This window comes from Rhodoferax sp. (assembly GCF_018063565.1).
Taxonomy (GTDB): domain Bacteria; phylum Pseudomonadota; class Gammaproteobacteria; order Burkholderiales; family Burkholderiaceae_C; genus Rhodoferax.
In genome coordinates, this window is sequence record NZ_JAGPBB010000013.1 from 1 (window position 1) to 55,081 (window position 55,081).

61 protein-coding genes and 1 tRNA gene (1 of these 62 cut by a window edge) are annotated in these 55,081 nt (G+C 58.2%); 17 read left to right on the plus strand and 45 right to left on the minus strand.

All coding sequences use genetic code 11. The features are described 5' to 3' along the window. Positions 1-113 precede the first annotated feature (113 nt). A complete protein-coding gene (locus KBF66_RS04870) occupies positions 114-896 on the plus strand; it encodes an amino acid ABC transporter ATP-binding protein (RefSeq protein WP_296653160.1) in 783 nt (260 codons plus the stop codon). Between the two features lie 42 nt (positions 897-938). On the opposite strand, the gene KBF66_RS04875 is transcribed toward KBF66_RS04870, so the two are convergent. Continuing rightward, the gene (locus tag KBF66_RS04875) at positions 939-1,460 is read right to left on the minus strand and encodes a MarR family winged helix-turn-helix transcriptional regulator (protein ID WP_365732527.1); all 522 of its coding nucleotides are present in this window, start codon (positions 1,458-1,460) and stop codon (positions 939-941) included. Positions 1,461-1,565: 105 nt separating this feature from the next. Next, entirely contained in the window at positions 1,566-2,312 is a 747-nt protein-coding gene (locus KBF66_RS04880; protein ID WP_296653163.1) for a dihydrodipicolinate reductase C-terminal domain-containing protein, read from the minus strand. A 113-nt stretch (positions 2,313-2,425) separates the two neighbouring features. Here KBF66_RS04880 and KBF66_RS04885 point away from each other — a divergent pair, with 113 nt between their 5' ends. Next, positions 2,426-3,775 (plus strand): chloride channel protein, encoded by a 1,350-nt coding sequence (locus KBF66_RS04885; protein ID WP_296653167.1) that lies wholly within the window; start codon positions 2,426-2,428, stop codon positions 3,773-3,775. A gap of 720 nt (positions 3,776-4,495) precedes the next feature. On the opposite strand, the gene KBF66_RS04890 is transcribed toward KBF66_RS04885, so the two are convergent. The 14 genes from KBF66_RS04890 to petA form a co-directional block, all read right to left on the minus strand. Then, the gene (locus KBF66_RS04890; protein ID WP_296653171.1) at positions 4,496-4,987 is read right to left on the minus strand and encodes a hypothetical protein; all 492 of its coding nucleotides are present in this window, start codon (positions 4,985-4,987) and stop codon (positions 4,496-4,498) included. After that, complete coding sequence (locus KBF66_RS04895) at positions 4,987-6,585, minus strand: DUF3987 domain-containing protein (RefSeq protein ID WP_296653172.1); 1,599 nt, start codon at positions 6,583-6,585, stop codon at positions 4,987-4,989. Before KBF66_RS04895 ends, KBF66_RS04890 begins: the two co-directional genes overlap by 1 nt. Continuing rightward, a complete protein-coding gene (locus KBF66_RS04900; RefSeq protein ID WP_296653176.1) occupies positions 6,578-7,012 on the minus strand; it encodes a DNA primase in 435 nt (144 codons plus the stop codon). The genes KBF66_RS04895 and KBF66_RS04900 overlap by 8 nt, the downstream gene beginning before the upstream one ends. Next, entirely contained in the window at positions 7,009-7,932 is a 924-nt protein-coding gene (locus KBF66_RS04905; RefSeq protein WP_296653179.1) for a hypothetical protein, read from the minus strand. The genes KBF66_RS04900 and KBF66_RS04905 overlap by 4 nt, the downstream gene beginning before the upstream one ends. Further along, on the minus strand, positions 7,929-8,195 hold the full coding sequence (locus KBF66_RS04910; protein WP_296653184.1) for a hypothetical protein: 267 nt from the start codon (positions 8,193-8,195) through the stop codon (positions 7,929-7,931). Before KBF66_RS04910 ends, KBF66_RS04905 begins: the two co-directional genes overlap by 4 nt. A 15-nt stretch (positions 8,196-8,210) precedes the next feature. Beyond that, positions 8,211-8,459 (minus strand): hypothetical protein, encoded by a 249-nt coding sequence (locus KBF66_RS04915; protein WP_296653188.1) that lies wholly within the window; start codon positions 8,457-8,459, stop codon positions 8,211-8,213. Between the two features lie 138 nt (positions 8,460-8,597). After that, entirely contained in the window at positions 8,598-9,188 is a 591-nt protein-coding gene (locus KBF66_RS04920) for a hypothetical protein (RefSeq protein ID WP_296653191.1), read from the minus strand. Between the two features lie 105 nt (positions 9,189-9,293). After that, complete coding sequence (locus tag KBF66_RS04925) at positions 9,294-10,529, minus strand: integrase arm-type DNA-binding domain-containing protein (protein ID WP_296653194.1); 1,236 nt, start codon at positions 10,527-10,529, stop codon at positions 9,294-9,296. A 227-nt stretch (positions 10,530-10,756) separates the two neighbouring features. Next, positions 10,757-10,832 (minus strand) — tRNA-Thr (locus tag KBF66_RS04930). A gap of 43 nt (positions 10,833-10,875) precedes the next feature. Next, positions 10,876-11,403 (minus strand): ClpXP protease specificity-enhancing factor, encoded by a 528-nt coding sequence (locus tag KBF66_RS04935; protein ID WP_296653196.1) that lies wholly within the window; start codon positions 11,401-11,403, stop codon positions 10,876-10,878. A gap of 12 nt (positions 11,404-11,415) precedes the next feature. Then, positions 11,416-12,027 (minus strand): glutathione S-transferase N-terminal domain-containing protein, encoded by a 612-nt coding sequence (locus tag KBF66_RS04940; protein ID WP_296653199.1) that lies wholly within the window; start codon positions 12,025-12,027, stop codon positions 11,416-11,418. A gap of 102 nt (positions 12,028-12,129) precedes the next feature. After that, positions 12,130-12,819 (minus strand): cytochrome c1, encoded by a 690-nt coding sequence (locus tag KBF66_RS04945; RefSeq protein WP_296653201.1) that lies wholly within the window; start codon positions 12,817-12,819, stop codon positions 12,130-12,132. A 15-nt stretch (positions 12,820-12,834) separates the two neighbouring features. Then, positions 12,835-14,235 carry a cytochrome bc complex cytochrome b subunit gene (locus KBF66_RS04950; RefSeq protein WP_296653205.1) on the minus strand — a complete coding sequence of 467 codons (1,401 nt, stop codon included), beginning with the start codon at positions 14,233-14,235 and terminating at the stop codon, positions 12,835-12,837. Between the two features lie 11 nt (positions 14,236-14,246). Continuing rightward, the gene (gene petA, locus KBF66_RS04955) at positions 14,247-14,861 is read right to left on the minus strand and encodes a ubiquinol-cytochrome c reductase iron-sulfur subunit (RefSeq protein ID WP_296653207.1); all 615 of its coding nucleotides are present in this window, start codon (positions 14,859-14,861) and stop codon (positions 14,247-14,249) included. Between the two features lie 190 nt (positions 14,862-15,051). Between petA and mscL the strand changes: the two genes are divergently transcribed. Then, positions 15,052-15,483, plus strand: coding sequence for a large conductance mechanosensitive channel protein MscL (gene mscL, locus KBF66_RS04960; protein WP_296653210.1), 432 nt, complete (start codon positions 15,052-15,054; stop codon positions 15,481-15,483). A 55-nt stretch (positions 15,484-15,538) separates the two neighbouring features. On the opposite strand, the gene pdxA is transcribed toward mscL, so the two are convergent. From pdxA to KBF66_RS04975, 3 genes are all read right to left on the minus strand, one after another. Continuing rightward, entirely contained in the window at positions 15,539-16,582 is a 1,044-nt protein-coding gene (gene pdxA, locus KBF66_RS04965) for a 4-hydroxythreonine-4-phosphate dehydrogenase PdxA (protein WP_296653213.1), read from the minus strand. Positions 16,583-16,606: 24 nt separating this feature from the next. Further along, entirely contained in the window at positions 16,607-17,362 is a 756-nt protein-coding gene (locus KBF66_RS04970) for a Nif3-like dinuclear metal center hexameric protein (protein ID WP_296653216.1), read from the minus strand. Between the two features lie 65 nt (positions 17,363-17,427). After that, a complete protein-coding gene (locus KBF66_RS04975; protein WP_296653221.1) occupies positions 17,428-17,790 on the minus strand; it encodes a hypothetical protein in 363 nt (120 codons plus the stop codon). A gap of 79 nt (positions 17,791-17,869) precedes the next feature. On the opposite strand from KBF66_RS04975, the gene KBF66_RS04980 reads away from it, so the two are divergent. Next, the gene (locus KBF66_RS04980; RefSeq protein ID WP_296653223.1) at positions 17,870-19,012 is read left to right on the plus strand and encodes a trypsin-like peptidase domain-containing protein; all 1,143 of its coding nucleotides are present in this window, start codon (positions 17,870-17,872) and stop codon (positions 19,010-19,012) included. A gap of 9 nt (positions 19,013-19,021) precedes the next feature. Here KBF66_RS04980 and tatC read toward each other — a convergent pair whose 3' ends face one another. The 12 genes from tatC to hisC all read right to left on the minus strand — a co-directional run bounded on the left by tatC (position 19,022) and on the right by hisC (position 26,432). After that, positions 19,022-19,816: a twin-arginine translocase subunit TatC gene (tatC, locus tag KBF66_RS04985; RefSeq protein WP_296653226.1), complete on the minus strand. Its 795-nt coding sequence runs from the start codon at positions 19,814-19,816 to the stop codon at positions 19,022-19,024. Beyond that, complete coding sequence (gene tatB / locus KBF66_RS04990; protein ID WP_296653229.1) at positions 19,813-20,283, minus strand: Sec-independent protein translocase protein TatB; 471 nt, start codon at positions 20,281-20,283, stop codon at positions 19,813-19,815. The genes tatC and tatB overlap by 4 nt, the downstream gene beginning before the upstream one ends. Before the next feature lie 31 nt (positions 20,284-20,314). Then, a complete protein-coding gene (tatA, locus tag KBF66_RS04995; protein WP_296653231.1) occupies positions 20,315-20,554 on the minus strand; it encodes a Sec-independent protein translocase subunit TatA in 240 nt (79 codons plus the stop codon). Between the two features lie 67 nt (positions 20,555-20,621). Further along, a complete protein-coding gene (locus KBF66_RS05000; RefSeq protein ID WP_296653232.1) occupies positions 20,622-20,996 on the minus strand; it encodes a histidine triad nucleotide-binding protein in 375 nt (124 codons plus the stop codon). After that, complete coding sequence (locus KBF66_RS05005) at positions 20,993-21,412, minus strand: hypothetical protein (protein WP_296653237.1); 420 nt, start codon at positions 21,410-21,412, stop codon at positions 20,993-20,995. Before KBF66_RS05005 ends, KBF66_RS05000 begins: the two co-directional genes overlap by 4 nt. Then, positions 21,409-21,801 carry a phosphoribosyl-ATP diphosphatase gene (locus KBF66_RS05010; protein ID WP_296653243.1) on the minus strand — a complete coding sequence of 131 codons (393 nt, stop codon included), beginning with the start codon at positions 21,799-21,801 and terminating at the stop codon, positions 21,409-21,411. The genes KBF66_RS05005 and KBF66_RS05010 overlap by 4 nt, the downstream gene beginning before the upstream one ends. Positions 21,802-21,842: 41 nt before the next feature. Then, positions 21,843-22,232 carry a phosphoribosyl-AMP cyclohydrolase gene (gene hisI, locus KBF66_RS05015; RefSeq protein ID WP_296653245.1) on the minus strand — a complete coding sequence of 130 codons (390 nt, stop codon included), beginning with the start codon at positions 22,230-22,232 and terminating at the stop codon, positions 21,843-21,845. Positions 22,233-22,316: 84 nt separating this feature from the next. After that, positions 22,317-23,117: an imidazole glycerol phosphate synthase subunit HisF gene (gene hisF / locus KBF66_RS05020; protein WP_296653248.1), complete on the minus strand. Its 801-nt coding sequence runs from the start codon at positions 23,115-23,117 to the stop codon at positions 22,317-22,319. Positions 23,118-23,123: 6 nt separating this feature from the next. Beyond that, positions 23,124-23,864: a 1-(5-phosphoribosyl)-5-[(5-phosphoribosylamino)methylideneamino]imidazole-4-carboxamide isomerase gene (hisA, locus tag KBF66_RS05025; RefSeq protein WP_296653251.1), complete on the minus strand. Its 741-nt coding sequence runs from the start codon at positions 23,862-23,864 to the stop codon at positions 23,124-23,126. An 88-nt stretch (positions 23,865-23,952) separates the two neighbouring features. Then, the gene (hisH, locus tag KBF66_RS05030) at positions 23,953-24,636 is read right to left on the minus strand and encodes an imidazole glycerol phosphate synthase subunit HisH (protein ID WP_296653254.1); all 684 of its coding nucleotides are present in this window, start codon (positions 24,634-24,636) and stop codon (positions 23,953-23,955) included. A 51-nt stretch (positions 24,637-24,687) separates the two neighbouring features. Next, positions 24,688-25,326: an imidazoleglycerol-phosphate dehydratase HisB gene (gene hisB, locus KBF66_RS05035; RefSeq protein WP_296653256.1), complete on the minus strand. Its 639-nt coding sequence runs from the start codon at positions 25,324-25,326 to the stop codon at positions 24,688-24,690. Continuing rightward, positions 25,323-26,432 carry a histidinol-phosphate transaminase gene (hisC, locus tag KBF66_RS05040; protein WP_296653263.1) on the minus strand — a complete coding sequence of 370 codons (1,110 nt, stop codon included), beginning with the start codon at positions 26,430-26,432 and terminating at the stop codon, positions 25,323-25,325. Before hisC ends, hisB begins: the two co-directional genes overlap by 4 nt. 194 nt (positions 26,433-26,626) lie before the next feature. Here hisC and KBF66_RS05045 point away from each other — a divergent pair, with 194 nt between their 5' ends. Then, the gene (locus KBF66_RS05045; protein WP_296653266.1) at positions 26,627-27,595 is read left to right on the plus strand and encodes a hypothetical protein; all 969 of its coding nucleotides are present in this window, start codon (positions 26,627-26,629) and stop codon (positions 27,593-27,595) included. A gap of 32 nt (positions 27,596-27,627) precedes the next feature. Here the strand turns inward: KBF66_RS05045 and hisD are convergent, their stop codons facing one another. From hisD to KBF66_RS05085, 8 genes are all read right to left on the minus strand, one after another. Then, a complete protein-coding gene (gene hisD, locus KBF66_RS05050) occupies positions 27,628-28,998 on the minus strand; it encodes a histidinol dehydrogenase (RefSeq protein ID WP_296653269.1) in 1,371 nt (456 codons plus the stop codon). Between the two features lie 244 nt (positions 28,999-29,242). Beyond that, the gene (locus KBF66_RS05055; RefSeq protein ID WP_296653272.1) at positions 29,243-29,746 is read right to left on the minus strand and encodes a tetratricopeptide repeat protein; all 504 of its coding nucleotides are present in this window, start codon (positions 29,744-29,746) and stop codon (positions 29,243-29,245) included. Positions 29,747-29,772: 26 nt separating this feature from the next. Next, positions 29,773-30,753, minus strand: coding sequence for an aldo/keto reductase (locus KBF66_RS05060; RefSeq protein ID WP_296653276.1), 981 nt, complete (start codon positions 30,751-30,753; stop codon positions 29,773-29,775). Between the two features lie 24 nt (positions 30,754-30,777). Continuing rightward, a complete protein-coding gene (locus KBF66_RS05065) occupies positions 30,778-31,215 on the minus strand; it encodes a universal stress protein (protein ID WP_296653280.1) in 438 nt (145 codons plus the stop codon). A 45-nt stretch (positions 31,216-31,260) separates the two neighbouring features. Further along, positions 31,261-32,886 carry an NAD(P)-binding protein gene (locus KBF66_RS05070; RefSeq protein WP_296653284.1) on the minus strand — a complete coding sequence of 542 codons (1,626 nt, stop codon included), beginning with the start codon at positions 32,884-32,886 and terminating at the stop codon, positions 31,261-31,263. Between the two features lie 64 nt (positions 32,887-32,950). Continuing rightward, positions 32,951-33,940: a thiamine pyrophosphate-dependent enzyme gene (locus KBF66_RS05075; RefSeq protein WP_296653288.1), complete on the minus strand. Its 990-nt coding sequence runs from the start codon at positions 33,938-33,940 to the stop codon at positions 32,951-32,953. 25 nt (positions 33,941-33,965) lie between these two features. Continuing rightward, positions 33,966-35,219 carry a transketolase C-terminal domain-containing protein gene (locus tag KBF66_RS05080; protein WP_296653292.1) on the minus strand — a complete coding sequence of 418 codons (1,254 nt, stop codon included), beginning with the start codon at positions 35,217-35,219 and terminating at the stop codon, positions 33,966-33,968. Further along, positions 35,212-35,802: a 2-oxoacid:acceptor oxidoreductase family protein gene (locus KBF66_RS05085; protein WP_296653294.1), complete on the minus strand. Its 591-nt coding sequence runs from the start codon at positions 35,800-35,802 to the stop codon at positions 35,212-35,214. Before KBF66_RS05085 ends, KBF66_RS05080 begins: the two co-directional genes overlap by 8 nt. Positions 35,803-36,025: 223 nt before the next feature. Here KBF66_RS05085 and KBF66_RS05090 point away from each other — a divergent pair, with 223 nt between their 5' ends. Continuing rightward, complete coding sequence (locus KBF66_RS05090) at positions 36,026-36,535, plus strand: hemerythrin domain-containing protein (protein WP_296653298.1); 510 nt, start codon at positions 36,026-36,028, stop codon at positions 36,533-36,535. Positions 36,536-36,607: 72 nt separating this feature from the next. On the opposite strand, the gene KBF66_RS05095 is transcribed toward KBF66_RS05090, so the two are convergent. Continuing rightward, entirely contained in the window at positions 36,608-37,798 is a 1,191-nt protein-coding gene (locus tag KBF66_RS05095) for a serine hydrolase (RefSeq protein ID WP_296653303.1), read from the minus strand. A gap of 31 nt (positions 37,799-37,829) precedes the next feature. Then, positions 37,830-38,687: an ion transporter gene (locus KBF66_RS05100; protein WP_296653379.1), complete on the minus strand. Its 858-nt coding sequence runs from the start codon at positions 38,685-38,687 to the stop codon at positions 37,830-37,832. A gap of 209 nt (positions 38,688-38,896) precedes the next feature. On the opposite strand from KBF66_RS05100, the gene KBF66_RS05105 reads away from it, so the two are divergent. From KBF66_RS05105 to KBF66_RS05135, 7 genes are all read left to right on the plus strand, one after another. Then, the gene (locus tag KBF66_RS05105) at positions 38,897-39,931 is read left to right on the plus strand and encodes an amino acid ABC transporter substrate-binding protein (protein WP_296653306.1); all 1,035 of its coding nucleotides are present in this window, start codon (positions 38,897-38,899) and stop codon (positions 39,929-39,931) included. A gap of 124 nt (positions 39,932-40,055) precedes the next feature. Beyond that, entirely contained in the window at positions 40,056-41,231 is a 1,176-nt protein-coding gene (locus tag KBF66_RS05110) for an ABC transporter permease subunit (protein ID WP_296653310.1), read from the plus strand. 13 nt (positions 41,232-41,244) lie between these two features. After that, positions 41,245-42,348, plus strand: coding sequence for an amino acid ABC transporter permease (locus KBF66_RS05115; RefSeq protein WP_296653314.1), 1,104 nt, complete (start codon positions 41,245-41,247; stop codon positions 42,346-42,348). Positions 42,349-42,421: 73 nt separating this feature from the next. Further along, the gene (locus KBF66_RS05120) at positions 42,422-43,180 is read left to right on the plus strand and encodes an amino acid ABC transporter ATP-binding protein (RefSeq protein WP_296653318.1); all 759 of its coding nucleotides are present in this window, start codon (positions 42,422-42,424) and stop codon (positions 43,178-43,180) included. 202 nt (positions 43,181-43,382) lie between these two features. Then, positions 43,383-44,786, plus strand: coding sequence for a multicopper oxidase family protein (locus tag KBF66_RS05125; RefSeq protein ID WP_296653321.1), 1,404 nt, complete (start codon positions 43,383-43,385; stop codon positions 44,784-44,786). A gap of 78 nt (positions 44,787-44,864) precedes the next feature. Further along, positions 44,865-45,734, plus strand: coding sequence for an HD-GYP domain-containing protein (locus KBF66_RS05130; RefSeq protein ID WP_296653324.1), 870 nt, complete (start codon positions 44,865-44,867; stop codon positions 45,732-45,734). Positions 45,735-45,743: 9 nt separating this feature from the next. Further along, the gene (locus KBF66_RS05135; protein WP_296653326.1) at positions 45,744-45,887 is read left to right on the plus strand and encodes a hypothetical protein; all 144 of its coding nucleotides are present in this window, start codon (positions 45,744-45,746) and stop codon (positions 45,885-45,887) included. Between the two features lie 24 nt (positions 45,888-45,911). Here the strand turns inward: KBF66_RS05135 and pmbA are convergent, their stop codons facing one another. Then, entirely contained in the window at positions 45,912-47,330 is a 1,419-nt protein-coding gene (gene pmbA / locus KBF66_RS05140) for a metalloprotease PmbA (RefSeq protein WP_296653330.1), read from the minus strand. A 23-nt stretch (positions 47,331-47,353) separates the two neighbouring features. Between pmbA and yjgA the strand changes: the two genes are divergently transcribed. Next, complete coding sequence (gene yjgA / locus KBF66_RS05145; RefSeq protein WP_296653334.1) at positions 47,354-48,007, plus strand: ribosome biogenesis factor YjgA; 654 nt, start codon at positions 47,354-47,356, stop codon at positions 48,005-48,007. Continuing rightward, a complete protein-coding gene (mog, locus tag KBF66_RS05150) occupies positions 48,004-48,612 on the plus strand; it encodes a molybdopterin adenylyltransferase (RefSeq protein WP_296653337.1) in 609 nt (202 codons plus the stop codon). Before yjgA ends, mog begins: the two co-directional genes overlap by 4 nt. Positions 48,613-48,819: 207 nt before the next feature. On the opposite strand, the gene cysE is transcribed toward mog, so the two are convergent. Further along, a complete protein-coding gene (cysE, locus tag KBF66_RS05155) occupies positions 48,820-49,593 on the minus strand; it encodes a serine O-acetyltransferase (protein ID WP_296653340.1) in 774 nt (257 codons plus the stop codon). 9 nt (positions 49,594-49,602) lie between these two features. Further along, positions 49,603-50,400: an RNA methyltransferase gene (locus KBF66_RS05160; RefSeq protein WP_296653345.1), complete on the minus strand. Its 798-nt coding sequence runs from the start codon at positions 50,398-50,400 to the stop codon at positions 49,603-49,605. A gap of 101 nt (positions 50,401-50,501) precedes the next feature. Between KBF66_RS05160 and KBF66_RS05165 the strand changes: the two genes are divergently transcribed. Together KBF66_RS05165 and mutS are read left to right on the plus strand one after the other, a co-directional pair. Then, entirely contained in the window at positions 50,502-51,407 is a 906-nt protein-coding gene (locus KBF66_RS05165) for an inositol monophosphatase family protein (RefSeq protein ID WP_296653349.1), read from the plus strand. Positions 51,408-51,475: 68 nt separating this feature from the next. Beyond that, positions 51,476-54,121, plus strand: coding sequence for a DNA mismatch repair protein MutS (mutS, locus tag KBF66_RS05170; RefSeq protein ID WP_296653354.1), 2,646 nt, complete (start codon positions 51,476-51,478; stop codon positions 54,119-54,121). A gap of 195 nt (positions 54,122-54,316) precedes the next feature. Here the strand turns inward: mutS and KBF66_RS05175 are convergent, their stop codons facing one another. Continuing rightward, positions 54,317-55,081: the 3' portion of a sigma 54-interacting transcriptional regulator gene (locus tag KBF66_RS05175; RefSeq protein WP_296653358.1), read on the minus strand. Its footprint extends 534 nt past the window's final position; the window shows 765 of its 1,299 coding nt (coding positions 535-1,299); its start codon lies beyond the right edge, outside the window; it ends in the stop codon at positions 54,317-54,319.

Here is a 55,081-nt window from a genome sequence, read left to right on the forward strand (position 1 = left end):
CGGCAATGTACATCGCGATTCTGTTGCCCGCCAGCAAGCTGGTACGTCGACTGGAGTCCAAACGCTCGGAGTAGGCGGGTTCTTTGGACATGAAGCACGCGAAACGGAACAGCATGATTGAAATCAACGGTTTAAAGAAGCACTTTGGTGACCATGTGGTGCTCAAGGACATCAACATGTGCGTGAATAAGGGCTCAGTGGTCGCCCTGCTTGGCCCTTCAGGCTCGGGCAAATCGACTTTATTGCGCTGCATCAATTTGCTCACCTTGCCAGACAAGGGCGCGATTCGTGTCGGAACACATCAAGTTCAGTTCGCAGGTGCGGCGACGCGGCTTCCCAATGACCGAGAATTGGCGCGTTTTCGGGCCAATACGGGTATGGTGTTTCAGCATTTCAACCTTTTCCCGCATATGACCACATTGCAAAATGTCATGGAGGGTCCAGTCACCGTCCTACGAACGCGCAAGGACCTTGCACGTTCGCAGGCGCTGGCGCTATTGGAAAAGGTTGGTCTGCAAGACAAAAGCGGTCAATATCCGGCACAGCTATCAGGCGGGCAAAAGCAACGCGTTGCCATTGCCCGTGCATTGGCGATGCAACCACAAGTAATGCTGTTTGACGAGGTGACCTCCGCACTGGATCCAGAACTCGTTGGTGAAGTGCTGGCGGTGATTCGCAACCTCGCCCGAGATGGCATGACGATGATACTGGTGACCCATGAAATGTCATTTGCACGAGAGGTCGCTGACGAAGTATTTTTTATGAGAGAGGGCGTGATTCTGGAGAGTGGCCCACCTCGGGAGGTCATTGACCACCCCAAACACAGTGCGACTCGACAATTTGTTGCAAGATACCTTGCTGGTCAAGCCATGCATTTCCTCCCATGCAGCAAATAGACGTGATGTGTAGCCTGACTTGTTGGTGTTGTGCAGCGAACTTTACAAGCGCAAAGGGCCACTGACAAGTTCACTTAACGGAACGCGCGCCGCCTGTTCATCGGCGCGCAGTTTGACCACCAGCACCGACAAGTGTTGCTCCAACTGTGCCAGCACTTCCGGGGGCAGGTCAGCCAGCGCGTGGGGCAACACACCGTTCACGGGCCCTGGCGCTCGGCTGACTGCCAGCAAGCCCGCCGCTGTGATGGACAGCTGCACATTGCGCTTGTCCAGTCCGTTGCGGCTGACTTCGACCATGCCACGTTTCAACAACGTTTTTACCAGATTACTAGCGGTTGGCTGCCGTACATTCAACCGGGCAGCGAGATCATTGATGCCAAGGCCGACCTGATCCCGAATCACCGATAGTGCCCAAAGCTGTGCTCCGCTCACACCGACTTGTTCTTCAAGCTTGTGAAAATTGGTTCTTACAGCGCTAAATACCTGCCTAAACTGTGCCAGCACCCGCATTGCACCTTCATTTTGTCGGGTATTAGTGATAGTTTCAGGTGATGGTGTCGACATAACATGGTCGCTGTAAGTATCTAAATATATGGTTTCCACTTTAACGTGGAATGCCGATGATAGACAGTCCAACGTCAAAAAGCGGCGATAAACGCTTTCGCCGGATCAGGCGAGCGACAGTTGTTCTCTGAGTTTTTTCATCAACAAGTCTTCAAAGGTATAAAAGCCAACATCGCGCAGGGCTAATTCACCCAAGGCAAAAGCAGCTCCAGTGCCAAATGCCTCCCGTTTGATGGAGTCATGGGTCAACCGCACTGTCTGGTACGGAAAACCAAAGATCACCTCATGGTGTCCCACAATGCCGCCCAGTCGCAAAGAGGTTATTTTTTCCGAGCCCAACTCCAGGCTTTCCGCGATTTTTTTGGCAGTGCCGGAAACCTCGGACTTTTCCTTGAAGTGCTGCTCCAGAATTTCAACGTCGGCAAAAGGTGCAATGTTTCTGAGCAACTTCGCCGCCATGATCAGGAAGTTGATGCCTAGTGTGATGTTGGGCGAACAAAGAACGCGGGTGTCTTGCCCCAAACTGCGCGCATAACGGAGTTGCTCAGCGTCGTAGGCCGAGATGGCACTGACCAACATGAGTTTTCGCCGCCTTACCTCCTCGCCATACACCGCCAAGGACTGCGGCGCGGAAAAATCAACGATGGCATCCACTGGTCGGATGTCAAGCCATCCTGAAAAATTAGCAGCATCCAGGCCAACAATGGGAATCTCACTGTCAGCTAGTGTTTGGGCTCCGATGACAGAGCTGCGCTTGGCAATCCAGCGCAGATCAAAACGCGGATCCGCACTCAAAACCTGGGCCACTGCGCTGCCAGCTTTGCCGAAGCCTATCAGTCCAATTTTGATCATCGCGTTGTCTCCGTTTTGTTATTTCATCAAGTGGAATAATACATTTGTTTCAATGTATTATGATTTGAGCTGACTAGCATTTCAAAACCCCAGACCCTTTCCAGCCGTAAAAAATGCAGCCACATCCTCACACACCCGCAGCACTAAGGAAGGAACTCTCCGACTGGCACCTGTGGACTGGGCGCGGTGTGGTGATTGCGTTTGCAGCCTTGGCCGGACTATCCGTGGTGGTGTTTACCTGGCTTGCGGATCACGCACTGGCGCAGTTTTTCAGGTTTCAGCAGTCGTATTGGTGGGGGCCACTGTTCTGGACACCCCTGTCTACCGCCGCCATCGTTTGGTTAACCTTGCGGTTTGCGCCAGGTGCTGCGGGCTCTGGTATTCCCCAGGTCATGGCAGCACTTGACCCTCAGGCCAGTGGTCCGGTGCGCCAGTTGTATGTATCGATCAAACTGACAATTGCCAAAATTTTGTTGACAACCTGGGGCTTGCTGGCCGGACTGTCCCTCGGGCGCGAAGGCCCATCGGTTCAGGTGGCGGCCGGGGTCATGCACAATGCCCGGCGTTGGATACCCAAACGTGCACACATCTCGGAGCACAGCCTGCTCATCGCCGGGGGCGCCGCAGGCATTGCCGCCGCCTTCAATACGCCGCTGGGGGGTGTCATGTTTGCCATTGAGGAGTTGTCCAAAAAGGCAGATCAACGCAGTAACAGTTTGATCCTGGTAGCGATCGTGCTGGGGGGGCTGATGGGGGTATCGGCTTATGGCAATGCGAGCTATTTTGGTGTGATTCGAATTGAGAATTTTGGCTTTGCCTTGATTTTTCCGGCCATTTTGGTGGCGTTAACCAGCGGCGTTGCTGGTGGACTCTTCTCGCGGCTGTTGATCGTGTCACTCTCAGGCAACTCAAGCGATTGGTTTAGCAGGTGTCGCAAGAGCTTTCCGGTACGGTTTGCTGCAGGTTGTGGACTTGTGGTCGCGATTCTTGGGGTGGTTAGCCATGGCGACACCTTTGGCAGTGGGTATGAGCACAACCGTGCCATGCTGGAGAACAACAGCGACACGTCTTCCCTGTATGTGCTCCTGAAATTTGTAGCGACTTGGGTGACTACATGGGCCGGTGTACCTGCCGGTATCTTCGCCCCCTCGCTGGCCATTGGTGGGGCATTGGGCAATGACCTAGCGCAACTGACATCTTATGCCAACGCCCCCACCTTGATCGCTCTTGGTATGGCAGGTTTCTTGGCAGCCGTCACCCAAGCACCCCTGACTGCCTTCATCATCGTGATGGAAATGGTGGATGGCCACGCCTTGGTGTTGAGCCTGATGGCCACCGCCATGGTGGCCAGCGGTGTGTCGAAGCTGATCAGTGCGCCCTTGTACTCGTCGTTGGCTGAACTGCAGTTACATCGTTTGAAAAACTGGGCGGGCCCCGTCACACCCGCTGATAAGCGTCAATAAAGGCGATTCGGCAAAAAAGGAGCCCCGAAGGGCTCCAAAGGTCTCTCGTTGCCAGCCCGCTGCTGAATTCAGACTGACCCGTAAATTATATTCAAGCAAATGTATTCTGGGAACAATGCAGACAGATGAATGTTGGCCTGCTCCACAAAAAAAGCTGGCACTGATGGCAAAGCCTCCAGTTAGCGCAAGATCGGCACCGGCACATCACTGACCCGCGCAACCAGGTTCTGGTGGCGCTGACCGCAATCACCTGTTTAAACCACGAATCGCTAAACCAAGCAGGTCAGCTTACTGAATCCCTTGCACGAGTCCGAATGACTGCTTCCTCAAGCGGTGGCCGACCGTTATGGGCACGAAGCCGAATACCACGAACGACTCCTGAACGGGTTTGAACTGGGCCACCCCAAAGCTGACGGACGTGTATGCCAGCTACCAGATATTGCGGGCGTCCAGCATCGCCTGCTTCAACGTCAGGATTCACCAAAGGTTACCTGTCATCTATTGTCAGATCGGGTTATGCCAATGTCGAACAACTTCTTTGCAATCTTCAGCAACATGATCTTCCCAATAGGCACGATCACGAAATTCTGATCATCATCAGTTGCGATCACTGCGTTTTCGGCATCGTTGATAGTCCAGCGGTCCGGGTATCGGCAAAGTGGTGTCGATGTCAGAGTGGGGGTCATAGAGGTGCTTTCGTGGTGGGTTTGGATTCGTGGATCAAAACCGATCTTGGTAGTCGACCCACAGAGCCATCCCAGCGCCACAGCGCACCCCGCGACCTTGTCCTGCAGATTTGCAGGCAGTGCAGCTAAAGTGGTGCTTGTGGTACGCCTCAGCCGCCGCGTGCCAATCAGCCTCAATGTGCTTCGTTTCTGGCGGCCTGGGTGGTGGTGGCGGCTCGACCTGAGTCGGCGCAATTTGTGGCTCTGGCTCGGATGCTCGTTTAAGCCTGAATCCTCGCAAGATGTCAGCCACCAATATTTCGGCGTCCAACTCCATTGATGCCAGCAGCAATTTTTTGCTCAAGCCGTGCGGCCTGATGGTTGGGTCACTTTTGAGCAGGGCAACCAGTTGCGGCTTGTGCGCCCGAATCAACGCCCGTATTTCGTCGGTGATTCGATCACGCGGCCAAACTTCGATCTTGTCGTCGTTGAGCACGCCAACATTCAATCCAGCCTCGCGTATTTTTTCGATTACTGAAGAGTCCATTAGAAAGTCTCCATTTGCTCAAAAGAATGATCTCCAACGATGCCGATCTCTGCTTTTTCTAAATCGCCGTGCGAAGTATGCGAAGTAAGCGAAGAATCAATGTTGGCGTGGCTTTGCGGCGGTTTTTTGTCTGTGCGAAGTATGCGAAGTTTGCTTAGTAACTCATCGCCGCTGCCAGTTACTTCGCTTTCTTCGCTTTCTTCGCAATTGCCAAAATCTGGCGCTAACCCGCATGAATGCTCATTCTTCGCATTCTTCGCATTCTTCGCGCCAGTAAGTTGATAAAACTTTGTCGGTCTACCGGGTGAACTTCGATCTTCACGAACAGTTATGCGCGGTGGGTTGCTCGATAGAAGCTCATCAAGTGCTGCGTCAAGGCGTGTCTTGCTTGCATGCCCGTTGAAACACTTTGCAGTCAACTCCCATCTTGATGCGTCTCCGTTGTCTGCCAAAAACTTGACGATCTTGGTGGCAATATCGTTTGTCTCGGAAACAGCAACCTCGTCAATTGAACTTGAAAAGACAAACTTGATTGAGTCAACAGAAAACCGAATCCAAGCCAATGCAGCCTCGATGTGTTTTGGCTCGACTACCGTTACCAGATCACATAAGGCAAATAGCATCGCCAATCGCAGCAGCATTGGTGCTCGGCGCTCGATCAGGGCGGTGATCCTTTCACCGGCACTGGTATCGTTCAACTCGGTCCGATACAACTTGTCATAAAGTCGCCTTGCCTCGTCAGATAGCGTTACTAGCGTGTGGTCCTTGTTTGCAAACTCTGGTGACCTGCAAAACATCAAAACATCCTGCACGCGTTTTGCCAACGCGAGAACATCGTTTTTTGATGTGGTCCTAGGGAATGGCACCATGCGTGTGCGCTCTGCCCAGATCATCAGGAACCGATTTGCAAAGCCGTTGGTCAACTCACGCGACTGCATCAGCGAATGAAGCTCAGTCGGCGTGATTGCCGCGCTCAGATTGACATGCGGGTCAGTAGCGTAGAGACGGTTTGATTTGGTGGCTGGCTTCAGCGAAACACCGTCCCAACAATCCCGTAGCGCTGGCGACAATGTGTTGCCGTCACGCTTTCCCTGATGTAGCACATTGGCAAACTCTGACTCGACAACCCAAAGGCGCTTATCGTGGATTGGATCAACCTCGGTTTTGCCTTCTTTGTAACCATCATGAATCAAGAAAATCAGCCCCTCACGGCTCGATAAGCCACCACGGTGCACTTGTGGTGCAGCGTATTCATCCAGCTCGCGTAGAGCGTATTGGATGCGGCTAATGAGGCTTATTGCGTCACCTTTTCGCCCACGCGAAGATCGACCAATGTGCATCGTGAATGCACGGCAGTGGTGCCAAGTGTTGCCAATTGCCATGTAAGGACCACGCCCGATTGATGCTGACATAAAGGCGATAGCGTTGGCAGCAATAGCGAACGGGTTGGTTTCGTTGTCCTGGCTGCCAGCCGCCGCAATGTCGCCAATCAAACCGTATAGACAGCGTTGGTCAGGCGTTGGTGCGTTGCGGTGATGATCAACCTCCGCATTCGCGGCTGCCTCATCAACTTCGCGAAGTAACTTGTCATCAAGCATAGTGCCTCCGGGACTGTTCGTGGATCAATCCAATGCGCCCGGCTGCAAGGCGCAGTCGCTCGGTGTCTTGCGGTGATAGGGTGATACCGTGCAAGTAGTTGGTCAGTGCAACAGCGACTAGCAAAGTTTCATTTGCCAGTAGCTCAAGTGCCTGCCCCGTAGTCAGCAGATTTGCTATCTTCTTTGGCGCACCTGAATGCTTGTCACGCGGTGGGAACAGGTCGGTTAACTCAAGTCCCATCGCGCCGACAACTTCATCAGTGGTGCATCCAGCAAAGCAGTGGATCAGAACGGCACCATCAGGTGTTTCTCTGACTGATAGGCTCGGGCCTTTGTCGTCGTGAGCTGGGCAACATGCGCTCCACTGCCCAGGTTGACGCCTCTTTACTTTCTCCAGGCGGCTCAGTGCATTTTCGATTGGGGTCATTTCACACCTCGCTGCATATTGGCTTGCCATTCCTGATGGAAACGCTTCATGCTTTCAACTTCAACGGCCTCGATGTGCTTCGCGTGCTCCCAGGCAGGCAAATTCAGCCTAGTCTCAATTTGCTCACGCACGCGTTGACGCAAGTCGTTAGGGTCGATAGCGTCCAGCTCCCAACACGTCTGCCCGTAGTTTTCAACAAACCATTCGTAACGCTTGTCACTGGCCTTGGTCGATGCGTCGAATGACGGCAATTTTTTGGTGTCGGACTTCAGTACCGCGATGCGTTGGAATTGCCACTGCGAGCCGTAGCGCTTGAGCCGGGCAGGTAGATCAATCTCGCTCATAAACATGCCGGACGGATCGAAGTCGCCGATATACAAAACAATCGGGTTTTGATGGTCTGGCACGTCGAGCGAATCTTCAGCCGCTTGCCGCACAGATGTAAAACTACCAAATCCTTTTTGCACACGAAACGTCACGCCAAACTCGTCTAGCACTGGCGCAAGTAGCCCTGCAACGGTTGATTTTTCGCTCCAGACTTCGATCAGAGTCGGTTGGTCTTGCCAGTAGTTGCGGCGATAGCCACGCACTGCCGCATCAATAATCTGGCTTGGATTTCTCCAGGTGCTGATACGGTCAACCGCCCGTGTACCGTCCACAATCTGTGTCCAGTCAAGTGCGCCGATTTCGCGCATAGCCGTCATCACACGAGACACCTTTTGAGTGTTGTTTGTGGCCATGTTTTCGATTAGCCCACGGGTGAACAGCGCATACGCCACTCCACGCACAGTGATGGGCGCACGCTCTGCAACGATTGCCAGAATCGCCGCCTCAAAGACGGTTGTCCTTTTGGCTTTGCCGCGAGTGTTGGTCGATTTGGCTTTGCTCTTGCGTGGCGCTTTTTTAGCCGTGGTATTCATGCTGCACCAACTTTCTTTGCGAATGCCACCATCGCTGTGAAGTCGGCACAGTAACGTGTCAATCCGAATTTGCAGCAAGTGAACCCGCCGTCGGGCGACCTGTGGACCGTGTGCCCGGCCAGCGCCAGTTTGGCCATCAACGTGGCAACGGTTTTTCCAGCATCTTGCGGGATCTGCCCAGGGCTGGCAGAATCTTGCTTGGTGGTGCCATCCGCCTGGCCTCCGAAGTTTGCCGCTTCGGGGGCTTTTCTTATGGTGAGCATGGTGGTGTGCTCCCCTTAGATCGTTGCGGCCAGTTCGGCGCGTTGGGCGTGCAGCTTGGTCACCAAGGCGCGAAGCTGGTCGTCGTTGTAGCCAGCGACACGAGCATTTGCCAAAGCTTGACATTCATAATCAGGCCATCCCTTTGAACGCAGGCCAATCGGAATGCCCTTCGTCAGCGTGCCGTCCCTTTGCGCTTCATACAACGACGTGTCGGAAGGCCAGCCAAACACGTCCTTCACCCCAGGCGCTCGCAAAAACTTCATCGTCAAAACTCCTTTTTGTTTCCCGCTGAACCTCTTCGGCGGGTGAGGGAATTCGATCAGTTTTCGCGGTGTTTGGGGTACCCTTAGCACACTTGGGGGTGCCGCTAGCAAACTAGCGGTACTCTGATTTAATAGCAGCTATTGCTTAATCCACTTGGCTTTCAGGTGCTTTTCGATCACGCGTTGTAAATCGTCCAACTTGCCGTTGAAATGCTTCGGTGACCGGCTGGCCAATCGTCGTGCAATAGCGCGTGCGCCGCCCTCTCTGGCCTCAAGTGGCGCGGTCATTTGGGCATCAACCCATGCTTTCAATTGGGTTGCAGCAGCGTTCCTCGGGTTGGATCGGCCACCAAGCGCACCGGCTTTGCGCTTACGCAGCTTCTGCCCGGCAAACGTCGTCCTGAACGACATGGTGCTTCTGATCAGCAAGCGGAACAACTCGACCTGAGTCACCAACGGGTTTTGGCCAAGGAACGCCACAAGCTCGTCATCCGTGGCATCGACCGGTGGCGGGTACGCCAGCACGGCCATGTATTGCCGGTGCAACTCCGCGCGGTAATCATCGGTCACCGCCGTCAGGAACTCCTCAACCCGTGCGGCATCTTCGGGTGCCCCTGTCCGTTGGGCCACTTCCTGCACCGCCGTCAGGTAGCGCCTTTGCGTGTCGTTCAAGATCGGTGCTGCCTTGCCTGTGAAGCCACGCAGGCCGAATCCTTTTTGTGTTGCCATCCCGTCCCCCCACACGCCCTGAAATGAACCAGCGCCAGGCAGATCAGGGGTAATCTGCTTTTCGCCCTTGGGGATCAGCCTCGGGCTAGGCGTGGTCAAAAACTGTTACGCCGCCTTGAACTTGATCACGTCGCCACCCTTGGCCAGCTTGTCCAAGTAGTCGGCCCATACTTGCAGCATTGCCGTCCTGTCCTCAAGGTGCGTGGTTCTGTCGTATGCGCCGCCGTGCGTGATCTGGCCTGTGTGGGCCAACTGCGCTTCAATCACATCCTTGGGGTACTTCAGCACTTGGCGCAAGATAGTGCGCCCTGTTGCCCGGTAGCCGTGCCAGGTGTGAATGCCTTTGTAGCCCATGGCCGCAAGCGCTGCACTCACCCCCGCCTCAGACATTGGGGCGCGCCAGTCACGCAGACCCGGGAACACAAACTCGCGCTCACCTGTGAGCTTGTGCAGGTCGCGCAGTACCTCAACAGCCTGTCGCGGCAACGGGACTACATGGGGCTGTCCATTGATCTTTTCGGCCTTGGTGCGCTTCATAGCCTCGCTGGGTATCGACCACAGCGCCCTATCCATATCCACATCAGCCCACCGCATCGTGCGCAGGTTGCCCGGCCGCTGGAACAGGATTGGTGCCAACTTCAGCGCGGCACGGACCGTTGGCCCACCCTGATAGGCGTCGCTGGCGCGCAGCAGTTCACCCAGCTTCACCGGGTCGATGATGGCTGGCAGGTTCTCCTTGATATGCGGCCTCAAGGCTTTCTTAATGTCCTGCGAAATATCGCGCTCTGCCCGGCCTGTCGCTACAGCATGGCACCACACGCCGTGCGCCGTGATCAGGACCCTGTGCGCCACGTCCAGGCTACCTCGGGCCTCCACCTTCTGAATCACCGCCAGTAGCTCGATCGGCTTGATGCTGGCAATCACCCGCTTGCCCAGGTACGGCATCAGGTCCTTGGTGATGTTGCGCCGCTCACGGACATAGTGGGTTTCGCTCCAATTGGGCTTACCGCGTTCCAGCCAATCGCTGGCGGTGGCGGTCAAGGTGTCCCCGCTGCCCACAGATTCCTTGAGCCGTTCGACCTGACGGGCCTGGAGTGGGTCGATACCATCGGCCTTCTGGATCTTGGCCGCATCCCGGGCTTTGCGTGCCGCCGTCAGTGTCACATCCGGGTAGCTGCCCAGCGCCAGTTGCTTTTCTTTGCCGTCCACACGGTACTTCAGAAACCAGCGCTTCGAGCCAGCCGGGCTAACTTGCAGATACATGCCGCCAGAATCAGCAAAACGGGCTTGTTTGCGTTCAGGTGGGCATTTTGCGTTGCGGCATTGGGCATCGGTCAGCATGAGGGGGCAACTCCAGCGGTAGGGGGGTGTAAACAGTGTTTTTCATTGGGAAACGGGGGTGCGTACCCCCACTTTTTCAAGAAAACTCAAAATCTCCCCCCATTTGTACCCCCGATTTGTCCCGGCTGTCAATGTATCTCCCCGTATCTCCCTGGAGTGTATTTAGGTGCTTTCCCAATGAAAAAGGCCACCAAGAGTATGTCTTTGGTGGCCTTTGTATGAATGACTGGTGCCGATTATCGGATTCGAACTGATGACCTACCGCTTACAAGGCGGTTGCTCTACCAACTGAGCTAAATCGGCAACGGGCCAAATTCTACATGACGCAGAAACTACCCCAGCACGGTCACTTGATGCGGGTCAGCGTTGGTTTGCCAGACGATTTGACCGGCTTCGGCTTGTGCGCGGCTGGCTCATGCGATTGATCCGAGTCGGCAACTTCTTTCGGCAACTGTTCCTTTGCCTGGGCTTTGGCCGCCACATCTGCGAGCTTGACGGCGGGTCGAGCGGCTGATGTGCTGCCAGGACGCGTCAGAGCAGGGCGATCCGGTTTGGGGAACGCCATACCCTGGCCGTTTTCACGCGCAAAGATCGCGATAACCTGCTCCATCGGCACGATGATTTCCCGCACCGCGCCGGAAAACCGCGCTTTGAACTCAAGGTAATCGTTGCCCATGCGCAAAGCGGTGGTCGCATCCATCCCGATATTGAGCACGATCTCGTCGTTCTTGACGTATTCCAGCGGGACCTGAACAGATCCGTCAACCGCCACCGTGACATAGGGAGTCAACCCATTGTCACTGCACCATTCGTGCAACGCCCGGATCAGGTAGGGCCGTGTGGAGCTGGGTTCATCCTCTTGTTTGGCTGCCATAGTGACCGGCGCTTACTTGCGCATCACTTTCTCAGACGGGGTGAGCGCCTCAATATAGGCCGGACGCGAGAAGATTCGCTCAGCATACTTGAGCAACGGTGCCGCATTCTTGCTAAGTTCAATGCCGTAGTAGTCCAAACGCCACAACAAAGGCGCAATTGCCACATCGAGCATCGAAAACCCGTCGCCAAGCATGAACTTGTTCTTGAGAAACACCGGTGCCAGTTGGGTTAGCCGATCACGGATGTGAGCGCGGGCCTTCTCCAGCGCCTTTTCATTGGATTTGGCGGTGCGAGACTCCAGAATCGACACATGGACAAACAGTTCTTTCTCGAAATTGAGCAAGAACAAGCGCACACGTGCCCGGTCCACCGGGTCGCCCGGCATGAGTTGGGGATGCGGAAAACGCTCATCGATGTACTCGTTGATGATGTTGGACTCATAAAGAATCAAATCACGCTCGACCAGAATCGGCACTTGCCCATACGGATTCATCACACTGATGTCTTCGGGCTTGTTGTAAAGGTCAACGTCCCGAATTTCAAAATCCATGCCCTTCTCAAACAAGACAAAACGGCAACGGTGGGAAAAAGGACAGGTTGTTCCTGAATAAAGCACCATCATGGTTGCAGGCTCCTAAAAAAATAAAAGAGCGGGAGCTGTCAGGCATCCCACTCTGAAGAATCTGCGCATCACCCTAAGGGCGCGCAGATCGATGATCGCCAACTACTTGATGTCTTTCCAGTAAACGGCATTGAGCCGCCAGGTCAGAAATGTCAATATGGCCAAAAACGCCAGAACCCACAGACCGATGTTCTTGCGTGTGGTCTGGGCAGGCTCTGCCATCCACTGCAGGTAGTTGACCAAGTCACCAATGGTCTGATCGTATTGGGCCGGAGTCAGGCTTCCTTGCAATTCCCAAAGGACGTGGGGCATCGCCACATTCGGGAAAACATGATTGTTCCAGCCCGTGGGCTTGGTCTCGTCACGGTAAAAACCCCGCATATAAGAATACAGGTAGTCGGTACCGGTACCACCAGCGCCTGCGCGCGAACGCGCAATCACGGTCAGGTCAGGCGGATTCACGCCAAACCACGCCTTGGCCTGTTTGGGGTCAATGGCTGCAATCATGGTCTCACCCAACTTGGCGTTGGTGACCAGCAGGTTGTCCTTGATCTGCTCGGGGGTCAAACCGATGTCCTGCAGACGGTTGTAACGCATGAACGCTGCTGAATGGCAATTCAGACAGTAATTGACAAACGTCTTGGCACCGCTTTGCAATGCCGCCATGTCCTTGATCTTGTCCGGCGCCTTATCCCACGCGGGTCCAGCAACATTGGCGTGCACCGTTGCGGCCAAACCCAGAACACACATCAAACTAAGAATAACTTTTTTTGTGAGACCCATGGTATTCATGTTTTGTTCTCCTGCTCAATGCGCCGTGAAAGTGACGCGACTGGGCACAGTTTTAAACGTCCCAAGACGGCTCCACCATGGCATCAGAATAAAAAAGCCAAAGTAGAAAAGCGTACCGGCCTGGGAAATGCGCCCGGCAATGTCAGACACCGGTTGCGTGCCAAGGTAGCCGATGACAAAAAAGTTGATGACGAAAACAGCGTAGAGAACCTTGTGCCAGTTCGGACGGTAACGAATGGACTTGACCGGGCTGTTGTCCAGCCAGGGCAGGAAGAACAGGATCACCACACCGCCACCCATGGCGACCACGCCCCAGAATTTGGCATCAATGGCCATCATCATGGCTGAAATGACCAGCGCACCGCCCACGATCGCACCCTTGAAGAGGACTGGCATCTTGATTTTGGCAACTGCCAGCACCGCACCCAAGATCACACAGGCTATCAGCACATACATCATCTCGCTGGTCACAGCGCGCAGCAGTGTGTAGAACGGCGTGAAATACCAGACCGGTGCGATGTGCAACGGTGTCTGGAACGGGTCAGCCGGAATGAAATTGTTGTACTCCAGAAAGTAGCCACCCATCTCCGGGGCAAAAAACACCACCGCGCTGAACACAAACAGGAACACGCTAACGCCGAACACGTCATGCACCGAGTAGTACGGATGGAACGGAATGCCGTCCAGCGGGATACCTTTGGCATCTTTGGTTGCTTTGATCTCAACGCCGTCGGGGTTGTTGGAGCCCACCTCATGCAAGGCAATGATGTGCGCCACCACCAGACCGAGCAGCACCAGCGGCACAGCGATCACGTGGAAGCTGAAGAAGCGGTTCAGGGTGGCATCACCCACCACAAAGTCGCCACGAATCAGCAGCGCCAGGTCCGGGCCGATGAAAGGAATGGCAGAGAACAGGTTAACGATCACCTGCGCGCCCCAATAGCTCATCTGCCCCCAGGGCAGCAGGTAGCCCATAAAGGCCTCCGCCATCAAGGCCAGGAAGATGCCACAGCCAAACAGCCAGATCAGCTCACGCGGCTTACGGTAGCTGCCATACATCAGGCCACGGAACATGTGCAGATACACCACCACAAAAAACGCTGACGCGCCGGTGGAGTGCATGTAGCGAATCAGCCAGCCCCAGGGTACATCGCGCATGATGTACTCAACTGACGCAAACGCCACTGCTGCATCCGGCTTGTAATGCATCACCAGAAAGATGCCGGTGACGATCTGGATCACCAGCACCAGCAGCGACAAAGAGCCAAAGATGTACCAAAAGTTGAAGTTCTTCGGTGCGTAATACTCACTCATGTGCTCTTTGAAGAGCTTGGACAAGGGAAAACGGTTGTCAACCCAGTTGAGTGCCTTGTCGCCCAGCGGGGCGTTGGGGGAGATTTCGTGAAATTCAGCCATGTCGTTCGTCCTTAGGCTTTCTTGTCGTCACCAATGAGCAACTTGGTGTCTGAGAGGTACATATGCGGGGGCACTTCGAGATTGTCCGGTGCGGGCTTGTTTTTATAGACACGCCCCGCCAGATCGAAGGTGGAACCGTGACAGGGGCAGAAAAAACCTCCGTCCCAGTCATCAGGCAACGAAGGTTGTGGCCCCGGCTTGAACTTGTCAGACGGAGAACAACCCAAATGGGTGCAAATGCCGACGACCACCAGAAACTCGGGCTTGCGTGAGCGAACTTCGTTGCGTGCGTATTCAGGGGCCTGTTCAGCAGGCTTGCGTTCAGACTTGGGGTCGGCCAGTTGGTCGTTGTGTTTGGGCAACGCAGCCAACTGCTCCGGTGTGCGGCGCACCACCCAGACAGGCTTGCCACGCCATTCCACCGTTAACTTCTCACCCGGTGCCAAAGCTGAGATGTCAGCCTCAACGGCTGCGCCTGCTGCCTTGGCCTTCTCGGAAGGAAGGAAGGAACTGACAAAGGGAACAACTGCGGCGACACCACCAACGGCACCAGCGCAGCCGGATGCAATCAGCCATGTCCGCTTGCTCGCGTCATTCAGATTGCTTACGGCGATAGCTTCACTCATGGAAATCCTCAATGATAAAGACCACAACACTTAACAGCTTTTGATTGTAACTGAGCAACTTGCAGCCAAATGACGGCGCTCCCTCCATCAAAGCCTGAGGCTCAAGTATATGCAGCCCGGCTGATGTTACCTGAGCCTGCAAGGATCATTTATATTCGGCACTTCGTTCAAAACTATTTAAAGGCTAACCATGAGCATGATGTCTGAATTCAAGGAATTTGCGGTCAAGGGCAACGTGATGGACCTTGCCGTCGGCGTGATCATTGGCGGCGCTTTCGGCAAGATTGTGGATTCAGTCGTGGGTGACCTGATCATGCCGGTGGTGGGTGCGGTTTTTGGCAAGCTCGATTTTTCCAACCTGTTTGTGGTGCTGGGTCAGATTCCGGCTGGAACCGGTGCCACGCTGGCAGATCTGAAAAAGGCCGGCGTTCCGGTTTTTGCCTATGGAAACTTCGTCACCGTTGCGGTCAACTTTGCAATTTTGGCGTTCATTATTTTCATGATGGTCAAACAAATCAACCGTCTGAAAAAAGAAGCCCCGGCAGCACCTGCACCCGAGCCAGCTCCGACGCCTGAGGACGTGGTCCTGTTGCGCGAGATTCGGGATAGCCTGAAGAAGTGACACTATTTTTTATAGCTTAAAGCGCTCATGAATCAAGCGCTTAAGGCAGTTTGATCTAGTTTTTTAACAGTTGCCGTGCCATGCGGATCGCCTCGATCAGGCTGGACGCATCGGCCTGACCGGTGCCGGCAATGTCAAATGCAGTGCCGTGGTCAGGGCTGGTGCGAACCAGTGGCAAACCCAGCGTCACATTGACGCCATTTTCAACACCCAGGTATTTCACCGGGATCAAGCCCTGATCGTGGTACATGGCCAGCACTACGTCGAACTCACCCGGCACATCGCCTTTGGCGCGCGCTCGCATGAACACGGTGTCGGGTGGCTGCGCATCGCTGGCCATCACACCCTGCTGTCGCGCGGCCGCAATGGCGGGGGCGATGTAGCGCTGCTCCTCGTCGCCAAACAGGCCATCTTCTCCGGCGTGAGGGTTGAGCGCTGCCACACCGATGCGGGGTGAACGCCCCAAAATGTTGGCTAACGCCCGGTGGGTGATCAGCAGGCTCTGTAGCACATTGTCAAAGGTGACGGCGTCGATGGCCTGACGCAACGAAACATGAATGCTGACCAATACCACCCGCAGCGCATCGTTGGCCAGCATCATGCGTACCGGCAATTCGCTCAGAGTCTTGCCGGTGTGCGCCATGGCCAGCGCCTGCAGCAACTCGGTATGCCCCGGGTAGCGGTGATAGGGTTGCCCTGCCAATGACAACGCCGCCTTGTTCAGGGGTGCCGTCACCACGGCAGTAGCCTCACCACGCAGCACCGCATTGGCGGCCCAGACCACACAGTCGCCGGCCATGCGACCGGCTTGCGCTGACACCTGACCGAACGGCACCAGCGGCGCGGCGCCGAACGGAAGCTGCAGTACCGGAACACAACGCGGCGGGCAATCCAGCGCGGCCTGAAGCGTGTTCACCGCCGCCACCGGCACTGGCACGGCGCTGCCTGCAACCACCTGGACCGCACGGCGCACGGTGGCCAGATCACCCACCACGCAGCAACCAGCCGTCAGACTTGGCGCATCGCGAAAAGCCTTCACGATGATCTCCGGGCCAATACCAGCCGGGTCGCCGAGCGTGATGGCAATAGGACGTTGCATGAAGAGTGCCTCGCGTGAACCGGATCAAGCCGGGTTGTCAATATCAATGAACGTGTGACTCAGACCGAGTTGCTGCGCCACCCGGCCCGCCACCGCCGGTGCGCCAAAACGTTCCGTCGCATGGTGTCCGCAAGCAAAGTAGGCAACCCCGCTTTCCCACGCCAGATGGGCCTGAGGTTCGGAGATCTCCCCGGTGATGAACGCGTCGGCGCCCGCCGAGATGGCAGCTTCAAAGTAGCTTTGTGCACCGCCGCTGCACCAGGCGATCTTGTCAATTCGGCTGGGGCCGGGATCGACCATCGTGATGGGCCGATTCAGCTGCCGCTCCAGATGCGACGCCAAAGCGCCAGCGCCGGCGAAAGTACCTGACTCATGCACACCCAGCATCCCGAGCGCCTGATCGCCAAACCGGCCTTGCGGCAGCAGCCCGAGTTTTTGCCCCAGCTGCGCGTTGTTGCCCAACTCCGGGTGCGCATCCAGCGGCAAATGGTAGGCAAACAGGTTGATGTCATGCCCCAGCAGCAACGCCAGGCGCTGTTTCATCCAGCCGTTCACCCGGCCATCTTGCCCGCGCCAGAACAAGCCGTGATGCACCAAAATGGCATCTGCCTGGGTCGCAATGGCGGCTTCAATCAGTGCACGACTGGCGGTGACGCCTGAAACCACGCGCCCAATCGCTTCGCGGCCCTCGACCTGAAGACCGTTAGGACCATAGTCCTTGAAATTCTCGGGTTGAAGCAGCGTGTCGAAGGCCTGCAAGAGTTCTTGGCGGGAAGTCATGAATCAGTTGAATCGCGAAATCAGTGCACCATGATAGTACGCCACCCCCAAGCACTATTGGCCGCTCAGCCCGGCTTTTCTGTTGCCGAAACATTCGCGGCACAATCGCACCCCACGCCTGCGGCCACCCAGCGCCGGGCCCATCGGCGCAACACCCAGTGCAGCCCCGGTGCCAGCCAGAGCAGGACCGCGGGCAGGCGTTGCTGCAAAATCAGGTCAGGCGTCATGATGGCCCCACACTGGTATCGCTGCCATTGTGGCTGCCACTGCAGCACCTGACAGGCACCACGGCGCTGCCCCGTCAGCACCATCCCCAGTGGGCAGGGCTCGATCAGGCAGCACACACCACAACCATTGCAGGTCGCACCGAGCGCCGGTTTGGCCGGCGCCTCAGGATGAATATGGATGATCAGTGAATGCTCGGACATTGAAATCAGGCGACAGACCTACAATTTAAGTCAAGTAATCAACCCTTTCACAGCGCTCATATCGCCTGTGCCATTGTCCATGAAACGTTTCTGGCTGCTGTTTTCTCAATCCGTCACGGTCCTGCTGGCGGCCTATTTTGTGGTGGCGACACTCAAACCCGAATGGATGCACCAGGCCGGCCGAAGCCATGGCACGGTGGCGCTGCTGGAAGCGGCTGCGCCGACACCGGGCAGCGTGCCGGTGGGCAGTTTCCGGCTGGCTGCGCAAAAATCATCGTCTGCGGTGGTCAGCATCAACACCAGTAAAAATGCGCGGCAAAGCCCGCACAGCAGTGATCCCTGGTTCAGGTTTTTCTTCGGTGAACAAGAGGACCAACCCCAGGTCGGTCTGGGCAGTGGGGTCATTGTGAGTGCCGACGGTTACATCCTGACCAATAACCATGTGGTGGAAAGCGCCGACGAGATCGAGGTCATCCTCAACGACAGCCGGCGGGCCCGTGCCAAGGTGATCGGGACCGACCCTGAGTCAGATCTGGCCGTACTGAAGATTGATCTGGACCGACTTCCGGTGATGGTGATGGGCAACTCCAACAGCCTGCAAGTGGGTGACCAGGTTTTGGCCATTGGAAATCCATTTGGGGTCGGCCAGACCGTGACCAGTGGTATTGTCAGCGCGCTGGGGCGCAACCAATTGGGCATCAACACGTTTGAGAATTTCATTCAAACCGATGCGGCCATCAACCCGGGTAATTCAGGTGGGGCCCTGGTCGACACGTCCGGCAATTTGCTGGGCATCAACACCGCCATTTACTCGCGCTCCGGCGGCAGCATGGGCATTGGATTTGCCATCCCGGTGTCAACAGCACGCATTGTGCTGGACGGCATCGTGAAAGACGGCCAGGTCACGCGCGGCTGGATCGGCGTGGAGCCCAATGAATTGACGCCGGAACTGGCCCAGACCTTTGGTGTGGAGGCCAGCCAGGGCGTGATCATCACTGGGGTGTTGCAGAATGGCCCGGCAGCCAAAGGCGGCTTGAAACCTGGCGACGTGGTCAGTTCAGTGTCGGGTTCTGCGGTGCACAACGTGGCAGAGCTGCTGAGCGCCGTCGCCGCACTCAAACCAGGCGCCGCGGCGAGCTTTGAGGTGCAACGTGGTGCGGGGAAAGTCAGCTTGCAGATCGCGCCTGGCGTGCGACCCAAGCCGCGCCAGCGTGCTCAGTAAGGCCTGGTACTAAGAGGATGAAGAGGCCGCCGCTTCATCGTCGGGTTTTTTGGTATGCCGGATAAACAGCTGTGCGGCCCAAATGCCCACCTCGTATAACAGGCACATCGGAATCGCCAATGCCAGCTGTGACACCACATCCGGCGGCGTCACGATCGCAGCGATGATGAACGCCAGAACCACAAAATAGCCGCGAAATTCCTTGAGTTTTTCGATGCTGAAGATGCCCATGCGGGCCAGCACCACCACCACCACGGGCACCTCAAAGGCCAGGCCAAAGGCCAGGAACATCGACAACACAAAACTCAGATACGCCTCGATGTCAGGCGAAGCTGTGATGCTCTTGGGGGCGAAACTCTGGATAAAGGCAAACACCCGGCCGAACACAAAGAAGTAACAAAACGCCACCCCGACGAAAAACAGCACCGTGCTGGAAAACACCAAGGGCAACACCAGCTTTTTTTCGTGTGAATACAGGCCCGGTGCCACAAACGCCCAGATTTGATACAGCACTGCCGGCAATGCGATCAGGAACGCGGCCATCAGCAGCACCTTGAGCGGCACCATGAAAGGAGAGATGACCGAGGTGGCGATCATGGTGGAGCCAGCGGGCAGATGCGCCACCAAGGGTGCCGCAAGATAGTCGTACAAAGCCGCTGGCCCCGGGTAGGCCGCCAGCGCGATCGCCACCACCACAATGGCCAATGTGGCCTTGACCAGACGGTCACGCAACTCGACCAGATGCTGAACAAAGGGTTGCTCAGAGCCCGCCAGCTCGTCGTCTTTTTTGGAGGAATCGGTCATCCTTGAAATCCAATGGGACGAAAGCGCTTCACTCTGGCCGCACCCGACTGGGCATGTTTGCGCACACCCGCACGCGCCTTGTACCAGTTGGGCATGGCGGCCTGCTTGATACGCCACTTCTTTTTCGGATGCTGATACGCTGGTGTCGACGGTGGTTCCGTCAGTTCAGCGCTGCTCGCAATCGCCACCCCGGTGGCGTCCGCCCAGGACTTTTCGAAATCATCCGCACCGGTCTGAATCGACTGGCCGACATCGCGCGCGGCACTTTCCACCGTGTCTTTCATTTTTTTGAGCTCATCAAGCTCCATGGATCGATTGACCTCGGCTTTGACGTCGGCGATGTAACGTTGGGCTTTACCCAGCAAAGTACCCACGGTGCGCGCCACCCGCGGCAACTTTTCCGGGCCAATCACCACCAGCGCGACCGCCCCAATCAGGGCCAGCTTGGAAATCCCCAGATCAATCATGCACGCCTTACCGATTTAACGCCCGAAGGCGTCAGGATTTCTGTTTGGCTTCGACGTCGATCGTGGTTTTGTCGACACTGGCAGCACTGGTCACCTGCGACGGCGCAACCGCCTTCTCATCAGCAGCAGTACCGCCGTCCTTCATACCATCCTTGAAACCCTTGACCGCGCCACCAAGGTCGCTGCCGATGTTCTTGAGCTTTTTGGTGCCGAACACCATCACCACAATCAACAAAACGATTAACCAATGCCAAATCGAAAACGAACCCATTGCAATCTCCTAAGGAATTGAGCCAATTTTAAGCGGGGCCTCGCGTCGAGCCCAAAAACACGGATGTTTAACCCCGCAACCAGGGACGTGGGCCGCCCATGATGTGAATGTGCAGGTGGTGAATGTCTTGCGCCCCATCCACGCCCGTATTGCAAACCATCCGAAACCCGCCTTGGGGATAGGGGCGGCAACCCTGTTGCAAGGCCAGCTGGGGCGCCAGCACCATCATGCGCCCCATCATCGGAGCGTGTTCATCCGTCAACAATGCCATGGCCGGAATATGCCACTTGGGGATCATCAGAAAGTGCACCGGTGCCGACGGGTGAATGTCATGAAATGCAAACAGCTCATCGTCCTGATAGACCAATCTGGACGGAATCTTGCCCGCTGCGATTTTGCAAAACAGACAGTCGGGATCGGTATGTAAGGGGCTTGGCGTCATGTCGCGGATTCCATGGGCAGGCCTTTGTTCATGCGCAGCATGCCGGTGACGATACGGTACAAGAACCAGATCGAAATCACCAACCAGGCGATCCAGCCCGGTATGACAAAGAGTATCCACAAGGGCGCAGTCACCAGGTACAGCAGCGCGGCCATCATCACAGTACGAATGCGCCAGCTGAAATGGCTGGCATGCCAGGTGCCACGGGCATCGTCACGTTTGACCAGGTCGAGCACCAGTGCGGCGATCAGCAGCACCGGGCCAAACTGCCCACCCGGAATCAGCGCGCCAACGGCCACAATCAAATGCAACACATAACTGATGGTGCCGACGGTATTGAGGGCGTTGAGTTGTTGCACATCGCCCTCCGCGACAACCCCCTCGGGCGACTCGGGGCGACTGAAATCCTGTGTCATGTGGCGGCTCCCTGTGCATCACCCTCACGTGCCGCGAGTTTGCGCAAAGCTTTTTCTTCCAGCCCGCTGGTGCCGACACGGCGGTCGAGTTCGGCGATCACGTCCGCCGGGCGCAAGCCATAGTGCGCCAGAGCCACCATGCAATGGAACCACAGGTCGGCCATCTCATGGACAATTTTTCCCTTGTCGCCACCGTGATCAGCATCTTTCGCCGCCATCACCGTCTCGGTGGCTTCTTCGCCAATTTTTTTCAGGAAAGCATCCGGCCCTTTGTGCAACAGACGGGCCACGTAACTGGACTCGGGCTGTCCGCCATTGGCAGGCAGACGACTCTCGATCACTGCCGCCAATTGGGCCAGTGAATCGTGCAGGAGGTGTGGATTGGACATAGAACGTTGGTTAGGGGCAATGGCAGTACAAACCTTGCAGCTTACGGGTAAATACTGGCCGGATCCTTGAGCACAGGGTCAACCGTCTGCCACTGCCCCTGATCGTAGACGCGGAAAAAACAGCTGTGGCGACCGGTATGACACGCAATGCCAGGTGTGTGACCGCTTTGAGTGACCTTGAGCAGCAGCACATCGGCATCGCAGTCGACGCGGATTTCATGCACCGTCTGCACATGCCCGGATTCTTCGCCTTTGAACCACAGCCTGTGGCGTGAGCGGCTGAAATACACCGCTCGGCCCAGTTCAATGGTTTTCTGCAAGGCTGCGCGATTCATCCAGGCGAACATCAGCACATCGCCCGTGCCCTGCTCCTGTGCGATCACCGGCACCAAGCCCTGCGCGTCCCATTTGATGGCGTCCAGATAATTCATGGCGGCATTGTCGATGATTTTTGTTGAAACAAAATCAATAGCTACAAACCTTTACAGGTATTGCGCTGGGAGGCAATAATGCTATTAAATTCGCACGGGAATCCCACGCTCGGCCATGCGCGCCTTGGCCTGCGCCACGGTGAATTCGCCATAGTGAAAGATGCTGGCGGCCAACACCGCGTCAGCCCCGCCCTGCTGGATGCCATCGGCCAGATGGTCCAAGGTGCCCACACCGCCCGACGCAATCACCGGCACCGTCACCGCATCGCTGACGGCGCGTGTCAGCGCCAGATCAAAACCCGACTTGGTGCCGTCGCGGTCCATGCTGGTGAGCAAAATTTCGCCCGCACCCAGGTCGGCCATATGGGTGGCCCAGGCCACAGCGTCCAGCCCGGTGTTCTTGCGCCCGCCGTGGCTGTATACGTCCCAGCCCTCGCCCATCACCCGCCCCTGGCCATCCAGGCGCAAGGCATCAGTGCCGCTGCGGCGCTTGGCGTCAATCGCCACCACAATACATTGCGCGCCGTACTTGCGTGATGCGTCACGGATGACCTGCGGGTTGGCGATCGCTGCCGAATTGAAACTGGTCTTGTCGGCCCCCGCATTGAGCAGACGGCGCACGTCTTCAACCGTACGCACACCGCCGCCCACCGTGAGTGGAATAAACACCTGACTGGCGACGGCTTCGATGATGTGCAGAATCAGGTCGCGACCATCGCTGGTGGCGGTGATGTCAAGAAACGTCAACTCGTCAGCGCCCTGCTCGTTGTAACGCGCTGCAATTTCCACCGGATCACCGGCGTCGCGCAATTCAACAAAGTTGACGCCTTTGACGACCCGGCCACCGGTGACGTCAAGACAGGGGATGATCCGTTTGGCCAGCACCCGAGGCTACCCGTTCAACTCATCGGCCCGCGCCTGCGCAGCTTCAAAGTCGAGGTCACCGCTGTAAATGGAGCGGCCACAAATCACACCTTCAATGCCTTCGTCTTCCACCGCGCACAAGGCCTCAATGTCGGCCATGTTGGATAGGCCGCCCGAGGCAATCACCGGAATGCTCAGCGCCTGCGCCAGGCGAACGGTAGCGTCGATGTTGATGCCGGTCAGCATGCCATCGCGGCCTATGTCGGTGTAGATGATGGATTCCACGCCAAAGTCTTCAAATTTCTTGCCCAGATCGACCACGTCGTGGCGGGTGAGTTTGCTCCAGCCGTCGGTGGCGACCTTACCGTCCTTGGCATCCAGGCCGACAATGATGTGGCCGCCAAACGCAGTGCAGGCATCTTGCAAAAAGCCCGGGTTGCGCACCGCAGCGGTGCCAATGATGACGTAGCGCAGGCCCGCGTCGAGATAGCGCTCGATGGTGTCAAGGTCGCGGATGCCGCCACCGAGCTGCACATCCACCTCGCTGCCCACGTCTTTGAGGATTTTGCGGATCGCCGCCTCGTTCTTGGGCTGCCCGGCAAAAGCACCGTTCAAATCCACCAGATGCAAGCGCCTTGCACCCTTATCCACCCAGGAGCGCGCCATCACCGCCGGCTCTTCGCTGAAGGTGGTGGCCAATTTCATATCGCCTTGCTGCAGGCGTACACAGTGACCGTCTTTAAGATCAATCGCGGGAATTAACAGCATGATGCTAGGAGCTGGAAGAAAAAACGGAGACAACGACGACACGTCATCGCGCAGGATGTCGCTTCGTGTTCATGGAAAACAAAACGGATCAAGGGTTCCAGTGCAGAAAGTTGCGGTACAACGACAGGCCGTGGTCAGCACTTTTTTCAGGATGAAATTGTGTAGCAAAAATATTATCACGCGCAATGGCTGAACTGAAGCGCTGGCCATAGTCGGTCTGGCCTGCACTGTGGCGCGCATCAGACGGTTTGCTGTAAAAACTGTGCACAAAATAGAAATAACTGCCGTCGGGCACCTCACCCCAGACCGGATGCGTCTGCCCGGCATGAGCCACTCGCCAGACCCGGTTCCAGCCCATTTGCGGCACTTTGTAGCGGCTGCCATCAGGCTGCAACTGCCCGGCCAGCTCGAATTTAATCACCTCACCATGGATCAGACCCAAGCCAGGGGTATCACCCTCGGCACTGTGGTCCAGCAGCATCTGCATGCCGACACAGACACCAAACAACGGCTTGGTGGCCGCGGCCTCCAGCACCGACTGCTGCAGCCCCGACTCGCGCAACTCGCGCATACAGTCGGGCATGGCACCTTGGCCGGGCAGTACGATGCGCTCAGCGGCCTGCACCACATCGGGGTCGGCGGTGATGAGCACCGTGTAGCCACTGCCCACCGCAGCAGCTTGCACCGCCTGCGACACCGAGCGCAGGTTGCCCATGCCGTAATCCACCACTGCGACGGTTCTTCCGGGTTTGCCTGAAAGTATCAAAGTCATAGCTTCTCAGGCAATCTCAGTATGGGCTGGAGGCCTATTTTTCATAAAAAACTACAAACTTCCCTTGGTCGAAGGTACCTGGCCGCTGGCACGAACATCGAGCTCCACGGCACTGCGCAGGGCGCGGGCAAAGGCCTTGAACAGACTCTCCACCTGATGATGGGCGTTGCGTCCCTTGAGGTTATCCAGGTGCAGCGTGACCCCGGCGTGGTTGACAAAGCCCTGAAAAAACTCATACACCAGCTGGGTATCAAAGCTGCCGATGGTGCCGGCTGTGAACTGCACCTCCATCACCAAGCCCGGGCGGCCGGAAAAATCGACCACCGCGCGGCTCAGCGCCTCGTCCAGTGGCACATAGGCGTGACCAAAACGGCGAATGCCTTTTTTGTCACCGACAGCCTGGCGCATGGCCTGCCCCAGCGTGATGCCCACGTCCTCCACGGTATGGTGGGCGTCGATGTGAAGATCGCCCTCGGCGTCAATGTCAAGGTCGAACAGCCCATGGCGCGCAATCTGGTCGAGCATATGGTCAAAAAAACCAATGCCGGTGTGCAAGCGCGAAACGCCGCTGCCGTCGAGGTTGAGACGCACCGTGACCTGGGTTTCAGCGGTATTGCGCGCGAGTTCGGCGACACGCGGGACGCTGGTGGCGGGGGCTTCGGGCAATTCTGTCAATGGGTAATGGGTCATAGTGAGGCTCGCAGGGCAGCCAGCAACTGGCGGTTTTCAGGCTCGGTGCCCACCGTCAGGCGCAGGCAGTTGTGAAGTAGTGGGTGCATTTTAGAAACGTTCTTGATCAGCACACCGCGTGCTTTCAGAGCTTCAAAGGCCTGTTGCGCATCAGGCACACGCAGCAGAATCATGTTGGCCTCGCTGGGAAACACCTGCACCCCAGGTAACCGCGATAAACCATCTGAAAGCATAGCGCGCTGTGCCCGAATATCCTGCGCTTGCGCCTCAAACACAGCCTCATTTTCGAGGGCAAACAGGGCCGCCTCACAGTTCAGCACACTGACGTTGTAGGGCGGACGCACCTTGTCAATCTGGGCGATCAGCGCCTGTCGGCCAATCAAGTAACCCAGGCGCACACCGGCCAGCCCAAACTTGCTGAGCGTGCGCAACAGCAGCACATGCGGGTGCTGCGCCATCCGGTCAAGGTAGCTTTTCGCGGCAAACGGCTGGTAGGCCTCGTCAATCACCACCAGGCCACCGCACTGACCTGCCGTCTGAATGACTGCCTCCATGTCGTCATCCCGCCACAAGTTGGCACTCGGGTTATTGGGGTAAGCCAGGTAGGTCAGTGCCGGTCGGTGCTGCAGGATGGCGTCGCGCATGGCAGCCACATCGAGTTCAAAGCTGGCGGTCAAAGATACACCCACAAAATCCAGCCCCTGCAACTGTGCACTCATCGCATACATCACAAATCCGGGCAATGGCGCCAGCACACAGGCCTTGCTTGCCCCTGGGTGGGTTTCAAGCGGCATGGCACACGCCAGCGCCAGCAGACTGATGATTTCATCCGAACCATTGCCCAGCATCAGGTCAAATCCCGGTGGCACTGCGGCGTAATGCATCAGCGCCGTGCGCAATTCAGCCACGCGCGGCCCAGGGTACCGATTGAGAGCCACCGCCCCCAGACGCCGTCCCAGTTCAGCCTGCAGCGGCGCAGGCAGTCGATGCGGATTCTCCATCGCATCCAGTTTGATCAGGCCCAGCGCGTCTTGCACGACGTAGGCGTGCATGGCCTGCACATCGGGGCGGATGCGGCTCAGAGGTTCAGTCGACAAAAGAGACATTGGCAGCTTCAACAGTCCGTGCGTTCTTGGCACGAGGTAAGGGACAACGGATCTTACCGTGCGCGTTGACGGCATTCAGCAACGCAAACACGGAGTCGCCACGATGCCAGCGGTTTTACCTCTATGATTCAGTGACGTCATGGCATCCAATGCAGCTGGCCAGGCGTCCACCCTATTCAACCAGGAGAAATGAAATGCGCAGACGTGTCATCGGTGGCTTGGGATCGTTTTTGACCACCTTGGTTTTGGCCCCGTTGGTGCCGGTATGGGCGCGTGGCGGCGATGATTACCGGATTCAGCGCGCCACCTATGGGACGCCCGATCGCAACGTGGATGTCACCCAGCGGCTGCGCGAACTGGCCCGGCGCGATGAGAGATTTGTGCTGAAAAATGAGACCTTTGGGGTGGACCCGGCCGAACATCGCGTCAAAACCTTGCGCATTTACGCCACCGACGCCAATGGTCGTTCACGCACCTTTGAGTACACCGAGGGCAGTTGGGTGGATGGCTCGCAGTTCAGCGGCTGGGGTGGCGGGGACTGGGGTCAGGGTGGTGGCGGGGACTGGAACAACAATAACAATAACCGCGATGAATACAAAATTCTGCGCGCCCAATATGGCACGTCCGAGCGCAATATCGACGTCACGCAGCGCCTGCGCGAACTGGCCCGCGACGATCAGCGTTTTCGCCTGCGCAACGAAACCTTTGGCTCGGACCCGCACCCGGGCCGCCCGAAGACACTGCGCATTTATGCGCGCAGTCCGAGCGGGCGAACCCGCACCTTCGAGTATGCCGAGAACAGCTGGGTTGACGGTGCACAGTTCAGTGGCTGGGGCGGCGGCAATTGGGGCGACGACAACTGGAACGGCAACTGGAACGACAACCGTCCCGACATCCCCACCGGTGGAGACAGCGGCCTTGACGTCAATGATGGTTTGCGCATTGTTCGCGCCGACTACGGTGCAGGAAGAAATACCTGGGATATCACCGACCGTCTGCAGCAACGTGTGTTCAATGGCCGCCTGAATGTCAAGGTCAGCAACAGCACGGCCGGTGGCGACCCGGCCAACGGGCGTCCCAAGCAGTTGCGTATTACCTACAGCGTGAACGGCCGCCAACGCAGCCGGGTGCTCAATGAAGGCGAGTTTCTCTCACTGCCCTGAGTAATGCTGCCAGTGCCGCAAGCGCTGGCTGGTCAGTTTTGATGCAAACGCATTTCGGCGGCACGGGCGTGTGCCTGCAAACCCTCGCCATGCGCGAGCACCGAGGCAATCTGGCCGAGCGTCTGGGCCCCCGCCTCGCTGACTTCAATCAGGCTGCTGCGCTTTTGAAAGTCGTACACGCCCAGCGGTGAGCTAAAGCGGGCTGTGCCACTGGTGGGCAGCACATGGTTAGGGCCAGCGCAGTAGTCACCCAGGCTTTCGCTGGTGTAGGCCCCCAGAAAAATCGCCCCGGCGTGTCTGAGCAGCGGCTCCCAGCGGTGGGGATCGCGGCTGGAAACTTCCAGGTGCTCAGGCGCTATGCGGTTGGCCATGTCGCAGGCCTCGTTCATGTTGCGCGTGAGAATCAGCGCGCCGCGGTCGTTGAGCGATTTGGCGATGATGGCGCGCCGCGGCATCTCGGGCAGCAGGCGGTTGATGGATGCCTGCACCTGGTCGATGTACGCCGCATCCGGACACAGCAGAATGCTCTGCGCCAGTTCGTCGTGTTCGGCCTGGCTGAACAGGTCCATCGCCACCCAGTCGGGCGGCGTGCTGCCGTCGGCCAGCACCAGAATCTCGCTGGGGCCAGCAATCATGTCAATGCCCACCACACCATACACGCGCTTTTTGGCGCTGGCCACGTAGGCGTTGCCCGGGCCGGTGATTTTGTCGACCTTCGGGATGGTGGCGGTGCCATAGGCCAGCGCCGCCACGGCCTGCGCTCCGCCAATGGTGAAGGCGCGCGTCACCCCCGCGACATAGGCAGCTGCCAGCACCAGGGTGTTGATTTCTGGTTGGGCATCGGTTGCGGCACCCAGTCCGCCGCTGGCCACGCTGCCACGCACCGGTGTGGGCACCACCATGATGATCTCGCCTACACCGGCCACATGCGCTGGGATCGCGTTCATCAACACGCTGGACGGATACGCCGCCTTGCCGCCGGGCACATAAATACCGACGCGATCCAGCGGCGTGACTTTCTGGCCCAGCAGCGTGCCATCCGCATCGCGGTAGCTCCAGCTCTCACCGCTGGCTTTGCGCTGGGCTTCGTGATAGCTGCGCACACGCCGGGCGGCAGATTCAAGCGCGCTGCGCTGCACTTCGGGCAAGGCATCAAAGGCAGCTTTCAACTCGGCCTGGGTCAGCTCCAGTGTGGCCATGCTCGGGGCTTGCAGGCCATCAAACCGTGCCGTGTAGTCCAGCACGGCGGCATCGCCACGCTGCTGAACGTCGGCCAGGATGTTGGCCACGCGCTGCTCGATGCCAGCGTCGGTTTCAGCCGACCAATGCAGGCGTGCCCGAAAATCATGCTCAAAGCTGGTACTGCAGGTCGACAAACGGGCGGGGGAAGCTTTGAAATTCATTGTTTTTCCGGTTCACATTCTCAAGTCCATCTGCGCGGTCTGGATTGACCTTGCCACCGAAGCGCCGTGCCCGCGGGACAGCATTGGCTGGGATGCCATATCTCCCAAACGGTGGCCGTCCGAGGCCAGGCGCAAAACTGCAGGGAATCTTACCGCAACAAAATCCCGGCAAGGTGCGAGAGGTGCGCTCAATGAGACGCCCAAAGAGCACCCTTGACAAGGGGCAGAACCACGGCACGGCAGACTAAAGGCACGCCGGCAAAGACCGTATTTCGGCAAACCTCTGCCGACACTCCAGCGCCAACGCCTTGACCTGCACCAGCTCTTGCGGGCTGAACTTTCTTGCCGCCACATCGCGGTTGGTCACGGCGACGCTGTCGCCACCAAGCGCTGCAATGCTGGACCAGACATAGGCTTTGACCGCATCCTGCGCAAGATAGCGCCCCCGGTTAAAGGCCACGCCCAGGTTGGATTGGGCGGGTTGATAGCCGCTCACCGCCGACTGTTTCAGCCAATGCATGGCCTGGCGGGTGTCCGCCCGGACACCTTTGCCATTGAGGTACAGCAAACTCAACTCAAACTGTGCAGCTGCGTCACCCGCGTTTGCCAACGTTTTGAACAGGCCAAACGCCGCCACAAAATCACCGCGGTTTTTAGCCGCTGTTGCATCGTCAATGGAGCTTGCCGATGCCGCCAGGGGCACCAGTAGTAGCCATAACGCCACGACAGGGGAGATCCGGCGAGCCATGAACGTCTGCCTGGCCACCGTTGGCTTCAGTTGGCCAGGTTCAAGGTGACCTCGTCGATTCTTGCCAACACGTCAGGCGTAAGCTTGGGCATCACCAGCAAGGAACCCAGGTTTTCCATCAACTGGCTCGCTTTGGACGCCCCCATGATGACCGTGCTCACGCATGGGTTGTTGGCCACCCAGGCAATAGCCAGCTGGCTCAGGCTGCACCCCAACTCTGAAGCCAGGGTCTCGAGTTGGGAGACTGCGTTGTTTTTTGCAACGTCCGTCAGGCCATTGACCAGAAAACCCATGCCTTCGAGGGCACCACGGCTTCCCGATGGCACCCCAGAACGGTACTTACCGGTGAGCAAGCCACTGGCCAGTGGGCTCCAGGTGGTCAGACCCAAACCCATGTCCTGGTAGAGCCGCGCATACTCTTTCTCAACCCGCCTGCGGTGGAAAAGGTGGTACTGCGGTTGCTCCATCGCGGGCTTGTGCAGATGATGCCGGTCGGCAATATCCCAAGCCGCCTGGATCTCCTGAGCCGACCATTCGCTGGTGCCCCAGTAGAGGGCTTTGCCTGACGCGATCATGTCGCTCATGGCCCATACGGTCTCTTCGATGGGAGTGTGCGGATCAGGGCGGTGGCAATACACCAGATCAATGAAGTCAAGCCCCATGCGTTTGAGCGAGCCATCGATGGCCTGGGTCAGGTACTTGCGATTAAGCGTGTCTTTTTTGTTCGCTGTCGGACCGTCCTTGTGAAGGCCCCAAAAAAACTTGGTGGAAACGATATAGTCAAGCCGGGGCCAGTGGAGTGCTTTGAGCGCAGCACCCATGACGATCTCGCTTTGACCACCCGCATATACCTCGGCGTTGTCAAAGAAGTTGACCCCCGAATCAAAGGCCATCGCCATCATTTCACGGGCCGCGGTGACATCCACCTGATTGTGATAGGTGACCCAGGAGCCAAGGGACAGTTCGCTCACCTGCAGGCCGCTGCGGCCAAGTCGACGGTATTGCATGAAAGGCAGCTCAGTGATTTGGCGCTAGCTTCGCACCACCAGCACAGGGAGTTTGGTATGCGACAGAACGGCTTGGGCAACACTACCCAAAACCAGTTTTTCAAGGCCATTGCGGCCATGCGAGCCCATCACGATCAGGTCGGCCTCCAGCGAGGCACCCGCTTCGACAATGCCGCGCCAGGCGGTGTGTGCCTCGATCACCGAGGTATCCACCGTCACCCCCGCATTGGCAAACGCCTCTTTAGCGGCATGAACTGCGGCATTGGCTTCAGCCGTGGCCGCACTCAAATACTCAGCCTGACCATAAGCAAAATCAGTCCCGACTCCCGTAAAAGGATAGGGGTCGATCACATAGATCACCGTGACGGTGCTACCAAACGCCCGGGCCAACTCGGTGGCTTTGTCCACTGCGACCTCGGAGGTATCTGATCCATCCACCGGTACCAAAATGTGTTTGAACATGATGAACTCCTCAAGTGAAAAACACGCCGCTAACGCTAACCCATCTCAAATGTCCTCGGGCACCATCTTGATCGCGCCGCACGGACACTCCGAGACACAAATGCCACAGCCCTTGCAGTAGTCGTAATTGAAATCAAAGCCCTTGCCCGGCCCTTTCTTGATCACGGCATTGTCGGGGCACACGCCATAGCAGTTGTCGCATTCAAAGCAATTCCCGCACGACAGGCAACGCCGGGCCTCAAACAGCGCATTGGTCTCATCGAGTCCACCTTGCACTTCTTCAAAAGTGGATTGGCGTCGAATGATGTCAAGCATCGGGCGGACCGTTTTGGGGGCGTCGCTGTAGTACCAGGTGTTGAGCTTGTCAAAAGTGGCAATTTCGGCCTTGGGTGCCGGCTTGTACGCCTCGCCGCGCAACCAGGCATCGATGTTGCGCGCGGCCTTCTTGCCGTGACCAATGGCGACCGTCACATTGCGATCGGCCGGCACCATATCGCCCCCTGCAAAAATACCAGCGTGACCTGTCATCATCTGGGGGTTGACCTGCACCACACCGTCTTGGACCACCAACCCCGGCACACCTTCGATCAGTGACAAATCCACGTCCTGGCCCAATGCCAGCACCACCGAGTCGGCTTCCAGGGTCTCGAACTCACCCGTGGGTTGCGGAAAACCCTTCTCGTCCAAGGCCATTTTTTCGACCGTGATCGACGACTCGCCGGCTTGCTTGATGGTGGACAGCCACTTGATCAACACGCCTTCTTGCAGCGCCTCTTCAACTTCAAAGTCGTGTGCCGGCATTTTTTCGCGGTTGCGTCGATAGACGATGATGGCTTCAGACGCACCGAGCCGCTTGGCCGTGCGCGCGACGTCAATTGCGGTGTTACCACCGCCGTACACCACCACCTTGCGGCCCAGCATCGGCTTGTCTTCCCCTTCCATGGAGCGCAGTACCGCCACCGCGTCAAGCACCTTGGCCGAATCGCCCGCGGGAATGAACGCCCGCTTGGCGATGTGCGCACCAACGGCCAAGAACACCGCATCAAACCCACCTTGTTGCTTGGCGTCGAGCACGTTGCTGATCTTGCTGTTGTACTGTATGTCCACACCCAAATCGACGATACGCTGCACCTCATCGTCAAGCACCTGACGCGGCAGCCGATACTGCGGAATGCCAAAGCGCATCATGCCACCCGGCAGGGGGCCTGCCTCATGCACGGTGACCTGGTGCCCCATGCGTGCCAGGTGATAAGCCGCCGACAAGCCCGAAGGCCCGGCACCCACCACCAGCACTTTCTTGCCGGTGGCGGCAGCGGGCGCCGGGAACTTCCAGCCTTGGGCGATGGCCTGATCACCCAGAAAATGCTCCACCGAGTTGATTCCCACGGCGGCATCCAGCTGACCCCGGTTGCACGCCCCTTCGCAGGTGTGATAACACACCCGTCCCATGATGGCCGGGAACGGGTTGTCTTGCACCAACGTGCGCCAGGCGGCCTCGTAATTGCCTGATTCGGCATGGAATAGCCAGGCCTGAATGTTCTCGCCCGCCGGACACTGGTGATTGCAGGGCGGCTTGCGGCTGAGGTAAACCGGACGCGAAGTGCGCCACGAACCGGTGTGATTGGCCAGCGAACTGCCAACGTCGAGCGTGATGGCAAAGGGTTTTTGCATAGTGTGTTCTCCTTGCAGGACAAAAGCGCCGACACGCTGCGTGTCAGCGCCGTCCCCAAAAAATTTAGGTCAGCAATCCAAAACGGCGAATATTGCGGTCGGCGCGCGCTTGCAGCCGCGCAATGGTGGCCACATCAGGGCTCTTGCCAAACAGATGGGCAAAGCGCTTTTGAGGTTTAAGGTAGTCCTCGATGGGCACCTGGCGGCGAATCTTCAGCACCCCGGTGACCTCGCCACGCTCGGCCTCGAACACCGGGAACACACCACTCTCAACCGCCAGTCGGGACAGCTTGATGGTGTCGTTCGACGGTGCGCCCCAGCCCAGCGGGCAGGGTACAAATATATGGATATATCGCGCACCGCGTATCCCCATGGCCTTCTTCACTTTGTATTCCAGGTCACGCAAATCAGCCACCGTGGCCGTAGCCACATAGGGAATCTCGTGCGCCATGGCGATTTGCGGCACATTCTTGCCCTGGCCAAACTCGTTGCCCGGGTGCTCGCCAACCGACATGGTGGTGGCTGTACGCGCAGCGGGTGGCGTGGCGCTGGAGCGCTGCACCCCGGTGTTCATGTACGCCTCGTTGTCGTAGCAGATGTAAAGCACATCGTCGTTGCGCTCAAACATGCCCGACAGGCAGCCAAAGCCGATGTCGGTGGTGCCACCGTCGCCCCCCTGAGCCACCACGCGCACGTCGCTGCGGCCCTTGGCTTTCATCGCGGCCGCAATGCCGGTCGCCACCGCAGCGGTGTTACCGAACAGCGAGTGAATCCAGGGCATCTGCCACGAAGTTTCCGGATAGGGCGTTGAAAACACCTCCAGGCAGCCGGTGGCATTGGCGGCAATCAGCTGACCGTTGGTGGCGGCCATGGCCGCATCAATGGCATAGCGGGCACCGAGTGCCTCGCCACAGCCCTGACAGGCACGGTGGCCCGAGTTGAGCGAATTCTTGCGCTCCACGCTGGACTGTTCGCTGCGCTGATCGGTTGCGAGCAAACGGTTGCCAACGGTAAACGTACCGGTTTGATAAAACTTGACCAAAGACTGTTCCATGATGTTTCTCTCTTTGCAAGCCGTCTCAGGCCACCCGTGGCGATGCAGTGCCCATATCGCGCAACACGCCCTCGGCCACCGGGCCAGAGCGACGCTGCTTTTTCTCGCGATCCAGCACGCGGTTGACGACGGCCCAGTCCAAATCTAAAAATGTGAGCAACTCCAGCTTGTCAGCAATGGCCTCAAGCAATAATTTGTGCACAGAGGCTTTGGTGATGGCGCGCCCACCCAGGCCAGCCACCACGGCATACACCGATTGCTGGCGGCTTTGCACGGCGCTGCGCACATCACGCGTCACGATGCCACCGATGCCGACAGCAAAACACTTTTCAATCACCACGATGCGGGTTGCCTTGGCGGTTGCCTCGCGGATGGCGGCGATCGGGAACGGGCGATAGGAGGTGATGCCCAACACGCCAACCTTGACCCCTTCAGCACGCAAATCGTCCACCGTGTCCTTGATGGTGCCCAGCACGGAACCGAGTGCGATTACGATGGTGTCGGCGTCTTCGGTATGGTAGGTCTTGATGAGGCCACCCGAATCGCGGCCAAACACCGCCTTGAACTCGCTGGCGATCTGCGGAATCAGGTCAAGCGCCTGCATCTGCTTGGCGTGCGCCAGGTAACGAACCTCCGTGAAAGCCTCAGGTCCCACCATGGCACCGATCGTGACCGGCTCATTGGGGTCAAGCACCTGGCGCGGCTCGTAGGGCGGCAGAAACTTGTCGACCTGCGCCTGATCCGGCATGTCGACACGCTCATAGGCGTGGGTCAGAATGAAACCATCCATGCACACCATCACTGGCAACGACAACTCTTCGGCAATTTTGAACGCCTGGATGTGCAGGTCCAGCGCTTCCTGATTGGTCTCGGCAAAGATCTGCAGCCAGCCCGCATCACGCATCGACATGCTGTCGGTATGGTCGTTCCAGATGTTGATGGGGGCTCCAATCGCGCGGTTGGCCACCGTCATCACAATGGGAAGACCCAAACCGGAAGCGTTGTAAACCGCCTCGGCCATGAACAGCAGCCCCTGGCTGGCCGTGGCGGTGTATGAGCGTGCTCCGGCTGCCGATGCACCAATGGCCACACTCAGGGCGGCAAACTCGGACTCCACATTGATGAACTCGCACTTCTCCAGTGCGCCGGACTTCACCAGTTCACCCAATCCTTCAACAATGTGGGTCTGAGGAGAGATTGGATAGGCACAAATGACCTCGGGACGGCTCAAGGCCACCGCCTGAGCTACCGCATGTGAGCCTTCGCATTGTTCAAGCATGTTGGGCCTCCTGTGCCTTTCTTTCCTGTTCCATGACGATGTTGTACGCATCTTTGGCAGCAGCCTGGTTGCCTTTGGCAACCGCGCCCTTGAATTTCTGGTCAATGGCACGCTGTACCGCATCCAGCGAAATGAGTCCGCCCAAGGCGGCAAAAGCGCCCAGCAGGGGCATGTTGGGTACCGGTCGGCCGACGTGTTTCAACGCCAGCTCCGTCGCCGGCACGGTCAACAAACGGTCGGGGCGAAACCCCTTGACAAACTCACCCAGGCCCATCTCGACAAAGCTGCGGGTGGTATTGATCAGGATGTAACCGTCCTTCTTCAGACCGCCAAACACGTCCACCTGATGCAACAGCGTCGGGTCCTGAATGATGATGGCGTCAGGCTGCATGATGGGCTCGCGCAACCTGATCTCTTTATCATCCATACGGCAAAAGGCCACCACCGGTGCACCGGTGCGCTCAGAGCCAAAACTTGGAAATGCCTGTGCGTGTTTACCACCCAGAAACGCCGCGATCGACATCATCTCTGCGCCCGTGACCACGCCCTGGCCGCCCCGGCCATGGATTCGTACCTGAAACATGATTTGCCCCTCAGTGATTGCGTTAGAACCGGGCACCATTGTGCACCCGGTGTTTTTTGAACAGGGCGAATGTTGATACGGCGGCAAATTTTGTATTTGACTTGGATCAACCTTTGACACTGTGCCGCCATCACATCAATGACTTTCATGATTCATGACTTACATCAACTCGGTTTCATCCGAGTTACCTATGCTCGCGACTTTTAACTTTGAAAGATGCCCAATGCTCACCTTGCAATGGTCTGAAACGCTGGCGCTAGGCGTGCCCGCCATGGATGCCACCCATCGTGAATTTGTTGAACTGCTGGCCGACGTCGTCGCTGCCACCGACTCGGCCGTGTTAGACCTTTGGCATCAGCTGGTGGCGCACACCGATGAGCATTTTTCCCGTGAAGACCATTGGATGAAAGAGACCGGCTTTTCCAGCACCAACTGTCACAGCACCCAGCACCAGGTGGTGTTGCAGGTCATGCGCGAAGGGGCAAGGCGAGGTGCGACGGGAGAACTTGCGGTGGTTCGGCAGATGGCCGATGAGTTGGCGATCTGGTTTCCACACCACGCGCAAAGCATGGACGCCGCCCTGGCCCTGCACCTGCGTAGCGTGGGTTATGACGAACAGACCGGGCAGATCACGCTGCCCCAAGCCTTGCCACAAGGCAAGATCGAAGGCTGCCATGGCAACGACTGCGACAGCAACCCCACCCCAGCGCAACCGGAACTGGTGGCCGTTTGAGCGTCAAAAAATTATTTTTTATAGCATAAACTCTATGCCATATAAGCGCTAAAGACCATTCTCATTCAAACTTCAGTCCATTACAGCGGCATACACCAGATCGCGAAACAACATCCGGAAATGCTCGCGCTGGTTGGGTGCCTGCAACATCAGGCAAGCCAGCAGGTTCAGGCTTGGGTCGACAAAAAACGTGGTGCCTGCGAGCCCTCCCCAAAAATAGGTGCCGGGAGAGCCAGGTACCGGCGCCACACCCAGTTGTTTGCGAACAGCAAAACCCAGGCCAAAACCGTGGCCTGGTGGCAACAGCGACTGGGATCCGCCGCTTGCCACCGGAATATCTCCCAAATGGTCCGTGGTCATGAAGTCGACCGTGCGCGAGCCCAATAGCCGGACCCCGTCCAGTTCACCCCGATTGAGCAAACATTGCAAGAATCTGGCGTAGTCGCGTGCAGTTGACACCAAACCGCCCCCCCCCGAAGCCAGCGCGGCATCGGTGCGCACATCGATCACCCGCATTTGGACACCCCCCTCGGGGTCTCGCGCGAAAGGCTCAGCAATATGGTCGTGAAAGTGCTTCGGCACATTGAACCCGGTATCGGGCATACGCAGGGGATCAAAAATTCGCTCTGCCAGAAACTCCTGCAGTGTCTGTCCGGACACCACCTCGACCACCCGCCCCAGCACATCGGTGGCCCTGCTGTACTCGAATGTCGTGCCCGGCTCAAACATCAGGGGAATCCCCGCGAGCTGCCGGGTGAAATCGGCCAGACTGCGCTCGCGAGAGTTCAAGCGCAACTGGCTGTACTGGCGTTGCACCGTGCCACTACCCAAAAACTCGTAGGTCATACCGGCCGTGTGGCGCAACAAGTCATGCAGGGTCGCCGCGCGTTTGACCGGCTGCAGACGCAACTCGCCATCCACTGACAGCGCGACCTGCTGCGCACCAAACTCGGGCAAATATTTGGCCACCGGGTCTGCCAGCAGAAGACGCCCTTCCTCCATCAGCATCATGGCAGCCACCGACATGATGGGTTTGGTCATTGAGTAAATGCGAAACCGCGCATCCCGGTGCATGGCCTCACCGGTGTCTGGATTCAAGTAACCCACGCTGTCGAACAAGGCCAGTTGGCCATGCCGTGCCACCAAAGCCACCGCACCGGGCAGACGTTTGCGGGCCACCTCGTCCTGCAGCACCGTCATCAAGCGTTTGAGGCGGTCACGGTTCAAACCCAGTTTTTCGGGGTTTACCTCTGTCAATGTCATGGCTTCACCTGTATAAAAACATCACCCTCAATCAGGGATCCTGGTGGTAATGCGGCAATGACGCACCGCAGTTCCGGCAGAAATTTGCGTTGGGCATATGACCTTCTGTCAGGCACTCCTGGCAGGTTCGGGTCGTCACGGGCGCCTTGCGTGCATAGCTCATCTCAGCGGTCACAATACCGGTGGGCACCGCCAGGGTACCCCACCCCACCAGCATCATGGCCGATGCAATCAGTCGCCCCAAGTCAGTTTTGGGCGTGATGTCGCCAAAGCCAACCGTCGTCATGGTGGTGATGGCCCAGTAAACCCCGATCGGGATACTGGTGAATCCGTTGGCCGGACCTTCGACCACATACATCAATGTGCCCATCACCAGCACAATCATCATCACCGCAACCAGAAACACCATGACCTTGCGTCGACTGGCACGCAGGGCCTGCCCAATGGCCTGGTACTCGGAGACATACGCCGTCAACTTGAAAATACGAAACACCCGCAGCAAACGCAAAATGCGCACGTCAATCAGCGCACTGACCTCCGGCACCAAGAGCGCCAGATAGGTTGGCAACAAGGCCAGCAAATCAATCAAACCATAAAAACTCAGCGCGTACTGAAGAGGGTGTCGCACACACGTCAGGCGTGCCACGTACTCAACCGTAAAGATCAGGGTGAACAGCCACTCCAGCCCCGTAAAAACCATGTGATAGTTCTGCGCCAGACTTTGCACGCTGTCGGCAATCACCACCGCCACGCTGGCCAGGATGATGACAATCAGCCACTGATCAAACAATCGACCGGCACGTGTGTCCGCCTCAAAAATGATGGTGTAGAGGGCCAGACGTACCCCTCTGAGTGGTTTTCCCAAGCACTCTGCCTTTGGCGAGGGCATCATGAACCCCCGTCCAAATCACCATTGGCACGTTTAGTGCTAGAAAAACAAGCGTGCGTTTGATGAATCAGGCTATAAGTAAAAAGCATAAAGTTCAAGAGTAAACCCGGATGCAAGCTGGCGAACACCACTGTTACAGTCCGATTCTTGATGAATTTTTGGCCTTGATTCATCTTTGATCAAAATTTTCTTAACTGGAGTTACTTCAAATGCGTTTTAGCAGTCTCAAAACTCTCGCTGTCGTTGCAGCCGCTTTCGGAACCCTGGCAACCCTGCCCGCCCATGCCGGCAAAACACTGGATGGCATCAAAGCCCGCGGACAGGTCATCTGTGGGGCCAATACCGGTCTGGCCGGTTTTAGCGCTGCCGATTCAGCCGGCAAATGGACTGGTCTGGACGTGGACATTTGCCGTGCGCTGGCTGCTGCCACACTGGGGGACGCCGAGAAAGTCAAGTATGTCCCCCTCAACGCACAACAACGGTTTACCGCGCTGCAGTCGGGTGAGGTGGACGTGTTGTCACGCAACACCACGTTCACACTGACGCGCGATGCTTCGCTGGGTTTGAATCAGACGGCGGTCACCTACTATGATGGTCAGGGCTTCATGGTGCCCGTGAAAAGCAAGATCAAGAGCGCCAAGCAGCTCAAAGGGCAAACCGTGTGCGTGCAGTCCGGCACCACCACCGAGAAAAACCTGACTGACTACTCCAAGGCGGCTGGCCTGGGCATCAAGCCGGTCGTTTTTGAGCAGTTGGAGGCCGCCGAGAATGCCTATTTCACGGGCCGTTGCATTGCGTACACCACCGACGCCTCAGGCCTTGCTTCCACCCGCAACAAGGTTGCCAAGGTACCTGGTGACCACATCATCCTGCCCGAACTGATTTCCAAAGAACCCCTTGGCCCAATGGTTCGCCGCGGCGACGACGAGTGGTTTGCCATCGTCAAATGGGTGATTTATGGTCTGCTGGAAGCCGAGGAATATGGCATCACCCAAGCCAATGTTGACTCGCTCAAGACCAGCAGCACGGACCCTGTGGTCAAACGGATTCTGGGTACCTCTGAAGACACCGGCAAACTCCTGGGCCTGGACAAAGAGTGGATGGCGCGTGCCGTCAAGGCCACCGGTAACTATGGCGAGATCTTTGAGCGCAACGTGGGACCCAAGTCGCCACTGGGCTTGCCCCGCGGCGTCAACAACCAGTGGAACAACGGCGGCCTGATGTACGCCTACCCGGTTCGTTAAACCAGTCGAGCGCTAGCGCTGCGCCGCCTGACTTCGCTGACGCGAATCACGCGGCGCTCTTTTTTGAACATCCCTGCGTTGAAGACGTGTGTCCCATTCAAGCGCCCATCGGGCGAGCCTCACGATGACTCCAGACGTTCCACCCAAAAAAAACAACTGGTCCTGGCGTAGTCAGGCCTTTCGCGGCCTGATTTACCAGGTGCTGGCCATGGTGGCCATCGTCAGCGTGGCGTGGTTCCTCGCGCATAACACGCTGGTGAACATGAAAGCCCGCGGCATCCAGAGCGGCTTTGACTTCCTGATGCAGGCAGCCGGTTTTGATATTGGTGAGAGCCTGTACCCCTTCGATTCGGAACAGCCCTACTTGCAGGCCTTTCTGGTCGGCGTGACCAACACCTTGCGGGTGGCGGTGTTAGGCATCATTCTGGCCACTGTTCTGGGCACCATTCTGGGTGTTGGTCGCTTCTCGCGCAACGCTTTGGTGCGTGGGCTGTGTCTGACCTACGTGGAGTTCTTCCGTAACATTCCGGTTCTGTTGCAACTCTTGCTTTGGTATGTCATTTTGACCGAAGTACTGCCTAGCGCTGACCATGCATGGACTGTTGGCTCCTTTTTTCTGAGCAAAGGTGGTTTGAATTACCCGATTCCGATCTGGGCAACCGGCCATTTGTGGGCACTGGCCGGGCTGGTGGTCGGCGTGGTGCTGATCTGGCCCTATCGACGCTGGGCTCGCAAGCAGTTCGAGACCACCGGCAAACTCCGCAGTGTGTTCTGGGTTCCAGTGCTGCTGGTGGTGATCTGCAGCTTGGCTGGCTGGGCGCTGGGTGGAGCCCCAACGGCGCTGAACAGTCCGATCAAGGGTGACTTTTCCATTGAAAACGGTGGCGCTTTAACCCCCGAATTTTTGGCAGTCCTGCTTGGACTCACACTCTATACAGCAGCGTTCATCGCTGAAGTGGTGCGCGGTGGCATCCAGTCGGTGCCGCGTGGCCAGGGTGAAGCAGCCTCCGCACTTGGACTGACGCGCCAACAGGAGATGCGACTGGTGATGTTGCCGCAAGCGCTGCGGGTGATCATTCCGCCGCTGACCAATCAATACCTGAACCTGACCAAGAACTCCTCGCTGGCTGTGGCAATCGGTTACCCGGATGTGGTGTCGATCGCCAATACCGCGCTCAACCAGACCGGTCGTGCGGTGGAGTGTATTTCCATCGTGATGCTGGTGTACCTGACCACCTCGTTGGGTACATCCATTTTGATGAACTGGTACAACAGTCGCGCTGCCATCAAGGAACGTTGAGGACACCCTGCACATGAACGCAACGATTTTTCAACCGATTCCTGCGCGCCCGGCCCCGGTGAACACCGAGGGTCCGGTGGCGTGGGTCAAAGCCAATTTGTTGGGCGACTGGAAGACCACGCTGTCCACCCTGTTGATCGGCGCCATCCTGCTGTGGTATGTGCCCCAGATCCTGAATTGGGCACTCTTTTCCGCCAGTTGGCGTCCCAACTATGACGCATGTCGTGTCGACGGCGTCGGTGCCTGCTGGGGTGTGGTGGCCGAGAAGTACCGGTTGATCATTTTTGGTCGCTATCCGTTTGAAGAGCAGTGGCGTCCGCTGGTGGCAACCCTGCTGCTGACCAGTTTGCTGGTGGCGAGTTGTGTCCGCATGTTTTGGAAACCCTGGTTGCCTCTGTTGTGGCTGGGTGTCCTGGCCATATTCTTTGTACTGATGTATGGCAAGATTTTGGGCTTGACCCAAGTTGACACTGACCGATGGGGTGGCCTGCCGCTCACCATTCTGCTGGCGTCTCTGTCGCTGGTGCTGTGTTTTCCGATAGCGCTGCTGGTGGCTTTGGGTCGGCGCTCCAAGTTGCCAGCGATTCGCAGTTTTTGTACCATTTACGTCGAACTGATACGCGGCGTGCCGTTGATCTCAGTGCTGTTCATGGCCTCGTTCATGTTCCCGTTGTTTATGCCGCAGGGCACGCAGATCGACGTTTTGCTGCGCGTGCTGGTGGGTATCACCTTGTTTGCGGCGGCGTATATGGCGGAGGTCATACGGGGTGGCTTGCAGGCCATTCCCAAAGGGCAAGTGGAAGCGGCGGCAACGCTGGGGCTGTCGTACTGGCAAACCCAGCGCATGATTGTCCTGCCACAGGCTTTGGCCATGGTGGTGCCAGGCATCATGAATAACTTTATCTCCACCTTCAAGGACACCTCACTGGTCACCATCGTCAGCCTTTACGAGTTGACCGGTGCCATGAAGCTGGCACTGAACTCAGACGCCAACTGGCGTCCGTTCATCATGGAGGGCTACTTTTTTATCGCCCTGATCTACTTTGTGTTCTGCTTCTCCATGTCGCGTTACAGCCATTGGGTGGAAAAGCAGGTCAACAAGAGCAAATTGCGATAACTTGCGGGACAGTCCATCGTTGGCGAAGCCCATTGGCGCTGTCATCCACTGATCAAAACAACCATTCATCACCATGGCAGACACCAAGACAACCTCCCCCATCATCACCTTTGACAAGGTCAACAAATGGTACGGCAACAACTTCCATGTGTTGCGCGACATTGATCTGAGCGTTGCCAAAGGTGAACGCATTGTGATCTGTGGCCCGTCCGGTTCGGGCAAGTCAACACTGATCCGTTGCATCAACCGGCTTGAAGAGCACCAGCAGGGTCACCTGATCGTCGATGGGGTCGAACTGACCGACGACGTCAAGGCGATCGACCAGGTGCGTAAAGAAGTGGGGATGGTGTTTCAGCAATTCAACCTGTTTCCGCATTTGACAGTGCTGGAGAACCTGACGCTGTCGCCCATGTGGGTTGGCAAGATGCCCAAAAAAGAGGCCGAGGAGAAGGCCATGGTGCAGCTCAAGCGGGTGCGTATCGCTGAACAGGCCGGCAAATACCCGCTGCAGCTGTCCGGGGGGCAGCAGCAACGGGTGGCCATCGCGCGCGCCCTGTGTCTCAAGCCCAAGATCATGCTGTTTGACGAGCCCACCAGCGCGCTCGACCCAGAAATGATCAAGGAAGTGCTCGACGTGATGATTGCCATGGCCGATGAGGGCATCACCATGCTGTGTGTGACCCACGAGATGGGTTTTGCCAAAGCCGTGGCGGATCGGGTGATTTTTATGGACCATGGGCAGATCGTCGAACAGAACAACCCGCACGACTTCTTCAATAACCCGCAAAGCGACCGCAGCAAGGACTTTTTGTCGAAGATTCTTGGCCATTGACCTGTTCAAGGTGCAACACCCAGAACAATTCAGGAGCTACGAACCGTTGCGATGATTGGGCTAGAGGCCTTTTTCATCATCAATTGTGGTCTGTTCGTCCTGCATGTCATCACGGCGCCATTTTTTACGCGGCCTGGGCAGTCTGCCCTTTTGGCCAAGGCCAACTGCATTGGCTCAAGCCACATCGCCTGGCGCTGCCAACTTGTCAACAGAATCCAGCCGATCACCCTTGTTTGCTCTGGCACCGGTTGAGGGCTTGCCTGCCAACCAGCCGCTGGCCGAATTGCGTCGCCTCACCAACATCGGCACACAGGCCGGTACCTTCCGGGCGACCCTGACCGCCGCGCCCCTGCAGCAAGCTCTGCTGTCAGGTCAATCATGCGAGTTCTGGGCATACAACGCCAGCGTGCCTGGCCCGGTGATCGAGGTCTGGGAAGGCGACACGGTCGAGATTCTGTTCATCAACCAGTTGCCCCAGCCCAGCAGCCTCTATTGGCATGGGCTTCCGGTGCCCAGTGATCAAAGTGGTCACACTCTGGATGCGGTTGCACCCGGTGCGCAGCGCGTCTACCGTTTCACGCTGCCCACGGATTGCGCCGGCACCTATTGGTATTACCCACATTCGCAGGGGAATATGGCCGAGCAGGTTTACCGTGGGCTAAACGGCACCTTGGTGGTGCGCAGCCGAACTGACACGCTGGCAAAGTTGCCGGAGCGCCTGTTGGTCTGCACGGATCTCAAACTCAATGCCGATGGCCAGATTGCCAAAAATGATGGCAACGACGCCGTCAATGGCCGAGAAGGCCAGTTCGCTCTGGTCAACGGGCAAAGGCAACCGCTGATTCGCTTCAACCCCGGCGGGCGTGAACGCTGGCGGATCGTCAACGCCAGCAGTGCACGTTATCTGCGCCTTCAGTTCCCCGCCACCCTGCTGACTCTGGTCGGCACCGATGGCGGCCTGCTTCAAACACCGCGTCAGGGTTTGCCAGAATTGCTGTTGACACCCGGCCAGCGCACCGAGCTTGTGATCGACGTGCCGGGCCAGGGTGGCGTGCTGGGCCTTTGGGCGGCACCCTATCAGCGCGGAAAGGTCGGCGGCGTCGCACCCGAACGTGCCCTGAACCTGTTGCGGGTGGACTTTGGCGGCAGCAGGCCGCATGCCCACGATGCACTGCCAACCCAGTTGCGTCGCATCACGTCACTGGGTGAACCGCGGGTGAAAAAACGCGTCGTCATCTCGGAGGAGACTTCGACAGTAGGAGGGGTTGAACACATCGTATTCCTGCTGAATGGTCGCCAGTTTGACAAGGCGCGTGTGGACCTGGGCAGCCGCGTCGCCGAGGTGGAGCAGTGGGAGATCGTCAACGAGTCGGATATGGACCACCCATTTCACATCCAGGGCACCCGGTTCCAGGTCATCGAGTCCGAGCTCGGTGGACGGGTCACACCAGAGCCCGACCTGGCATGGCGCGATGTTGTGAACCTGAAACCTGGCGAGACCGTGCGCATCCGGCTGGTGCATGCCTCGCCGGGTGTACGCATGTTTTACTGCCAGATCCTGGAACAGGCCAACGCGGGCCTGATGGGCCAGCTGATGGTGGTGTAACCGGGACGCAGAGCCGCCCTTGGCCCGACAAGGCAGGCAAACACCAGTCAGCCCAGGGGCGCATATGATCCACTCCCGATGAGAAATGAACAACTGTTGTTAAAGAGCCTGTTTTCACTGGCTTCGATGGTCGAGGCACGCGACCCCTACACCGGCGGGCATCTGTGGCGCGTCTCCCAATTGTCACGATTGATGGCACAGGCCGGCGGCCTGGCTCCGGCAGAGGTGGCCCGGGTCATGGTGGGCGGTTTTCTGCACGATCTGGGCAAGATTGCGGTCCCTGACGCCATTTTGAACAAACCCGATCGACTGACCGAGCAGGAATATGCCGTCATCAAGACCCACCCTTCAGTCGGTCATCGTCTGCTGTCGGATCACCCGCTGGCCGCCTTGGCGCTGCACGCGGTCACTGCCCACCATGAGCGCCCGGACGGTGCAGGTTACCCGCATCGGTTATCGGGTACCGACATTCCACTTGACGCGCGCATTGTGGGTGTTGCCGATGCCTTTGATGCCATGACCTCCACCCGGCCTTACCGGCGCGGAATGTCGATTGACCAGGCTCTGGGTATTGTTGCCGAGTGCCTGGGGTCCCAGTTTGACAGCCACTGGGGCAAGCTCCTGATCACGCTCGGTCAACAAGGCGTCCTGGACCATATCGTGGGGTACAGCGAGCCGAGTATTCCCCTGCAGGATTGCCCGGCGTGTGGGCCTATCGTGGTCATCCATCGGCATCAGGTTGACAGTTCCCTGGTTTATTGCCGCCATTGTGGTGGTGAGTTGAAATTGCTGCGGTCCGATGGCCAGATCAAGCTGATGCCGACCGGTGCATTTGGCGACGCTGCTGCGCTGCAGCCCGCAGTCGAGCATGAAATACTCGACGAACTGGTGGGTCTTGCCAGGACTTGTCTGGCCTCAGACACCACCATCGCCAGCCAATCCGTGTAAACACCCACAATGGAATCCTTGTTTGTTTCAACCGGCGTTGTGACGCTGGCCGACAAGATCCCGTTGAAACTGGTGCATGGCATCGCAGCAGCCATTTTTGCCGCATTGGGTGTCGCCACACTGCTGGGTGCGGGTGCTGGTTTTGGTTTGTGACGGGTCGCCAAACGGCCCCACCGTTTAGCTGCCAGCCACCTTCATCCGGTCGATCAGTACAGAGCCAACGGTCTTGCTGCCATAGTTATAGGAATCGGCTCCGACGGCCTGTATGCCCTTGAGCATGGATTTCATGTTGCCGGCGATGGTGATTTCGTGCACCGGGTCAACAATACGCCCACGCTCGACCCAAAATCCGCTCGCGCCGCGAGAGTAGTCTCCGGTGACGTAATTCACTCCGCTGCCCATCAGCTCGGTGACAAACAGTCCGGTGCCGAGTCGCTGCAGCATGGCGTCCAGATCATCGCCAGCGCGGGTCAGACGTGAAGTCAGCACCAGGTTGTGCGAGCCACCGGCGTTGCCGGTGGTCTTCATGCCCAGTTTCCGGGCGGAGTAACTGCCCAAGAAATAGCCTTGAACCCGGCCTGCGTCCACCACACTGCGCGCGCTGACGCGCACACCTTCGTCATCAAAAGGCGAACTGCCCTTACCACGCAACACAAAGGGGTCTTCCAAAATATCAATATGCTTGGGAAAAACCAGTTTTCCCAAACAATCCGGCAGAAAGGTACTCTTGCGATAAAGCGCGCCACCGCTGATGGCCTGCACAAAACTCCCCAGCAAACCGGCAGCCAATGGTGACTCAAACAAGACCGGGCACTCAACCGTGGCGATCTTCCTGGCACGCAGGCGGCTCAGGGCCCGCTGCGCCGCATAACGGCCAATGGCCTCAGGAGCAGCCAGCTCACCCGCATTGCGCTGAGAGCTGTACCAGGCGTCACGCTGCATATCGTGGCCACGACCGGCAATTGGCGAGACAGAGATGGAATGCCGTGAGCTGGCGTAACCACCGCGAAACCCATGGGTATGGGCGCTGAAAAAATGAGACTGCTGTGCCGAAACCCCGGCACCTTCGCTGTTGGTGATGCGCTTGTCCACTTTCAGTGCCGCCGCTTCTGCCTGCAGAGCCAGTTGCGCTGCTTTTTCACTGTCGATGCTCCAGGGAAAGAACAGCTCCAAATCGCCCCGTTGTTCTGCCTCGGGTACCACGTCGACTGGATCCGGCAGCGCCGCAAATGGGTCTTCCGCAGTGAAACGTGCGATGTCAAAAGCGGCCTGCACGGTCTGCTCGATCGCCGCGGGTGAAAAATCCGAGGTGCTGGCGTTACCCCGGCGCTGCCCGACATGCACGGTAATACCCAGCGATTTGTCCCGGTTGCGCTCGACATTCTCGAGTTCACCCTTGCGGACCGACACATTCAGACCACATCCCTCCGAAGCATGGGCGGCCGCATCGGTGGCACCAAGTTTGCGCGCGTGATGCAGCGCCTGATCCACCAAGCCCTCAAAAAAACTGCGGTTGTACGCAAACCCCTGATCGGGCTGGTTGGAGATCTGATCGGCGCGCGCAGCGAGAGGTGTGGATGTATTGGGTTTTTTCATAGCGGCGGCTATGATACTTGGCTATGTCAAGAAAACTGAAAAAAGGCTACTTCGTACGCGGAGAGTTCGTCGCCGAGGGCAGCGACCGCGATCTTGAGCTCAAGGCCGAACTCAAAGGAACCGACGACCAGAGCCGCACGGATCTGAAACGTGAAAGCACCGAGCTGCAAAAGCTCGGCGAAGCGCTGCTGACCCTGCGCGCCGAACTACTCCAGCAATTGCCACTGACCGACAAGTTTCGTGATGCCATCGCTGACGCCAGGCGGATCACCAATTTCGAGGGCAAGCGGCGCCAGATGCAATACATTGGCAAACTCATGCGCAAGCTCGAAAGCTCGGAGGTGGATGCGGTACGCGCTGCACTGGAAGTGCAAACCAATGGCTCAGCCGCAGAAAACCTGGTGCTGCATCAGAGTGAACAATGGCGCGATCGCATGATCAGAGAAGAAAGCGCCGCGGGTGAATGGATTGCACAACACCCGGAAACCGATTCCCAACAGTTGCGCGCGCTGATTCGTCAGGCTCACAAGGACGCCGTGCCGGAAAAGCCCGGTGCAGCCGTGCGCCATGGCCGTGCCTACCGTGAGTTATTTCAATTGGTACGCGAGGCCCTCACCGCGCGGCCGGACCCTGATCTCGCGCCCATTGTTTTCAGCCCTTCGCGAGAAGCCTCATGAGCACCCTCTATCCAAACGTCAAGATCGGCATCGTTTCGGTCAGCGACCGCGCCTCCAGAGGCGTCTATCAGGACAAGGGGCTGCCTGCGTTGCAGGACTGGTTGGGCCGCGCTTTGAAAAATCCGCTTCAGTTTGAGGCGCGGCTGATCCCGGACGAGCAGACGCAGATCAGCAACACCTTGATTGAGTTGGTGAACGCGGGATGTGCCCTGGTGCTGACCACCGGTGGGACCGGCCCAGCGCCGCGCGACGTGACCCCTGAAGCCACGTTGGCGATCGCGCACAAAACCATGCCCGGTTTCGGCGAGCAAATGCGCCAGGTCAGCCTGAAATTTGTCCCGACAGCAATTCTGTCCCGCCAGGTTGCCGTCATTCGTGACCAGACACTCATCATCAATCTTCCGGGCCAGCCCAAAGCGATCGCCGAGACTCTTGAAGGGCTGAAAGACGCCGCAGGGCAACCGTTGGTTGACGGCATCTTTGCCGCCGTGCCCTACTGCATCGACCTGATTGGCGGACCTTACCTGGAGGTCGATGCAGCGGTCTGCCAGGTATTCCGGCCAAAATCGGCGGTGAGAAGTTTCTTGAACAATGAACGGCCATGAGTCACAGTGCGTCATGAATACCCGCGCAAACCCGGCGACCCGAGACCGTCTCGGCCTTGTGCTGGTTGTCGTGACCGTGATCGTGATGGTGACGGTGGGTTATTTTGCGCACCTGCACCGCACCCGCCAGAAGCACTGTCAAGGAAAGCTTCAAAAACGCCGCAATCGGCGCTCCGGCGATCGGATGTTCAAGCTGCGGGATAACCGCTACTTGCCGACCAGATCGTTGAGCCGTGCCGCCTCAAAATGCTCACTCAAAGTGGCGTCGCCCGGCACACAACTGGCATCGGACCGACTGGCTTGCAGACTGGACACCGCCTGCCACAACATGGCAATCTGATGTTCATGGCCGGAGGCATTGTCAATCAGGCCTCGCATCGCCATGCTCAAGGGATCGTCACTTTGGGTCACGCCGTAGGCTGAAAATCCCATCTTGGACGCCGCTTCTTCGCGCCTGGCGTCGAGCTCGGCCTGGATGATGCGTGCCGGGTTGCCCACCGCCGTCGCACCCGCAGGTACCGGCTTTGTCACCACCGCATTGGAGCCGACCTTGGCACCATCTCCCACGGTAAAACCGCCCAAGACCTGAGCGCCTGCGCCCACCACCACGCCACGCCCCAGGGTGGGGTGCCGCTTGGTGCCTTTGTAGAGCGAAGTGCCGCCCAGGGTGACACCCTGGTAAATGGTGCAGTCGTCACCAATTTCGGCGGTCTCGCCCACCACCACGCCCATGGCATGGTCGAAAAACACCCGGTTGCCAATTTTGGCGCCCGGGTGAATCTCGATACCCGTCAAAAACCGGGTGGTGTGCGAGATGTAGCGCCCCAGCCATTTGAAGCCATGCACCCAGCAGGCGTGCGCCAGACGGTGCAGCAGCACCGCGTGCAGACCGGGGTAACAGGTCAAGACCTCCCAGGTGCTGCGCGCGGCCGGGTCACGGTCGAGGATGCATTGAACGTCAGAGCGGATTCTGGAAAACATGGCTTGAGTCTAATGGGCTTCGGGCAGCCGCAACACCGACACGGGTTTGTTAGCCAGCCGGAGCATGGACTTGGCCATGCCACGCAGGATGTGAATTTCTTCCTGGGTGAGCCCGCTGCGGTTGAACAACTGGTTGAGCCGAGGCATGAGTTTTTTGGGGGCTTGCGGGTCGAGAAAATCAATCGCCACCAGTGCTTCTTCCAGATGCGCCAGCATTCCTGCCACCTGCGCCGCGTCGGCCAGTGGCGCCGCGGCGTTGAGCTGCGTGAGCGGATACGCTGCCAGCGCCTCACGCCAGTCATAGGCAATGACCTGCACGGCCGATGCCAGATTGAGCGAGCCGAACTTTGGATTGGTGGGAATGCTCAGGGCCACATGGCAGCGGTAAACGTCTTCGTTGCGCATCCCGAAGCGCTCGGAGCCAAACAGGAAGGCCATGCCGGAGTTTGAGAATCTATCGACCTCTAGCCCAATAGCAGATTCACTTTTTCGCTCTTTTTTCAGGACAGATTCAAAGTACGCACGGGGCGTCGCCGTGGGTGGCCCGAAGTCGCGCGGGGTCATGGCGGTGGCACACAGGTGGGTCATGCCGTCCAGCGCCTCGTTCAGTGTCGCCACAATGCGAGCCTGGCTCAGCACATCCAGTGCCCCACTGGCACGTTGAATGGTCTCTTCACGCCGCAGCACATTGGGCCAGCGTGGCGCTACCAGCACCAAATCATCAAAACCCATGGTTTTCATGGCCCGCGCGGTGGCTCCCACGTTGCCGGCGTGGCTGGTGTTGATCAGGACGAATCGGGTCTTCATGGTGGGCCGTTAAAATCCGCCGATTGTCGCCGCCCGAGGCCGGTGCCTGTTGCGTGCGGCCATCGCCTGAGTGCACCGACGCCCCTACCTGAAAAATAACCATGACCACTACCAATTTGCACCCCATGATCAATGTGGCCATCAAAGCCGCTCGCGCCGCCGGGGCCATCATCAACCGGGCCGCGCTGGATGTGGAGTCGGTTCGGGTGTCGGAGAAGCAGGTCAACGACTTTGTCACCGAAGTGGACCAGGCCTCCGAGCAGATCATCATCGAAACCCTGCTTGGGGCTTACCCGGGGCACGCCATCTGGGCGGAGGAGTCAGGTCGTGAGCATGGTGCCCAACATTCCGAATTCGTCTGGATCATCGACCCGCTGGATGGCACCACCAACTTCATCCACGGGTTGCCCATCTACTGTGTCAGCATTGCGCTGGCAGTGCGTGGCAAAGTGGAGCAGGCTGTCATTTACGACCCCAGCCGCAACGACCTGTTCACCGCCACCAAAGGGCGCGGTGCCTACATGAACAACCGGCGCATCCGGGTGGCCAAACGCACCCGGCTCAAAGAGTGCCTGATTTCCACCGGCTTTCCCTACCGCATTGACGACGACATCAACCGCTACCTGCGCATGATGGGCGAGATCATGCAGCGCACTGCCGGTCTGCGCCGCCCCGGGGCCGCAGCGCTGGACCTGGCCTATGTGGCCGCCGGCTTTACTGACGGTTTTTTTGAACTCGGCTTGCAGCCCTGGGACGTGGCGGCAGGGTCGCTGCTGATCACCGAGGCCGGTGGCCTGGTGGGCAATCTGTCGGGTGACTCCGATTTCCTGGAGCAACGCGAGTGCCTGGCCGCCAACCCGCGCATCTATGGCCAACTGGTCAGCGTGCTGGGCAAATACAGCAAGTTTGCCAGTGCTGGTGAAAAAGCCACAGTGCGCGCCGCAGTGGCGGAGCTGTCGCAGCAGGAACAGCCCAGCGACGACCAGGCCAGTACCGACGCCCCATGAACCTGACCCTTTGCACCCTGGTTTTTCCTTAAGCTCAGGCGTCACCCCTTCGCCACTCACCCACTGCCATGCAAGCCATCGACCATCCGCCGGGGCTGGAAAAGCACACGCCGATGATGGCGCAGTACCTCGGCCTCAAAGCCGAGCATCCGCATACCTTGCTGTTTTACCGGATGGGGGATTTTTACGAGCTGTTTTATGCCGATGCCGAAAAAGCCGCGCGGCTGCTGGGCATCACGCTGACGCAGCGCGGCCAAAGCGCCGGCCAGCCAGTGGTGATGGCGGGCGTGCCGTTTCATTCGGTTGAGACCTATCTGGCACGGCTGATCAAACTCGGTGAATCGGTAGCTATTTGCGAGCAGGTGGGAGATGTGGCCACAGCCAAGGGGCCGGTGGAACGCAAAGTGGTGCGGGTGGTCACACCCGGCACGCTGACTGACCTGGAACTGCTCAGCGACAAGACCGAGGCCCTCCTGCTCAGCCTGCACCAAGGCCCACGCAACCAGTGCGGGCTGGCCTGGCTGAGTCTGACACAGGGCGTCGTGCAACTGGCCGAATGCACGCTCGATGATCTGGCGGGCTGGGTGCAGCGCATTGGCGCGGGTGAGCTGATTTTCAGCGCCGGCGCCACGCCGGCGTTTGAGGCGCGTCTGCGCGCGCTGCAAACCAGCGTGCCCTGCTCGCTGGTGACGCGACCCGAGTGGCAGTTTGACACCGCACTGGGTCAGCGCACCTTGCTGGCCCAGCTGCAGGCCGCCAGTCTGGCAGCCTGGCAAGCGCAAGACCTGAGTCTGGCGCAGGCCGCTGTAGCAGCGCTGCTGGCCTATGCCGAACACACCCAGGGCCGCGCACTGACCCACATCCATTCGCTGCGGGTGCAGCGCGCCGACGACTTGGTCGAGCTGCCGCACACCACCCGGCGCAACCTGGAGCTGACGCAAACCCTGCGTGGCGAAGAAGCCCCCACCCTGTTCTCGCTGCTTGACACCTGCATGACCGGCATGGGCAGCCGCTTGCTCAAGTCGTGGCTGTTGTCACCCAGGCGTGAGCGCTCCGAGGCACAGCAACGCCTGCGCGCCATCACCGCCTTGCGCCGTGGCACCCTTGGGGCCGAAGGGGCTGGCCCCTGGCAAGACCTGCGCCGCTTGATCAAGGGCAGCAACGATGTCGAGCGCATCACCGCACGCATTGCGCTGCGGCAGGTGCGCCCGCGCGAGCTGATCGGCTTGCAGACAACACTTCAAAAAACAGAGCTGTTAACACCCTTCCTAATTGGGCTGGAAGCCTATTTAACCCACACTTCAGAGGCGTTGCGAGCACCGACTGGCTGCACTGCGTTGCTCACGCGTGCCATTGCCGCTGAGCCTGCCGCGCTGGTGCGCGACGGCGGTGTGATCGCCAGCGGATTTGATGCAGAGCTCGACGAGCTGCGCGCCATCCAGAGCAACTGCGACGGCTTTCTGTTGGACCTGGAAACGCGCGAGCGCGCGCGCAGCGGCATTGCCAACCTGCGTGTGCAATACAACAAGGTACACGGCTTTTTTATCGAGGTGACACAAGGCCAGCTCGACCGGGTGCCCGAAGACTACCGCCGCCGCCAGACCCTGAAGAATGCCGAACGCTTCATTACCCCCGAACTCAAGGCGTTTGAAGACAAGGCGCTGAGTGCCCAGGAGCGTGCGCTGGCACGAGAGAAGTGGCTGTACGAACAGGTGCTCGACACCTTGCAGCCCATGGTGCCTGCACTCACCCAGCTGGCACAGGCGCTGGCCACGCTGGATGCGCTGTGCGCACTGGCCGAGCGCAGCCTGACGCTGGACTGGTGCGCGCCGCAATTCACCCGCGAGCCGTGCATCGACATCGAGGCCGGTCGCCACCCGGTGGTGCAGGCGCGCCTGAACGAGACCAGTGCCGGCGCCTTCATCGCCAACGACACGCATCTGAATGTGCGCCAACGCATGCAGATCATCACCGGACCCAACATGGGTGGCAAGTCAACCTACATGCGCCAGATTGCGGTGATCACGCTGCTGGCCAGCATGGGCAGTTATGTACCGGCCAAAAGCTGCCGGCTTGGCCCCATCGACGCCATTCACACCCGAATTGGCGCCGCCGATGACCTGGCCAACGCGCAGTCCACCTTCATGCTGGAGATGGTCGAAGCCGCACAAATCCTCAACACCGCCACGCCCCATTCGCTGGTGCTGATGGACGAGATCGGCCGCGGCACCAGCACCTTTGACGGTTTGGCACTCGCCAGCGCCATTGCCACGCAGCTGCACGACAAGACCCAGGCGCTGACGCTGTTTGCCACGCATTACTTTGAGTTGACCGAGTTTCCCGCCACTCACCACGGGGCCATCAACGTGCATGTGAGCGCCACCGAGTCGGGCCGTGACATCGTGTTTCTGCACGAAATCCAGAGCGGCCCGGCCAGCAAAAGCTACGGCATTCAGGTGGCCCGACTGGCCGGCATGCCCGCTGCTGTGCTCAACCACGCGCGCCACACCCTGCAGTCACTGGAGGCGCAAGCCAGTCAGCACCAGGCACAGGTGGACCTGTTTGCCGCACCGGTTGCTACAGAGACCGTAGCTGATAGCGCAGTCGAGGCATGGGCTAGGGCACTAAAACCCGATGAACTCAGCCCCCGCGAGGCGCTCGAAGCGTTGTACCAGCTCAAGACGCTCAGCGAGGCGCACTCGTCGACGCGCTAATCGATTTACTATTTTGGCGCCCGCGATAGTGGTCCCTTGGGACGAGTCCTAGGCGCTTGCGAAAACAATTGAGGTTTAGCCAAGGATGCGCATTGGCTTGTTTGCGATGCGTACCCAGCTAACGCGAACGCCCATGCGGTGTCCATCGCTGCGGCCTACGCAGGCAATGCGGCAATCTGAACCCCTGTAGGCTATTTACAGGTTACCGAGTTTTCGGAACAGGGTGCGTTCGCTGATGCCAAGTTGTCGCGCCAGCGCGGGGCGATCACCTTGGTGTGCCGCCACCGCCCAGGCCAGGTAACGGTGCTCGTTTTCTTTGAGTGTCAACCAGGTGCCGTCGATCTCTTTGGGGCGCGTCACCGTGCTGGCTTCCGCTTCGCTCTCCATGTCGAGGATATGCCGTGACTCAATTTCATCACCATCGGCCAGCAGACTGGCACGTTCGAGAAGATTGCGCAATTCCCGAATGTTGCCTTCGAACGGCATGGCCGCCAGCAGCGTCATCGCCTCGGCACTTAAATGCAATTCGCGTCCTGGTGCAACGCGCGAAAGCAGCGACTCTACGAGCAGCGAGAGGTCGGGCGCACGATCTCGCAAGGACGGCGCATAGATCGGAAATGTGTTGATACGGAAGTACAGATCGCGGCGAAAAGCTTCCGCCTTGACCAAAGCTTCCAGATCGCGGTGCGTCGCCGAGATGAGGCGGAAATCCGCAGGCAACACCTCGACACCGCCGACGCGTCGATAGGTGCCGGTTTCGAGCAATCGCAACAGTTTGACTTGCAGGGCCGGCGGCAGATCCCCAATCTCGTCAAGAAACAAGGTGCCGCCGCTGGCCGACTCGATGAGGCCTTGTTTGCGGTGCGTCGCGCCGGTGAAGGCACCTTTCTCGTAGCCAAACAGTTCGCTTTCGAACAGGGACTCCGTCAAACCTGAGCAGTCAACCGGCACGAACGGCCG

Bases quoted from the DNA above. Each gene is read 5' to 3' on its own strand.
- KBF66_RS05135 (WP_296653326.1), top strand. From the start codon at position 45,744: ATGGAATCCTTGTTTGTTTCAACCGGCGTTGTGACGCTGGCCGACAAG.
- KBF66_RS05115 (WP_296653314.1), top strand. From the start codon at position 41,245: ATGAACGCAACGATTTTTCAACCGATTCCTGCGCGCCCGGCCCCGGTG.
- KBF66_RS04915 (WP_296653188.1), bottom strand. From the start codon at position 8,459: ATGAAGTTTTTGCGAGCGCCTGGGGTGAAGGACGTGTTTGGCTGGCCT.
- pmbA (WP_296653330.1), bottom strand. From the start codon at position 47,330: ATGAAAAAACCCAATACATCCACACCTCTCGCTGCGCGCGCCGATCAG.
- KBF66_RS04870 (WP_296653160.1), top strand. From the start codon at position 114: ATGATTGAAATCAACGGTTTAAAGAAGCACTTTGGTGACCATGTGGTG.
- KBF66_RS04945 (WP_296653201.1), bottom strand. From the start codon at position 12,819: ATGAATACCATGGGTCTCACAAAAAAAGTTATTCTTAGTTTGATGTGT.
- mutS (WP_296653354.1), top strand. From the start codon at position 51,476: ATGCAAGCCATCGACCATCCGCCGGGGCTGGAAAAGCACACGCCGATG.
- KBF66_RS05010 (WP_296653243.1), bottom strand. From the start codon at position 21,801: ATGTCCAATCCACACCTCCTGCACGATTCACTGGCCCAATTGGCGGCA.
- pdxA (WP_296653213.1), bottom strand. From the start codon at position 16,582: ATGCAACGTCCTATTGCCATCACGCTCGGCGACCCGGCTGGTATTGGC.
- cysE (WP_296653340.1), bottom strand. From the start codon at position 49,593: ATGTTTTCCAGAATCCGCTCTGACGTTCAATGCATCCTCGACCGTGAC.
- KBF66_RS05165 (WP_296653349.1), top strand. From the start codon at position 50,502: ATGACCACTACCAATTTGCACCCCATGATCAATGTGGCCATCAAAGCC.
- hisD (WP_296653269.1), bottom strand. From the start codon at position 28,998: ATGAATTTCAAAGCTTCCCCCGCCCGTTTGTCGACCTGCAGTACCAGC.
- KBF66_RS04940 (WP_296653199.1), bottom strand. From the start codon at position 12,027: ATGATGGTGCTTTATTCAGGAACAACCTGTCCTTTTTCCCACCGTTGC.
- KBF66_RS05055 (WP_296653272.1), bottom strand. From the start codon at position 29,746: ATGGCTCGCCGGATCTCCCCTGTCGTGGCGTTATGGCTACTACTGGTG.
- KBF66_RS04905 (WP_296653179.1), bottom strand. From the start codon at position 7,932: ATGAATACCACGGCTAAAAAAGCGCCACGCAAGAGCAAAGCCAAATCG.
- KBF66_RS05110 (WP_296653310.1), top strand. From the start codon at position 40,056: ATGACTCCAGACGTTCCACCCAAAAAAAACAACTGGTCCTGGCGTAGT.
- KBF66_RS05060 (WP_296653276.1), bottom strand. From the start codon at position 30,753: ATGCAATACCGTCGACTTGGCCGCAGCGGCCTGCAGGTGAGCGAACTG.
- KBF66_RS04895 (WP_296653172.1), bottom strand. From the start codon at position 6,585: ATGCTTGATGACAAGTTACTTCGCGAAGTTGATGAGGCAGCCGCGAAT.
- KBF66_RS05080 (WP_296653292.1), bottom strand. From the start codon at position 35,219: ATGCTTGAACAATGCGAAGGCTCACATGCGGTAGCTCAGGCGGTGGCC.
- KBF66_RS05090 (WP_296653298.1), top strand. From the start codon at position 36,026: ATGCTCACCTTGCAATGGTCTGAAACGCTGGCGCTAGGCGTGCCCGCC.
- KBF66_RS05005 (WP_296653237.1), bottom strand. From the start codon at position 21,412: ATGACACAGGATTTCAGTCGCCCCGAGTCGCCCGAGGGGGTTGTCGCG.
- mog (WP_296653337.1), top strand. From the start codon at position 48,004: ATGAGCACCCTCTATCCAAACGTCAAGATCGGCATCGTTTCGGTCAGC.
- hisA (WP_296653251.1), bottom strand. From the start codon at position 23,864: ATGCTGTTAATTCCCGCGATTGATCTTAAAGACGGTCACTGTGTACGC.
- KBF66_RS04890 (WP_296653171.1), bottom strand. From the start codon at position 4,987: ATGGACTCTTCAGTAATCGAAAAAATACGCGAGGCTGGATTGAATGTT.
- tatC (WP_296653226.1), bottom strand. From the start codon at position 19,816: ATGACCGATTCCTCCAAAAAAGACGACGAGCTGGCGGGCTCTGAGCAA.
- KBF66_RS05130 (WP_296653324.1), top strand. From the start codon at position 44,865: ATGAGAAATGAACAACTGTTGTTAAAGAGCCTGTTTTCACTGGCTTCG.
- KBF66_RS04975 (WP_296653221.1), bottom strand. From the start codon at position 17,790: ATGTCCGAGCATTCACTGATCATCCATATTCATCCTGAGGCGCCGGCC.
- KBF66_RS05095 (WP_296653303.1), bottom strand. From the start codon at position 37,798: ATGACATTGACAGAGGTAAACCCCGAAAAACTGGGTTTGAACCGTGAC.
- KBF66_RS05075 (WP_296653288.1), bottom strand. From the start codon at position 33,940: ATGGAACAGTCTTTGGTCAAGTTTTATCAAACCGGTACGTTTACCGTT.
- KBF66_RS04900 (WP_296653176.1), bottom strand. From the start codon at position 7,012: ATGACCCCAATCGAAAATGCACTGAGCCGCCTGGAGAAAGTAAAGAGG.
- hisC (WP_296653263.1), bottom strand. From the start codon at position 26,432: ATGTCTCTTTTGTCGACTGAACCTCTGAGCCGCATCCGCCCCGATGTG.
- yjgA (WP_296653334.1), top strand. From the start codon at position 47,354: ATGTCAAGAAAACTGAAAAAAGGCTACTTCGTACGCGGAGAGTTCGTC.
- KBF66_RS05045 (WP_296653266.1), top strand. From the start codon at position 26,627: ATGCGCAGACGTGTCATCGGTGGCTTGGGATCGTTTTTGACCACCTTG.
- tatB (WP_296653229.1), bottom strand. From the start codon at position 20,283: ATGATTGATCTGGGGATTTCCAAGCTGGCCCTGATTGGGGCGGTCGCG.
- KBF66_RS05105 (WP_296653306.1), top strand. From the start codon at position 38,897: ATGCGTTTTAGCAGTCTCAAAACTCTCGCTGTCGTTGCAGCCGCTTTC.
- KBF66_RS04925 (WP_296653194.1), bottom strand. From the start codon at position 10,529: ATGCTGACCGATGCCCAATGCCGCAACGCAAAATGCCCACCTGAACGC.
- KBF66_RS04950 (WP_296653205.1), bottom strand. From the start codon at position 14,235: ATGGCTGAATTTCACGAAATCTCCCCCAACGCCCCGCTGGGCGACAAG.
- petA (WP_296653207.1), bottom strand. From the start codon at position 14,861: ATGAGTGAAGCTATCGCCGTAAGCAATCTGAATGACGCGAGCAAGCGG.
- KBF66_RS05100 (WP_296653379.1), bottom strand. From the start codon at position 38,687: ATGCCCTCGCCAAAGGCAGAGTGCTTGGGAAAACCACTCAGAGGGGTA.
- KBF66_RS05070 (WP_296653284.1), bottom strand. From the start codon at position 32,886: ATGCAAAAACCCTTTGCCATCACGCTCGACGTTGGCAGTTCGCTGGCC.
- KBF66_RS05085 (WP_296653294.1), bottom strand. From the start codon at position 35,802: ATGTTTCAGGTACGAATCCATGGCCGGGGCGGCCAGGGCGTGGTCACG.
- KBF66_RS04880 (WP_296653163.1), bottom strand. From the start codon at position 2,312: ATGATCAAAATTGGACTGATAGGCTTCGGCAAAGCTGGCAGCGCAGTG.
- KBF66_RS05065 (WP_296653280.1), bottom strand. From the start codon at position 31,215: ATGTTCAAACACATTTTGGTACCGGTGGATGGATCAGATACCTCCGAG.
- KBF66_RS04885 (WP_296653167.1), top strand. From the start codon at position 2,426: ATGCAGCCACATCCTCACACACCCGCAGCACTAAGGAAGGAACTCTCC.
- hisB (WP_296653256.1), bottom strand. From the start codon at position 25,326: ATGACCCATTACCCATTGACAGAATTGCCCGAAGCCCCCGCCACCAGC.
- KBF66_RS04980 (WP_296653223.1), top strand. From the start codon at position 17,870: ATGAAACGTTTCTGGCTGCTGTTTTCTCAATCCGTCACGGTCCTGCTG.
- KBF66_RS04910 (WP_296653184.1), bottom strand. From the start codon at position 8,195: ATGCTCACCATAAGAAAAGCCCCCGAAGCGGCAAACTTCGGAGGCCAG.
- tatA (WP_296653231.1), bottom strand. From the start codon at position 20,554: ATGGGTTCGTTTTCGATTTGGCATTGGTTAATCGTTTTGTTGATTGTG.
- KBF66_RS04935 (WP_296653196.1), bottom strand. From the start codon at position 11,403: ATGGCAGCCAAACAAGAGGATGAACCCAGCTCCACACGGCCCTACCTG.
- hisI (WP_296653245.1), bottom strand. From the start codon at position 22,232: ATGAATTATCTGGACGCCATCAAATGGGACGCGCAGGGCTTGGTGCCG.
- KBF66_RS04920 (WP_296653191.1), bottom strand. From the start codon at position 9,188: ATGGCAACACAAAAAGGATTCGGCCTGCGTGGCTTCACAGGCAAGGCA.
- KBF66_RS05000 (WP_296653232.1), bottom strand. From the start codon at position 20,996: ATGACGCCAAGCCCCTTACATACCGATCCCGACTGTCTGTTTTGCAAA.
- hisH (WP_296653254.1), bottom strand. From the start codon at position 24,636: ATGACTTTGATACTTTCAGGCAAACCCGGAAGAACCGTCGCAGTGGTG.
- KBF66_RS04970 (WP_296653216.1), bottom strand. From the start codon at position 17,362: ATGACTTCCCGCCAAGAACTCTTGCAGGCCTTCGACACGCTGCTTCAA.
- KBF66_RS05160 (WP_296653345.1), bottom strand. From the start codon at position 50,400: ATGAAGACCCGATTCGTCCTGATCAACACCAGCCACGCCGGCAACGTG.
- mscL (WP_296653210.1), top strand. From the start codon at position 15,052: ATGAGCATGATGTCTGAATTCAAGGAATTTGCGGTCAAGGGCAACGTG.
- KBF66_RS05120 (WP_296653318.1), top strand. From the start codon at position 42,422: ATGGCAGACACCAAGACAACCTCCCCCATCATCACCTTTGACAAGGTC.
- KBF66_RS04875 (WP_365732527.1), bottom strand. From the start codon at position 1,460: ATGTCGACACCATCACCTGAAACTATCACTAATACCCGACAAAATGAA.